This is a genomic window from Donghicola tyrosinivorans, assembly GCF_003003355.1.
GTDB lineage: Bacteria > Pseudomonadota > Alphaproteobacteria > Rhodobacterales > Rhodobacteraceae > Donghicola > Donghicola tyrosinivorans.
The window spans coordinates 1-57,303 of record NZ_PVTQ01000001.1 but is presented as its reverse complement, the minus strand read 5'-3'; the positions used below and the strand labels follow the sequence as shown (position 1 = coordinate 57,303).

Sequence of the window (57,303 nt, the reverse complement as noted above, 5' to 3'; positions counted from 1 at the left end):
AAGGCACAGCACAGCAGCGCGGGCAAAGATCTTCATCAGAATGGGTCCTGTCGTTCAGCAAGTGTTGTTGCCCACTCTAACCGGTTCGCAAACAGTTGCAGCGAAAATCCCCGTGAAGTTCCGGTTTTCGCGACAGATCGGCGCAAATTCGCAGTGGACGCCCGCGTTGGGCGGCATTCTGCCTTGCGCGACGCGGGGCTTGGCCCTAGCACGGCGCACATGAAGATCCTGTTTCTCGGAGATGTCCTTGGCCGCGCAGGCCGGACCGCTATCAAAACCCACCTTCCCCGACTGCGGAAAGAGTGGGCGCTCGATTTCGTTGTGGTGAATGGCGAGAACGCCTCGAACGGCATGGGCCTGAGTGGCGAGCATGCCAAACTGATCTTTGAGGCGGGCGCAGATTGCGTGACCCTTGGGGATCATGCCTTCGACCAGAAAGACATGCTGCAGTACATTGAGGGCGACACCCGCGTGATCCGCCCAGTGAACTACGCCAAAACCGCGCCCGGTCGCGGCGCGCGCATCTTCTCGGCTCCCGGCGGGCGCAAGGTGATGGTGGTGCAGGTGCTTGGGCAGATCTTCATGAAGCGCCCCTTTGATGACCCGTTCTCGGCGGTGGACCAGATTTTGCGCACCCACCCCTTGGGCGCACAGATCAACGCAACCATCGTGGATGTGCACGCCGAAGCCACAAGCGAGAAGATGGGCCTTGGTCACTGGATGGACGGCAAGGCCAGCCTTGTAGTCGGCACCCACACCCACGTGCCCACAGGCGACGCGCAAATCCTGCCCAATGGCACCGCCTATCTGACCGATGCGGGAATGTGCGGCGACTACAACAGCGTGATCGGCATGGAAAAGGCCGAGCCCCTGCGCCGTTTCGTGACCGGCATGCAGAAGAACCGCTTCACCCCCGCTGAGGGCGAAGCGACCTTGTCCGGCGTCTACGTGGAAACAGACGACAAGACCGGAAAAGCCACCCGCATCTGCATGGTGCGCCAAGGGGGCCGGCTGCAAAGTTCGGGCCCGCTCTGACCTTGGGCGCTGCTACGTCCTGAAACGGGACACCGCGAAGCGCGATAACAAAGAATGCTTGCCCCGCTTTCCGGGTTGGGCAAGGATGCAAGGCCATCCCTGGCAAGACCCGGAGACCCGAACGACGTGATCGCACTGCCCGAAGCATATCAGGCCCTCGCCGCCCTACTAATCGTTGGCGGCATGTTTGTTCTTTTTATTCGTGAAACCTTCCCTACCGAAGTTGTCGGCATCACTGGCTCGGCTTTGATGCTGTTCTTAGGCATCCTTCCCTATGATGCCGCGATCACCGTTCTCTCGAACAGTGCCCCTTGGACAATCGGTGCCTTGTTCATCGTCATGGGGGCCTTGGTGCGCACGGGCGCGCTAGACGTCTTCACCCGCTTTGCCAACGAAAGTGCCACGCGGAATCCCAAGATTGCTCTTTTCGGAATGCTGGTCTTTGTGGTGATTTTCTCGGCCTTCGTGTCGAACACGCCGGTTGTGGTCATCATGATCCCCGTCTTTGTACAATTGTCGCGCACTTTGGGAATGACGCCGTCGCAACTGCTGATGCCCCTGAGCTACGCTGCGATTCTAGGCGGAACGACAACACTGATCGGCACCTCGACCAACCTGCTGGTGGATGGTGTATCCCGCAGTCAGGGGCTTGAGCCGTTCACGATCTTTGAGGTCACTCCCTTGGGCATCGCCTTGGTGATCTGGGGCGCGATCTATCTGCGCTTTATTGGTGCGCGGCTGCTGCCCCGCCGTGAGAGTCTGGCAGGGGCGCTAAGCAACCGGTCCAAGATGAAGTTCTTTACCGAAGTCGCGATCCCCGAAGACAGCGCCCTGATCGGCCGCGAGGTGACTGAGGTCGAAGCCTTCAAACGCGGCGGTGTGCGCCTGATCGACGTGCTGCGCGGCGATGCCTCGCTGCGGCGCGATCTGACTGCTGTTGTGCTGCAAGCCGGTGACCGCGTGGTTCTGCGCACAGAGATGAGCGAGTTGCTTGGACTGCAACAGTCCAAAGACCTGCGGATGGTGGACAAGCTTAGCTCGGTCGAGACGCAGACCGTTGAGGTTCTGATCACCCCCGGCTGTACCATGGTGGGCCGTAGCCTTGGCAACCTACGCCTGCGCCGCCGCTATGGTGTCTATCCGCTGGCGGTCCATCGCCGGAACCAGAACATCGGCCGCCAGTTGGACGATCTGGTTGTGCGCGTTGGTGACACGTTGCTGCTGGAAGGTAACGTGGCCGATATCCAGCGTCTGGCCAGCGATGTGGGTTTGGTCAACGTCAGCCAACCCAGTGAACGGGCCTACCGCCGCGGTCACGCCCCAATTGCACTGGGTGCGCTGGTGGCGATCGTTCTGGGCTCTGCGCTGGGGCTGGCGCCGATTCTGATGATGTCGGTCTTTGCTGTCGCCTTCGTGCTGCTGACCCGCTGTATCGACGCGGATGAAGCCTTTGACTTTGTCGAAGGGCGTCTGCTGGCACTGATCTTTTCCATGCTGGCCATCGGCGCGGGTCTGGAACATTCCGGCGCGGTCGAACTGATCGTCGGCCATGTGGCCCCCCTGCTGAAGACCCTGCCTCATTTCTTCGTGATCTGGTCGATCTTCCTGCTGACCTCGATCCTGACGGAACTGGTGACCAATAACGCGGTTGCCGTTGTGGTGACCCCCATCGTGATCGGACTGGCCCATGCCATCGGCGTGGACCCGCGCCCGCTGGTGGTCGCGGTGATGGTGGCAGCCTCGGCCAGCTTCTCGACCCCCATCGGCTACCAGACAAACACGCTGATCTACGGCCCCGGCGGTTACAAGTTTTCCGACTTTATGAAGGTGGGCATTCCGCTGAACCTGAGCATCGGCATCCTTTCCGCCCTGCTGATCCCGCTGATTTGGCCTCTTTGACACATCTTTAAGGCAGACAGGCCCTGCGGGACGCTTGCAGGGCCCCTAGCGCCTGCCTTATAGAGGCGCGACAGAATTTTAGGAACTTGGAGGCACTCATGGCCGGCCACTCAAAATGGGCGAACATCCAGCACCGCAAAGGTCGTCAGGACGCTGCCCGCTCGAAGCTTTTTTCGAAGCTCGCCAAGGAAATCACCGTCGCTGCAAAAATGGGCGACCCTGATCCGGAAAAGAACCCCCGTCTGCGTCTTGCCGTGAAGGAAGCGAAGTCGAATTCGTGCCCGAAGGACGTGATCGAACGCGCTATCAAGAAGTCGATGGCTGGCGAGGGCGATGAATACGAAGAAATCCGCTATGAAGGCTACGGCCCGAACGGCGTGGCTGTCATCGTTGAAGCGATGACCGACAACCGCAACCGGACCGCGTCGAACGTGCGCTCGATCTTCAGCAAGAACGGCGGCAACCTAGGCGAAACCGGCAGCGTTGGCTTTATGTTCGACCGCAAGGGCGAGATCACCTACGCCGCAACCGCAGGCGATGCGGATACCGTGATGGAAGCGGCGATCATGGCAGGCGCCGAGGACGTGGAAAGCGGTGAAGAGGGTCACACCATCTACACCGCAGACACCGATCTGGCCGAAGTGTCGAACGCTCTTGAAGCAGACCTGGGCGAATCGGAATCGGCCAAGCTGATCTGGAAGCCCCAGACCACCACCGAGCTGGATCTGGAAGGCATGCAGAAGCTGATGAAGCTGATCGACGCGCTGGAAGACGACGATGACGTTCAGCGGGTCACTGCAAACTTTGAAGCCTCGGACGAGGTGATGGAGCAGCTCTGATTTTATCAGGCTTGCTTTGAGTTCTGAAAAGGCGTGTCTGCGGCAGCAGGCGCGCCTTTTTGAGTATTTATGCAATAAAGAAGCGACTTGGTGTTTGAAAATTCACAAGCGCACATGCGGTGTTTGGGGATTGCCTAAGCCTTTGTCTTCTGTTCGAAATATGTGCATGACCGATACGAGTGACACTCAGCCCTTACGCGCGATTTTCTGGATGCTGATTACCGGCTTTCAGTTTGTGACGATGACCGCTTTGGTGAAATTTCTGGGCGGTGCGATCCCTGCCGGTGAGACCGCCTTTTTGCGCTTTGCATTAGGGATGCTGTTTCTGGCACCGGTCCTGCCTGCGCTGTTTCGCAATTTGCCCAGTGGCCCGCAGGTGCGGCTGATTGCTTTGCGCGGCGTGGCCCATTCAGTCGGGGTTGGGCTGTGGTTCTATGCGATGGCCCGTATCCCGTTGGCAGATGTGACGGCGCTGAACTATCTGAACCCGATTTATGTCACCCTTGGCGCGGTGATGTTTCTTGGCGAGAAGCTGGCACTGCGCCGGATTCTGGCTGTGGTGGTGGCACTGATCGGGGCCTTTGTCATTCTGCGCCCCGGCTTTCGCGAATTAAGCAGCGGGCACATTGCGATGTTGGGGACCTCATTGGGATTGGGGGCCTCATATCTGATTGCCAAGCGTCTGTCGTCGGAGATGCCCGCCTCTCATGTGGTGGCGTGGATGTCGATTGCGGTGACCATCGGGCTAAGCCCGCTAGCCATTGCCCATTGGGTGACGCCAACATTCCACCAGATGCTGATCCTTGTCGGGGTCGCGGGGCTGGCCACGGGGGCGCATTATACGATGACGCTGGCGTTCCGCTGCGCTCCGGCCACGCTGACCCAGCCGGTCACGTTCCTGCAATTGCTTTGGGCGGTGCTGATCGGGATGGTGTTCTTCCATGAGCCGCCAGACCCCTATGTCCTGCTTGGTGGCGGGATCATCATTGCGGCTGTCAGCTATATCACCCTGCGCGAAGCACGGTTGAAGCGGTCTATCACCCCGTCCGTTCCGGCGACCAAGGTCTAAAAGGTCAGAACACCCGCCTCGGTGATGATCATATCAAGAGGTTGATCGGTCGGCTCTAGGGGCAGTGCATCGGCCTCTTGCGCCGCATAGGCAAAGCCCACGGCCTGCACCGGTCCCGAGGCGCGCAGAAGCTCTAGGGTTCGGTCGTAAAAGCCGCCACCATAGCCAAGCCGTCCGCCCTTGCGGTCAAAGGCCACCAAGGGAACGATCACCACCTGCGGGATCATCCAGTCGCCTGTCGCGGGGATTTGCGCGCCGAAAGGGCCGTCTGTCATTGCGCAGTCAGGCTCCCAAACACGAAATTTGAGGGGCAGTCCTGCGCCTTCGATCACAGGGACACCGACGGGGCCATGCGCGCTGGCCTCGGCCATTGCGGGCAGCGGGTCAATCTCGGTCCGGATGGGCATGTAGCCTGCCACAGGCACACCGCGATACCCCGCAAGAAAGCTGGACAGAAACCCACAGCGGCCCGGACCGTGGGTCTGGTGCGCCTCTTTCCGGCGGGCGAAGGCGGCTTTGCGGGCCGCTGCCTTGATCGCAGCCAGGTCGGTCATAGCAACACGGCAGACGCAAGACCGAGGAAGGCGAAGAAGCCGACCACATCTGTCACTGTCGTCACAAAGGTGCCAGAGGCCAAGGCAGGGTCAACGCCCACACGCTCAAGCCCGATGGGGATCAGCGTACCTGCCAACGCGGCGATCACAAGGTTCACCACCATCGCCACCGCGATGACGCCCCCAAGCATCGGATTACCGAACCAGATCAGACCTACAATCGCCATGATCACCGCAAAGACCACACCGTTGATCAGGCCCACAATTGTTTCACGGCGGATTACCCGCCACACGTTCGAGCCGGTCAGGTCGCGCGTCGCCAGCGAGCGCACGGCCACCGTCAGACTTTGCGTGCCCGCGTTCCCGCCCATCGAGGCGACGATCGGCATCAAAACCGCCAGCGCCACCACGGTGGCAATCGCATCTTCGAACTGGGCGATCACCAAGCTAGCCAAAATCGCGGTCAGCAGGTTAACGATCAGCCAGGGCAGACGTTGCTTGGTGGTCTCGATCACGCGGTCGGTCAGGCTGCTTTCACCCACACCGGCCAGACGCAGGATGTCTTCTTCGTGCTCTTCGTCCAGCACGATCATCGCGTCGTCGATGGTGATCATGCCCACCAGACGGCCATCGTCATCGACAACCGGTGCTGAAATCAGGTGGTATTGGTTGAAGGCATAGGCCACCGCCCCCTGCTCTTCGGTCACGGGGATGGTGCGGAAGGTCTCTTCCTGAATATCGGCCAAAGCAGTGGCGCGGGGGCTGCCCATCAGGCGGCCCAAGGTCACGTTGCCCACAGGGCGCATGCGCGGATCAACCAGCGTCACGTGATAGAACTGCTCGGGCAGCTCTTCGGTGGCGCGCAGATAGTCGATCGCGTGCCCGACCGTCCAATGTTCAGGGGCCGAGACGACCTCTCGCTGCATCAGACGACCGGCCGAGTATTCGGGGTAGCTGAGCGACTGCTCAACCGCGATCCGGTCCGCGCCGTCCAGCGCCTGAAGAATGGCGTCAACCTGTTCGTCTTCAAGGTCTTCGATCAGGTCAACAACGTCATCGCTGTCCAGATCGCGCACGGCCTCATTCAGAACCTCGGGCGGCAGCGCCAATATGACCTCTTCGCGGATGGTCTCCTCCAGTTCGGACAGAACATCGCCGTCCACCGCATTCGGGGCCAGCAGTAGGATGCTTTCCCGCTCATCAGGTTCAACCTGTTCCAGAAGGTCGGCGATGTCGGCAGAGTGCAGCGGCTCAAGCAGCCGGTTCACACGCTCGGCGTCAGCCTCTTCTACCGCGTCGCGTATTGCAGAAATCCGGCGCCCATCAAGAACCGCGTCCTGAATGTCGTCTTGTTCGAGGTCTTCAGGATTCTGAATATCGTCTAGCATGATGACCCCCGTTCCGATTTGCCCGCACCATAGGCGTGGTAACGTCGCAGGAGCAAGCCACTGCGCACTTTCACTTTGCGCTTCCCATACATAAAAATAGCGTTGATCAACAAGGAGTAACCCCGCGTGTCCCACGAAACTCTTCTGCTTGGACAAACCCTATGGTTTGAGGGCAACGCTTTGACACAAGGGGTGGAAACCGCACGCCATCACAGGCGCGGCGGGGTACTGATCCGGGGTGGAAAAATCGCCGATCGGGGGGACGCGGAAGCCCTGCAAAAAAGTTATCCACAGGCCGAAATATTAGACTACGGCGCCCATTTGATCACCGCAGGCTTCGTTGACGCCCACATGCACTACCCCCAGACGCGGATGATCGCCAGTTGGGGCAAGCGGCTGATCGACTGGCTGAACACCTACACCTTCCCCGAAGAGATGACCCTTGCGGACCCCGCAGAGGCCCGCGCCCGCGCCGATCTGACCCTTGATCTTGCGCTGGCCCACGGGACGACAAGCCTTTGCAGTTTCACCACGATTCACCCCTGTAGCGTCGATGGTTTCTTCGATGCAGCGGCTGCGCGGGGGATGCGTGTGTTCGCGGGCAAGACCTGTATGGACCGCAACGCACCCGAGGGTTTGCGTGATACGGCGCAGTCTGCCTATGACGATAGCAAGGCGCTGCTGGCCCGCTGGCATGGCAAGGGACGGGCCGAATATGTCATCACGCCGCGCTTCTCTCCGACCTCAACGCCAGAACAGCTCGCCGCCCTTGGCACCCTATGGGCCGAGCACCCCGAGTGCCTGATGCAGACCCATCTGAGCGAGCAGACCGATGAAATCGAATGGGTTCACAGCCTGTTTCCGGATTGCGTAGACTACCTTCAAACATATGAAAAATATGGGCTTTTAGGTGAACGCGGCCTTTACGGCCATGCCATTCACCTGACAGACCGCGAACGCGCACGCTTGCGCGAAGTGGGCGCTGCGGTGGTGCATTGTCCGACCTCGAACACCTTTATCGGCTCGGGCCTTTTTGACATGGCGGGGCTGGCGGCTGATGAACTGCGCATCGGGCTGGCGACGGATACGGGGGGCGGCTCGAACTTTTCGATGCTGCGGACTATGGCCGCCGCCTATGAGATCGGACAGCTGCGCGGCACTGCCCTGCACCCTGCGCAACTGATGTATCTGGCGACCGAGGGCTCAGCCCGAGCCCTGAAGGCCGAAGACCGGATCGGGACGCTTGCGATTGGCTCTGAGGCAGATATCACCGTTCTTGATCTGGCCTCGACCTATGCGATCGAACAGCGATACGCACGAGCCGAGACATTCTACGAGGCGCTGTTCCCGACCATCATGATGGGCGATGATCGGGCGATAGCAGACGTCTGGGTGGGCGGTGTTCAGGCGGAACGTAAGCTGGCGTAAACAATCCGGCGATATTCCTGAAATCGTCCACAGCCCAAAAGAACTCCCACAGAGTTATCCACAGGACATTAATAACCCGTTAACACTTAGAGCTTTTCCGCCAGACGTTGCGCGAAACGGTTTTGCCTCTCTACACTCTTTGGCAGATCAAGTGTTTGCAGGATGCCATTTTGCACAACTATACGGCCTTCGACCAGCAGATCGCGCACGCGGACCGGGCCAGCCAGCAGCAAAGCCGCCGGATCCCAGCTGCCCGCGCTTTCAACACCGGTTACATCCCAAAGGGCGATGTCCGCCCGCTTGCCCACTGCAATCCGTCCACAATCAGGCCGCCCCAGTACATCGGCACCGCCGCGCGTTGCGATCTCTAGCGCCTCGCGGGGGGACATGGCGTCGGCCCCCAGATTGACCCGTTGCAACAGCATGGTCTGGCGGGCCTCTAGCATCAGGTTGCCAGCGTCATTGCTGGCCGAGCCATCAACCCCTAGCCCCACCGGCACGCCCGCATCGCGCATGGCACGCACCGGCGCGATACCAGAGCCAAGGCGACAGTTCGAACAGGGACAATGAGCCACGCCGGTTTTTGTGCGTGCGAACAGGTCAATCTCTTGGCCGTCCAGCTTCACGCAATGGGCGTGCCAGACGTCCGCGCCGGTCCAGCCCAGATCCTCGGCGTATTGACCGGGGCGGCAGCCAAAGTTGGCAAGGCTGTAGGCGATGTCCTCTTCGTTCTCGGCCAGATGGGTGTGCAGCATCACGCCTTTGTCCCGCGCCAGCAGGGCGGCCTCGCGCATCAGATCGCGGCTGACCGAGAACGGCGAACAGGGCGCGATCCCGACCCGCACCATTGATCCTTCGCTGGCATCATGGTGAGCGTCGATCACGCGGATGCAGTCTTCCAGAATGGCGGTTTCATCCTCGACCAATGCATCAGGTGGCAGGCCGCCTTTGCTTTCGCCGATACTCATGGCGCCGCGGGTGGGATGGAACCGCAGGCCGATCTCTTTAGCAGCCTCGATCGTGTCGTCTAGACGGGCGCCATTGGGATAAAGATAGAGGTGATCCGAACTCAGGGTGCAGCCCGACAGCGCCAGTTCCGCCAACCCGATTTGCGCCGAGACGTGGAATTCCTCTGGCCCCATATGCCCCCAGATCGGGTAGAGCCGTTGCAGCCAACCAAACAGCAGCGCATCCTGCGCACCCGGCACCGCGCGGGTCATGGTCTGGTACAAATGGTGATGGGTGTTCACCAAGCCCGGCGTCCCCACACAGCCGCGCCCCTCAACGACATGCGCTTCCGGCGCAGTGAGGTTTTCACCGATCTCGGCGATCACACCATCGCGGATCAGAACATCAACGCCGCGCAATTCGCGCCGCGCATCATCCATCGTGATCAAGTGGTCAATATTGCGGATAAGAGTCGCAGACATGGAGGCCCCCTTTCAGGATTAATCCATGTCCCCTCAGATCAAACGATCCTTCGCGACGCCAGAGAAGGACAAAGGCTACGCCGCGAAAGGGGGTGCCAGCGCGGCACCTGCCTAGATAGTGGCCAAACCGTCGTGCAAAAGCTCAAGCGCAGCGGCGTGAATTTCCTCAGACGCGGCAGCGATGATTCTGCCGCCGTTATGAGCAGGACCGCCGTTCCAGTCGGTCACGATCCCGCCAGCAGCTTCAATCACCGCCTGCGGACCCTGAATGTCATAGGCGTTCAGTCCAGCCTCAACCACCAGATCGATCTGGCCAGCCGCAAGCAAAGCGTAAGCGTAGCAGTCCATCCCGTAACGCACCAATTTTACGCGTTTCGCGAGATTCCGGAAAGCACGGCCTTCATCTACGGACCCGACCTCAGGGAAGGTCGAGAACAGAATCGCCTCGTCCAGAGTAACCCCTTTGCGAACGTGCAGACTGCGCCGACCAACCGGCCCATCACAATAGGCCTGACCAAAGCCGCCAAAGAAACGCTCGCCAATGTAGGGTTGATCAACGATGCCCATCACAGGACCATCCTGATCCGAGAGGGCAATCAGCACACCCCACGTCGGCGTGCCACTGAGAAAGCCGCGGGTGCCATCGATTGGATCAAGCACCCAAGTTAGCCCGCTGTCGCCTTCGTGCTGGCCCATCTCTTCACCGAAAATGCTGTCCATAGGACGTCGCTGCTGCAACACATGGCGCATGGCCGCTTCGGCGGCGCGGTCGGCTTCGGTGACAGGGTCAAACCCGTCTTCATCCTTGTTGTCCGCCATAAGTTCCGGATTGCGGAAATAGGGCAGAATAGCCGCACGGGCGGCTGCAGCCATCTCATTGGCCGTCTCAATCAAAACAGGATGAAGATCTTGGGGAATACGAGACATGGAAACGCCCTTTCAGGTTCTAGAAAGGGCGCTACCCAATGATACGCTTCAAATCAAGCGACGTCGCTAAGAACGCGTGCCAGTTCAAACAGACGGCGACGCTGGTTCTCGGGGATGCTGTAGTAGGAACGGATCAGTTCCAGCGCTTCTTTGTCGCCCAGGATGTCTGCGGGCAGCGCGGGGGTCTTTTCAGCGTCACCTGCGACCTGACCATCCAAGCCTTCAAAGAAAAAGCTCACCGGTACTTCCAGCGTTTGCGCGATATCCCAAAGGCGCGATGCGCTGACGCGGTTCGCGCCAGTTTCGTACTTTTGGATCTGCTGGAATTTAATCCCGACGCGTTCGGCCAGCTGCTGCTGTGTCATGCCGATCATCCAGCGACGGTGACGGACACGCTTGCCAACGTGGACATCTACAGGATGGGTCATCAAGTGCTCCTACTTCGTTGTGCGCACATCTTAAGAGGTGCGCGAGTCTTTTTATTGCAACCGGACTACCTGAAAATGCAACTTGGACCCTTCCTTACGGGAAGTTGTCGCCGATTGCGAGTACATATTACGATAATCCGGTCTTACTTTTATCTCACTCTCATAACTTGTAACTCAACCTAAGATAAAACGCCAAGACATTCTTCTGATCTAGGTGGAGTATACTTAAGATAGTTTGGTTCCTATGTCGCATTGACCAACGCAGAAATATTACGAAAGTTTACAGGAAAAATATGGGGGTTATACGTGAAAGCCTACAACTTGGACGCGATTGGCGACAAACCCGCGCTTGCACAAATGCAAGTGCCCTCTCCCGCAAAAGGAGAGATTCGGATACGGATCACGGCATGTGGCTTAAATTTCGCTGATCTCCTGATGATAGAGGGAAAGTATCAGGACACACCCAATGCGCCTTTCGTTTTAGGCATGGAAGTCGCGGGTGTTGTAGATGACCTTGGGGAAGGTGTGACCTCTCCGGCGGTCGGAACCCGCGTTGCAGTTTTCGCAGGTAAGGGTGGATTGGCCGAATATGGCTGCTTCCCCGCAGAACGTGCGATCCCCCTGCCCGACAGCATTTCCGACGTCGAGGCGGCGGGCTTCCAGATCGCTTATGGCACCTCGCATCTGGCGCTAGACTATAAGGCGCGACTGCAACCGGGCGAAACCCTGTTGGTTCTGGGGGCTGCGGGTGGCGTGGGGCTGACTGCGGTCGAGATCGGCAAGGTCATGGGGGCCCGCGTCATTGCCTGCGCACGCGGGGCCGACAAGCTAGAGATCGCCAAGCAGCATGGGGCGGACCACCTGATCGACGCCAAGACAGAGGACATTCGCGATGTAGTGAAATCTCTGGGCGGCGCTGATGTGGTTTATGACCCCGTTGGCGGTGACCAGTTCGAGGCCGCCTTCCGCGCCACCAACCCCGACGGGCGCCTTCTGACAATCGGTTTTGCCAGCGGCACCGTGCCGCCGGTCAAAGCGAACCATATGCTGGTTAAGAACCTGACGGTAATCGGCATGTATTGGGGCGGCTATCTGAAGTTCAACGCCAAGGCTCTGACCGACAGCCTTGCCACCCTGTTCCAGTGGCATAGCGAAGGGAAGATCAAACCCCATGTCAGCCACACCCTGCCGCTGGACCGTGTCGAAGAGGGCCTTGCCCTGCTGCGCGACCGGAAATCCACCGGCAAGGTAGTGATCACGATCTGATCACCCTCACATCTGGGCGTAAGCCTGACGCAACAGATCAGCCATGCGTGTGCCAGCCTCGCCATGCATGGTCTCAGAGACGTACATGTTGATCTTCTTGGTCGCCAGTTCCGGCAGAGTGCCTTTGTGGTTCACCTGTTCAAGGTGCGGCGGCTCGGTCCCTTCCAGCATGGCATTGATGGCAAGGTCCGCACTGACGGTCGCCTCAATGGTGCGATCCATGTCCGACTCGACGGCCAGTTCCCACGGGATGCCCGCGGCCTCGACCCGCCGGATCACGCCCGATCGGAAAATGCAGTTCCGCCCAAAAGCCAAACGCAGGGGCCGTTGCCGCCACGCGGTGCCCCCCGGCGCACCGATCCACAGCAGAGGCAGCTCTTTCAAAGTCTCCCCTCCGTTTTCCACGCCATCTTCGGTGGTCAGGATCAGATCGCATTCCCCTTTGCGGAAGCAGGTCTTCAATCCCTTGGTGTAGGACGAGTTCAACTGCACCTTCATACGGGGGAATTCCGCGTTAAACCGCTGCAAAACCATCGGTAGCGCCGGATAGACGATGTCATGGGGCACGCCGAGGATAATCTCGCCCTCATAGGCCGTGTCTGTGAGACGCGACCAGATCTCGTCATTCAATTCCAGCATCCGCCGCGCATACCCCAGCAGCTTTTCCCCTGCAGGTGTCAGCGCGATCTGACGGGCGGTGCGGTCCAGCAACTCGGCATCCAGCGATTCCTCCAGCCGCTTCAACTGCATCGAGACCGCCGATTGCGTCAGGTTCAAAAAGCCGGCCGCCCGTGTCACGCCGCCCGTATCCGCAACGGCCACAAACGATCGCAGTGCAGTCATGTCGAGGTTTCGGGCCATATCACAACTCCTGATGATATCCGTCAAATACATTCATTTTTCATATGCACCATACTCTGGCATTTAGATCAAGGAAATTGATCCAACCTTCATGACCAATCACAAACGATGAGACCAGACGAATGTCATCACAGATCAAAAGACTCTCTCTTCCGCTTTCGCGGTCCTCGCGGTTCTCGCTTCTGTCGTGGATCGGAACCACCCTTGCCATCGCCCGTCAGCGTCACGATCTGGCACAGCTTGACGAGCGTATGCTGTCCGATATCGGCCTCAGCGCAAATGAAGCACAGAAAGAAGTAAATCGCGCACCTTGGGATGTCCCTTCGCACTGGCGTTTTTAAGTGACTGATCCAGACCGAAAACCGACATCGCAACACTTGAAAATCTGAGCACCCTTGCCGATATTCTAAGGCAAAGGTGCTCTTTTCATTTGGAGCACATACATGTTTCGATTTTCGGAGGAAAAGGATGGCAGACTATAACACGATGCGCGCCACCGCAGCCGGCGCCCGCACAGCACAGATCGATGAAGGTCTGCGCGCGCACATGAACAAGGTCTACGGCACAATGTCCGTGGGCATGTTGATCACTGCGGCGGCGGCTTGGGCGATCTCGGGTCTGGCCACCACCACTGACCCGACCGCGGCTGTCGGCCAGATCGGCAATGGCACCTACCTGACCCAGTTCGGAGCTGCGATCTACACAAGCTTCTTGAAGTGGATCATCATGTTCCTGCCGCTGGGTATGGTTTTCGGCTTTGGTGCCGCAATCAACCGCCTGTCGGTTGCCGGTGCGCAGACTTACTTCTACGCCTATGCGGCCGCGATGGGTGTCTCGCTTAGCTGGATCTTCATCACCTTCACCGGCTTCTCGATCATCCAGACCTTCCTGGTGACCGCGATTGCCTTCGCCGGTCTGTCGCTGTGGGGCTACACCACCAAACAAGACCTTTCGGGCTTTGGAACCTTCCTGATGATGGGTGTGATCGGTCTGGTCGTCGCCTCGATCGTCAACATCTTCCTCGGCTCGTCGGCGCTGCAATTCGCAATCTCGGTGATTGGCGTGCTGCTGTTCTCGGGTCTGACCGCATATGACACCCAGAACATCAAGAACACCTACGTCCAGATGGCCTATGCAGGCGATAAGGAATGGCTGGGTAAGTCGGCGATCATGGGCGCACTGCAACTGTATCTGGATTTCGTGAACCTGTTCATGTTCCTGCTGCAGTTCATGGGCAACCGCGAGTGATCAGGCGCACAGCGCTAAAACAAATGGGGCCGGTCCAAAAAGGACCGGCCCTTTTCGTTTGTCTGTGTCTGTCTGGTTCATGCAAGGGTCATGGTCATATGCACCGCAGGAAATCGGATTCCGGGCGCAAGGGTTAGGTCAATCTCGGTCATCGCCATCAGGCCAACCGCCTCATAGAAGGGTACCGCTGTCAGCGTGCTCATGCATTCCAGCTTGCGCACTCCCTCATCAGCGGCGTGCTGCAAAGCGCGCGTCATCAAGGCGCTACCGATACCCTGACGGATGTGATCAGGGTCCGTCACGACATGACGAATATGGCCCATATTCGCGGGCAGAGCGGCACTAACAGGGCTTAGCCAGCTCCACCCACCGGCACCTACAATTTGGCCCTGTGGGGTCTCTGCCACGTAGTAGCTGCCAGAGCGCAACAGCTCGGGCTTGGCGACGCAAATCCGCGGCAAGGCGCGGCGCAGCAGGTCTGAGGGGTAATCGCGCTGCAACAGCACGGGATAGGATGCCTGCAACAAGGCTGTCACACGCTCGGCATCCTCAAGGCGTGCGGGCCGTATACTGTAGATCAAAGGTAAAGGTGGCATGGTCGTTCTCCAAATTGCCGGATGAAAATCTCTTGTGGGGATTTCCGGCGCGACCTTGCCTTAAAAAAGAAAAGAGCCGCGCCAGATGTCTGGTGCGGCTCTTTTGTCTGGTGTCCGAAGAAGGCTTACTTGATTTTGCCTTCTTTGTACTCGACATGCTTGCGCACCACCGGGTCGTACTTACGTACGACCATCTTTTCGGTCATGGTTCGTGCGTTCTTTTTGGTCACGTAGAAGTGGCCCGTGCCAGCGGTCGAGTTCAGACGGATTTTGATAGTGGTCGGCTTCGCCATGGTTCTCTCGTCTTTCGCTAGATCGGGCGGCGGTCTAAAACTTCCACCCGCAGGTAATCTCTTGAACCCCGCCTTTTACGGACGCACGGGGAAGAGTCAATAAGATTCCCAAGAGAACCAGCGTTTATTTGCAACTCTTTCGCTGATCCCTCAGGGGCGCACGATTTTCGCCGAAAATCGTGCTGAGAAAAATCCTTCGGCGAAGGATTTTGCCCTTTGGAAACCTATGCGCGGAGGGCCTGTAAGCCGGATTCTGTCCAAGCGCAGATGCGCTCTGGATGACCATTCATCTTGACCCGCAGTTACCTGCGGACCTCTAGCTGCCAACCCGGATCCCTGGGCCAAGTCATACCCTGCGGTCGCGCCGCGCGGGATCCCTATTCGGCATTGCTCCTGGTGGGGCTTGCCATGCGGGGTCTGTTACCAGCCCCCCGGTGGTCTCTTACACCGCCGTTTCACCCTTACCCCGAAGAACGGGGCGGTCTGTTCTCTGTGGCGCTTTCCCTCGGGTTGCCCCGGCCGGGCGTTACCCGGCACCATTGCCTTGTGGAGTCCGGACTTTCCTCGCAAGGCTGACGCCTTCCGCGGCCATCCAGCCCTCCGCGCAGGGGCGATTTATGATGTGGCGGGGTGGCGGTCAACGGGAAACCGCTTGGCAAGATTTTCGATCAAGGCGCAATCTACCCCATCCAGAGGCCCATAGGCCCACGGACGGAACCGCTGACGCACCGCATCTAGCAGCACGTGCTGCCCCACATCAGTAGTATAGCCAAAGGCCCGCGCCGCTTCTGCGAAGCGGTGGGCGTCCGCGTCAGGCACACAACCTGTGATCTGCGGCCACACCCCCTGCCCCTGCAACGCCAAGGCACGCCAGTCAAAGCGCCGCCCGGGATCGGCTTTGCGATCCGGCGCCATGTCCGAATGTCCGATAATGTGGTGATCGGGAATGGCCCAACGGCTGCGGATCCCCCGCATCAGATCGACCAGAGCCGCCATCTGTGGCGCCGGAAAGGGGCTGTAACCGTCATTCACCAACTCGACCCCGATCGAGCGCGAATTGACGTCAGTCACATCGCCCCACCGCCCTGCCCCCGCGTGCCACGCACGGCGTGCTTCATCCACCAAAGGAATGACACTCCCCTTAGGACAAATAACATAATGGGCAGAGACTTCGGCCTCGGGATCGCACAACCGATCGAGCGAGGCCTCAAGGTCCAACACAGTGTAGTGCAGCACGATCATGTGGGGCTGCACATCCCCCCGTCGGGGGCCGTGATTAGGAGACCGGCTCAGTTCTGGACCGCGCGCCGGAACGGCGTCGGGTCCCAAGTGCAGGCAAAACCATCGCCATCGGGGTCAACCCCCAGCTTGTCCTTGATCGGACCGCCGGACGCCAAAAACGCCGCTTGCGCCAGATCAGGCGAGGCATAGCTACCGCACGCCCGCGCATATTTCGTCTCGGCGCGGAAACTGCTGCGCTTGTACATCGGACGGCCAACAGGATTGTTCGTCTTCAGGGCGTAACCCACGATATTGGGCGAGCCATCGGGGCGCGGCGGTAACTCGCCGGGCTGAACAACTGTATAGAGCGAGCGGTTCCGCTCCAGCAGGGCTTTGTCGTCCTGAATGGTGCGTTCACTGCTGACCGCTTTGAAGTCATTCTCGTCAGACAGCTGAGGGTTCGCGCCGGGGGTCACCGTGATCGCGGGCGCAGGGTTGGATGGGCTGGCCTGAACCGGCACCGCCCCCGAGTTCCGACCAGCCAGATTGGCGGTGTTGATCGCCTCATTGGCCTGATCGCGCAGGTCCAGCACATTGCGGGGCGAGCCCACAACGCTGCGGGTTTCAACCGATGCGGCATCGAAAGACGTGGTCGGAACGGGCGCAGGGGTTGGCGCAACCGAGGTCACGCGCGGCTGCGACCCGCTCAGGTCCAGAACTTCGGACGAGATCACCGGCGCTGTCGGAATGACTGCACTGGTGCCCGGTGCACGATAGGGATCATAGCTGTTATAGCCCGGCCCGCTTTCGGGCAGGTCCGGCCCACACGCTGCCAACCCTGCAAAAGCCAGAATAATAAACCCAGTGCGACGCACCATCATGGACATTCTCCGTTCAGACCTAATGGTCTGTTACCACCACTTTGCCGGTTTTGCGACAAAGCCAGCCGCTTGCTCCAGAGCATAAGCGGTATTCAGCAGATCACCTTCTTCCCAAGGACGACCGATCAGCTGCAGACCCAGCGGCAGACCCTGACTGCTCAGACCCGCAGGTACGGTGATACCCGGCAGACCTGCCATGTTCACGGTAATGGTGAACACGTCGTTCAGGTACATCTGGACCGGATCGGCATCCGACATCTCACCCAAACCGAACGCCGCCGAAGGGGTCGCAGGGGTCAGGATCGCATCCACACCTGCATCGAACGCATCGCTGAAGTCTTTCTTGATCAGCGTGCGCACCTTACGGGCACGGTTATAGTAGGCGTCATAAAAGCCTGCCGACAGCACATAGGTGCCGACCATGATCCGGCGCTTCACCTCATCGCCAAAGCCTTCGGCACGAGTCTTCTCGTACATCTCGTTAATGCCATCACCGGCCCCCAGCTTGGCACGGTGGCCATAGCGCACGCCATCATATCGCGCGAGGTTCGACGAGGCTTCCGCTGGCGCGATCACATAATAGGCAGGCAGCGCGTATTTGGTGTGCGGCAGGCTGATCTCGCGCACTTCGGCGCCCGCATCTTTCAGCATGGCCGCGCCGTCGTCCCATAGCTTGCCAATCTCTTCGGGCAGCCCTTCGGGGCGGTATTCTTTCGGCACGCCAATGACCTTGCCGCGAATATCGCCGGTCAGCATGGCCTCAAAGTTCGGAACCGCCAGATCGGCACTGGTCGAATCCTTCATATCGTGGCCAGCCATAGCCTCCAGCATGATCGCCGCATCGCGCACGGTCTTGGTCATCGGGCCCGCCTGATCCAGCGAGCTTGCATAGGCAATGATGCCCCAACGCGAACAACGCCCATAGGTCGGCTTGATGCCCACAGTGCCGGTAAAGGCCGCAGGCTGGCGGATCGAACCGCCCGTATCGGTGCCGGTCGCCGCCAGACACAGGTCCGCCGCCACAGCCGTCGCCGAGCCACCAGATGAGCCACCGGGTGTCAGGTTCCGCTCATCCACCTTCCACGGGTTGATCGCATCACCATAAACCGAGCTTTCGTTCGAGCTGCCCATAGCAAACTCGTCCATGTTCAGCTTACCCAGCATCACCGCGCCTGCATCCTGCAGCTTCTGGCTGACGGTGGATTCATATTCGGGGGTGAACCCTTCCAGAATGCCACTGGCCGCCTGACTGGCGACGCCTTTGGTGCAGAACAGGTCTTTCATGCCGATCGGCAGACCGCACATATCCGGTGCATCGCCTTCCTTCAGACGCGCATCTGCGGCTTTCGCCCGCTCCAGCGCGATCTCGGGGGTCTTGTGCACATAGGCGTTCAGGGCATCGGCCCCATCAATCGCGGCAAGGCACGCCTCGGTCAACTCGACCGAGGTCACATCGCCCTTGCGCAGGGCATCACGGGCTTCGGCCAGCGTCAGTTTGTTCAGATCGCTCATGATTATTCCACCACTTTCGGAACAGCGAAAAAGCCTTCGCGGGCGTCAGGGGCGTTCGACAGAACCTTGTCCTGATAGCCGCCGTCAGTCACCACATCCTCACGGCGCTTCAGGCGCTGGGGAGTGACCGAGGTCATCGGCTCAACGCCATCCACGTCCACTTCGGAGAGCTGTTCGATAAAGCCCAGAATGCGGTTGAACTCTTCGGCCAGCGCGGGCAGCTGGTCATCCTCGACCTTGATCCGGGCCAGTTTCGCCACTTTCGCAGCGGTGCCTGTGTCAATCGACATGGGGCGATCTCCGTCCTACTTTCGCGTTTCCTTGGGCTTTACCGCCCCACGGCCCTGCCCGCAAGCGCCAGTCGCGCCTCAACCGAACACACCGCCTTGATTTGCGGCCCCGCCAGCAAAAAGCGCCCCGAAAGAAACGTCCAAGGCGCCCCTATTTCATCTTGGCAAAAATACCTCCGCCGGAGGCAATTACCCACGGCACAAGCCCTTGATGCCTGCGACAATCTCAGGGCGGGCCGCCAAACAGTCGGCCACCAATGCCTCGGCCTCAGCCAACAGCCCCTCTGCTTCGACCAACCGATCAACCAGACCAAAAGACAACGCCTCTTCTGCCAAAACCTTCGCTCCGCCCATCAGGATCAACTTGGTGCGGGCGGGACCGATCAAGGCGGCCATCCGGCCCGGATCACTGGGCTGCGGCAGGAACCCCAGCTTCATCACGGGGTAAAAGAACTTGGCCGCAGGCACCGCCAGTCGCACATCGCAGGCCAAAGCCATACCCATCGCGCCCCCCGCAAGTGTGCCATTGAGGGCCGCAATGGTCATGCCCTCACAAACCGACACCGCTGCCGACAGGCGCTCCCAGACCGGATCAATCGCCAGACCGGCCCGCGCCTCGTCCAGATCGGCGCCTGCGCTAAAGACCTTGCCGGTCCCCGTCAGGATCACTGCCCGCGCCTTGCGGGCGGCTTCAAACGCTTCGGCCAACTCGACCAGCATCGCTTTGGTCAGAGAGTTCGCCTTGTCAGGACGATTGATCGTGATGCGGTGCAGGCTGCCTTCGATAGAAACCTCGATCATACCAAACCCACCTTCATACGGATTTCCGCTTCCCTTAGTGATATTTCTTCGCCCAACCATGGATCGGCCTCAGGCCCGCACATCCACAGAAGACATTTCGCAGGCCATTCTGCGGGAATATGGTCGGACCACTCCAGCTGCGCCACCGGCCCGACGCCGCTGGCCTTGATCTCGCGCTGCATGTCCGTGGCGACGGTGCCGGGCGACAGGCCAATGGCCCGAATCCCTGCGCTGCGGTTCTCAAGATCAAGCGAGCGTGTCAGCATCGCCACCGCCGCCTTTGAGGCGCAGTAGGCGCTCCACCCTTCCACGGGACGATGGGCCGCACCTGAACTGACAGTCAGGAACGAGCCGCCTCCGCGGGCCTTCATCACCGGCAATGCAGCATGAAATCCGTTGAAGACGCCTTTCACGTTCACATCGATCAAATGCCCCCAAGCATCAGGCTGCACTGCATCCATGGCGCCGATCGGGTCAATGATACCGGCGTTGCCGACAACCACATCCAGCCCGCCAAAGGTGTTCACCGCTGCCTGCACCGCAGCCTCGACTTCCCAATAACGGCTAACGTCACAAGGCACTGCCAAAGCCTGTTCACCGATCTGGCCTGCCAGTTCGGCAACGGCCTCGCGGTTGCGGGCCACCAGAACCACATTCGCGCCTGCATCCGCAAAAACTCTTGCCGCCGCCGCGCCGATCCCACGGCTTGCGCCCGTGATCAGCACCGTTTTTCCCGCAACATCCGTCATATCGCCCCCTCGTTTATCGTTGAACCGCGCCAAAGCACGATTAAGTCATGTGGTGAATTCCAGCCTTGACCTCACACGTCGCGCAGGCTGAGTCTTGCGCCGACCATAAAACCAGAAAGGCCCATTATGATACCCCGCTTTCTGACGACAACAGCCATTGCCGCAGTAACGTTTTCCTCTGCTGCTTGGGCGGATGTTACGCCGCAGGACCTTTGGGCCGACTGGCAAGAGCAGCTTTCCGCAACCTATGACTCGTACACCATCGGCGACGAGACTTTGGATGGCGACACGCTGGTTCTCAGCGATCTGGTCGTGGTGATGCAGGACGACAGCAGCACCCTGTCCATCGAAGTGCCGCAGATCACCATGCGGGCCAACGGCAATGGCACGGTAACTATCACCACTGCCGAAGAATATCTGGGCCACATCATCGCCACCTTCGAGGAAGAGGGCCAGCGCTCTGAGACCGACATCGATTTCTTCGTGCGCCAGAATGGCCTGTCGATGCTGGCCAGCGGTGATCCGTCTGAGATCACCTACGACTATACCGCCGCCGCTGTTTCGGTGGGGCTACTGGATGTGAAACTGCCCGAGGCCGAGCAAGGCGTCACAGCCGCCTTCGATATGACGATGTCCAACCTTGAAGGCACCAGCACCTCCAAGATTGACGGCGACATGGTCGAGATCACCTCAAAGGTCATCACCGGCGCCACGAATATCACCGCCAACTTCGCCGAAGAGGGCACCGGCAATGCGCTGGCATTCAACGGCACCGTGGCCAGTCTGACCTATGACGGCAACCAGCGGATGGCCTTGGCTCCGGCCAGCAGCGGCGATCTTTACAACATGGTCGCAAACGGGGGCGAGGCCCATGCCAAGACCACGATCGGCGCAGCGACTTATACCTTTGACGTAAAAGGCGAAGACGCGGGCGTTGTCACAATCGAAACTGCAGGCAGCGCCGATGTGGTAGACGTTGACGCAGGCGGCTTCCGCATCGGAACCAACACCTATGATCCGGTGATCCGCGCCCAGTTCGCCCCCTTCCCCCTGCCGCTAGAGTTCGTCGCCAAGGGCTTTGACTTCAATCTGGCGATGCCAGTGCTGCCCGCCGAAGAGGAACAGGATTTCACCCTCGGCTTCGGTCTGCGCGATTTCACCATGCCCGATGTCCTCTGGAGCATGTTTGACCCCGGCGCGGCCCTGCCCCGCGATCCGGCAACCATCGCTATCGGCCTGAAGGGCACCGGCACCATGATGGAGCCGGTCTTTGATCAAGCCTACCTTGAGAATATCGAAACCAACTTCGATCCTGAAAACCCGCCCGCCGAGATGAACAGCCTCACCCTGACCGAACTGCTGATCAAAGCTGCTGGGGCGCAAATCACCGGCGAAGGGGCCTTTACCTTCGACAACAGCGACACAACCACCTTTGACGGCATGCCCCGCCCCTCGGGCGAGATCAGCCTGCGCGGCGAAGGTCTGAACGCCCTGCTGGAAAAGCTGGTCCAGATCGGTCTGGTCCCGCAGGAACAACTGATGGGTGCCCGCATGATGATGGGCATGTTCACCGTGGTTGAGGGCGAGGACATCCTGCGCTCGACCCTGCAAGTGAACGACGAAGGTCAGGTCCGCGCCAACGGACAGCGCATTCGTTAACCACAAACCTGATGCCGTGCGCCTCTTCTTGCGGCGCGCGGCTTGCAAGCGCCATGACGGAAGGCTACCTCTGACAGGAACATTCGGAGGCACCCTATGACGCAACGGCTTGAATCCCTGACCCAACAGCTGCTTGAGGCCGCCCGCCGCGCTGGCGCGGACGCTGCCGACGCTATGGCCGTTTCGGGCAGTGCCATCGACATAGATGTGCGTCAGGGCAAACTTGAGCAGGCCGAACGCTCTGAGGCCACCGATCTGGGCCTGCGGGTTCTGGTCGGTCAGCGTCAGGCCAATGTCTCGGCCTCCGACACCAGCACCAACACCATCGAAACCCTTGCCGCCCGCGCCGTCGCCATGGCGAAAGAGGCCCCCGAGGACCCCTACATCGGCCTTGCCGACCCAAGCCAGCTGGCCACCGATTGGGACGCCGCCGCGCTTGAGCTGTGGGATGACGCGCCCGAACCTTCGCCTGCCGAACTGCAAGAAGACGCCCGCCGCGCTGAGGCCGCGGCCTTGGCGCAAAGCGGCGTTAGTCAGGTACAGGCCGCAGGGGCCAGCTACGGCGCCCGCCATATCTGGCTGGCCGGAACCAACGGCTTTTCAGGCGGCTACACCCGCACCTCGCGCAGCACCAGTTGCGTCGCCATCGCTGGCGAGGGCCTAGGGATGGAACGGGACTACGACGGCGACAGCCGCGTCTTCCAGTCCGACCTGCGCACCCCAGAAGAGATCGGCACCCTTGCAGGCCAGCGCGCGACCGAGCGCCTGAAATCCCGCAAGCCCCCCACCGGTGCCTTTCCGGTGATCTATGACGAACGTATCTCCTCAGGCCTGATCGGCCACCTTCTGGCCGCCGCCAACGGCAGCATGATCGCCCGCGGCTCTAGCTGGCTGATGGATGCCCTTGGCAAGCAGGTCCTGCCCGAGAGCATCACCCTGACCGAAGACCCCCTGCGCCTACGCACCCAAGGATCACGCCCCTTCGATGCCGAAGGTCTGCCGACCCGTGCGCGCAACATCGTGGAAAACGGTGTACTGACCGGTTGGACACTGGATCTGGCCACGGGTCGCAAACTGGGCATGCCCTCAACCGCCAGCGCCGCCCGCAGCACCGGCGGCGGCCCCTCGCCCACCGTCACCAACCTTTCGATGACCCCCGGCACCATCACCCGCGACCAGATGATCGCGGAAATGGGCACCGGCCTTTTGATTACCTCGCTCATTGGCGCCTCGATCAACCCGACCACGGGCGACTATTCCCGCGGTGCCTCAGGCTTCTGGGTCGAGAACGGCGAGATCACCTATCCCGTCAACGAATGCACCCTCGCAGGCAACCTGCGAGATATGCTGATGACCGTCACCCCCGCCAATGACATCCGCCCGTGGCTCAGCCGTGTGGTCCCGTCCTTGCGGGTCGAAGGACTGACGATTGCCGGTGCCTGAGACTAACTACGCCACTGACCTCGCCTTGCTGACCGATGCGGCCTACCGCGCGGGCGAAATCGCCCTGCGCCACTTCCGAAATGCGCCGCAGGTCTGGCACAAACCGGGCGACGCCGGCCCCGTGACCGAGGCCGACCTAGAGGTCGACACCATGCTGCGCGAGTATCTGACCGCCGCACGCCCCGACTACGGCTGGCTCTCGGAAGAGACCGAAGACGACACCGCCCGCCTCGCCACTAAAAGAGTTTTCATCGTCGATCCCATCGATGGCACCCGCAGCTTCATCGAGGGGCAGGAAACCTGGTCCCACTCTCTCGCCATCGCCGAAGAGGGAAAGGTCATTGCCGCCGCCGTCTTCCTGCCGGTCCGCGATCGCCTCTACGGGGCCACATTGGGCAGCGGGGCCACAAAAGACGGCACGCTCATGGAAACGTCCCAGCGACAGGGCCTCACCGATGCCCATGTTCTGGCCACCCGCCCAAATATGGAGGCGCAACACTGGCGCAGCCTGCCCCGCATCACACGCCATCACCGCCCATCACTGGCCTATCGCATGTGCCTTGTGGCCGAGGGACGCTATGACGCCATGCTGACCCTCAGAGACGCATGGGAATGGGATATCGCCGCTGGCACCCTCATCGCCGCCGAAGCAGGCGCGACAGTCACCGACCAACGGGGCGCCCCGATCCGCTTCAACGCACCGGACCCCGCCAGCGACGGCGTCATCGCAGCAAACCCCACACTCCACTCGGCAATCCGCGGCGCCCTGCGCTAGCCCCTTCATCTTGACGCAAATACCTCGGGGGTGAATTGGGCCACCGGCCCAAGAGGGGGCAGAGCCCCCAACCCAACAATCGGCACAAATGCGCTAGCCGATCCCCTGTCCCGCCCCAAGCATACCAGAAACACCGCCCGCTCCTTGACCCTATGCAACAATTCCGTAGGGTGCGCCTCACATCCCTACTGCTCACCACGCGGAGACCCCCATGGCCCAACGCCTGCACCTTGTCTTTGGCGGCGAACTCGTCGATCCGTCGAAAACCCAGTTCAAGGATGTAAACGACATCCATATCGTTGGCATCTTCCCGAACTACAAAGCCGCCTATGATGCGTGGAAAGCCGAAGCGCAGCGCACGGTCGACAACGCCCACACCCGCTATTTCATCGCCCACCTGCACCGGCTGCGCGACGAAGAGATGGCAGCTTCTTCCACCGAAGAGCTCGGATAACCCTTGGGTCTGCGCCGCTCCATAGCGCTGTCCGTGCTTGCGGGCTTGCGTCCGGGCCGGCGCATCCTGCCCGATCTGCATTGGCAACCGCGCCCCGAGGGGCCGCTCTTGTGGCTTCACGCGGCTTCCGCGCTGGACCTAGAGGCGGCGCTGCACCTGCTGCAACGCCTCAGCGTCCTTGATCCGATGCCATCCATCCTGCTGACCTTGCACGAAGGGCTCTCGCTGCCCTCGCCGCCCCCCAAGGGCGTGCTGGTCGAGGCACCGCCCCCCGACAAACGGGCCCAAGTACAGGCCTTTCTGGACCATTTTCGTCCCGATCTGGCCCTGATCTGCGGCCGCCCTCTCAGACCCTTGCTCTACTGGACCATGTCAAAGGCTGGCGTGCCGATGACCCTTGTCAATGTACGCGGCAGCGATCTGGACCCGCCGGGGTTCCGACTGGCCCGCAATGTAGATCGCGCCATGGGATCATGCTTTCAACATATTATCTGCCGCGACGGCCCCTCGGCCCGCCGCATTGACCGCCTGCGCCCTGGACTGCCCCCGTCATTGCCCCTCGGGCGACTGGAGGAAGGCAGCACCACCCCATCGGCAAACGCGCGCGTGCTTGAAACCTTGCGGAACCAGCTGGCTGGCCGACCCCTCTGGCTGGCCGCCTACACAACCCCCGGCGAAGACCCGATGGTGGTCGAGGCCCACCGCCAAATGGGCCGCTATTCCCACCGACTGCTCTGCGTCATCGCCCCTTCCGAGCCCGAACGCGGTGGTGATCTGGCCACCATCCTTGGCAATCAAGGCTGGCGCGTGGCGCTTCGGTCCACCGGCGACACACTCAGCGAAGACATCCAGATCGTCGTGATTGACACCCCCGATGAGATGGGCTTGTGGTTCCGACTTGCCCCGATTAGCTTCATGGGAAGCTCGCTCATCCCTGGCTTCGGCGGCAAGGACCCTTTCGCGCCCGCTACCTTGGGCTCGGCAGTGCTCTATGGCCCCAATGTAGGACACTATCTGGACAGCTACGGGCGGCTGGTAAACGCAGGCGGCGCGCGCATCGTCAAAGATGCCAGTTCGCTGGCGCAAGGGTTGCAATTGCTTCTGGCACCGGACAAAGCAGCCGCGCAGGCCCATGCGGCATGGGACGTGGCCTCGCGCGGGGCCGAGGTCACCGACAAGGTCCTTGAAATCCTGCAGGAGCAACTGGACGAAAAGGTCTTTTCCTGATGCAGCCCCCTGCCTTCTGGTACAACGCCCCCGACCACCCGGGCTGGCAAGCCCGCCTTCTGGCCCCTCTCGGCGCCCTTTACGGCCACGCCACCGCCCGCCGCATCGCATCCTCCAGCGGCTATAAACCGGGCATTCCGGTCATCTGCATCGGAAACGTCAATGCAGGCGGCACAGGCAAAACCCCGACCACTATCGCACTGGCCCAACATCTGATCGCGGCGGGACACACACCCCACGCGATCAGCCGCGGCTATGGCGGCTCGGTCACGGCTCCCACCACGGTCGACCCGCGCAAAGACCGCGCCAGCGATGTCGGGGACGAGCCTCTCTTGCTAGCCGCATTCCTCCCCGTCCACGTCAGCCCCGACCGCAAAGCCGCCGCCGATCTGGCGGTCAAAGCAGGCGCAGATGTAATCCTGATGGATGACGGGCTGCAAAATCCGGACCTGCACAAGGACCTGTCGATCATCACCGTCGATGCAGACAAAGGCTTCGGCAACGGCCGCTGCCTGCCCGCAGGCCCCCTGCGCGAGCCGGTCTCACAAGGCATGAAACGGGCCGACCTGACCCTCTCGATCGGCACCCCGAAAGCGCAGACCCAGTTCGCCCAGCGCTGGTCGCAACAGATCACCACGCCCCACCTGACCGGAGAGCTCAAGCCCCTCGCCACCGGCATGGACTGGTCCCTGATGCCGCTACTGGCCTTCGCGGGTATCGGGCATCCGGAGAAGTTCTTCGCAACCCTCCGCGCCCTCGGCGCACCGCTGATCCACACCGAAGCCCTCTCGGATCATCAAGAACTCACCCCCGCCCTGATGCAACGCCTGCAAAGCGATGCCCGTGCGGCAGGCGCGCAACTTGTCACAACGGAAAAAGATGCGGTCCGCCTGCCTGACAGCTTCCGCAGACAGGTGCTGACCCTGCCCGTCCGGCTCGAGATCTCAGACTTAGGCCCCCTCGACGCCGCCCTCCAGCGGATCGGCCTGAACACCCCATAGAGACCGCTCTTTCATCTTGGCAAAAATACCTCCGCCGGAGGCAACCGCCGCACGCAAAGCGCACAGACGCCCGATCAATCTCGCAATCGCGCAAAAAACGCCTGCAAAAGCGCGGCAGACGGCCCCTCGCTGATCCCCTCGTAAATCTCGGGAACGTGGTGGCATTGGGGATGACTGAACACCCTCGGCCCCTGCGCGACGCCGCCGGATTTCGGATCACCCGCGCCGTAGTACAATCGCGATATCCGTGCGTTGCTGATTGCCGCTGCGCACATGGGGCAAGGCTCTAGCGTGACGTAGAGATCACAGCCCGTCAGCCGCTCCTGCCCCAGTGCGGTGCAGGCGGCGCGGATGGCCAACACTTCGGCGTGTGCGGTAGGGTCACAGAGCTCGCGGGTGCGATTGCCCGCTTGCGCAATCACCTCGCCTCCGCGCAGAATGACTGCACCAACAGGCACTTCGCCGCGATCTGCGGCGGCACGGGCCTCTGACAAGGCGATATCCATATGCGAACGGAATGTCATAGGATATGGCTTGCACCGGCTTTGCCTCTTTCGCAATCCTCAACCTTCGGATAATTGGCCGCCATGACCCGCAAGACACCCAATAGCGATCCGTCGCGCCGCCCGAACCGCCCCAATGGCCGCCCTGCTGGCCGCCCCATGGGCAAACCGCGCCCATCAACCGGCCCCAAGCCGGTTGATGCCGCGCCTGTGGACCCCACCAAGGGCGAGCGTATCGCCAAGGTGCTGGCCCGCGCCGGTGTTGCCTCGCGCCGCGAAGCGGAAAAGCTGATCCTTGAGGGCAAGGTCTCGGTCAACGGCAGCGTCATCGACAGCCCTGCCCTAAACGTCACCGGAAAGGACCGCATCGCCGTGGATGGCAAACCGCTGGATGCGCCCGAACCTGCGCGTCTGTGGCTCTATCACAAGCCCACCGGCCTTGTGACCACGAACAAGGACGAAAAGGGCCGCGAGACGATCTACGACAAGCTGCCCGAGGAACTGCCTCGTGTGATGTCTGTGGGCCGCCTTGACCTGAACTCCGAAGGTCTGCTGCTGTTGACCAACGACGGCGCGCTGAAGCGCAAACTAGAACTGCCCTCGACCGGATGGCTGCGCAAATACCGCGTGCGCGTCAAAGGCACGGTTGAGGACAAGACGCTGGAACCCCTGCGCCAAGGGATCACTGTCGAAGGCGAAAGCTTCCAGCCGATGGTCGTGAACTTTGATCGCCAGCAAGGGGCCAATGCATGGGTCACCGTGGGCCTGCGCGAAGGCAAGAACCGAGAGATTCGCCGCGCCATGTCGGCCATCGGCCTGACGGTGAACCGCCTGATCCGGATCAGCTACGGTCCCTTCCAATTGGGACAGCTGAAATCCGGCGAAGTGCAGGAAATCCGCGGCCGCGTTCTACGTGATCAGCTTGGAATGCCTGCGGAAGAAGAACAAACGCCCGCAAAACCCGGCCCCAAGGTGCAAAGACGCCGCAGAAAGCCTAGTTAAGCACGTCTTTCGTATCTTTTCCGCACGCTTTGCGGTATCACTGCCCCGTATTGTTTCGTTACGAGGGTACGATGCCGTTCGGGTTTGTCAGCTCTGATCCATTCAGCACGCTGTATTCGCTGCAAAACGCGGCAGGCCTTGTTTTTCTGGCATTTCTTCCGGCTTTGATGTGGTTGATCTCCCCCCTTATGCAAAGGGGGGCAGGGTCAGGTATTCTGGAAGGTACTGCCATTTTACCGCCCTTGGCCTTTTTTACTGGCGGCAGCATTCTTATCTTAAAGGCTGTGAAAAAGATCAGCCCTATCCCGTCGCTCAACGATCTGGACGATGACGTCGTGGCGCCCACTCGGGCCAGCCTGAGGTTGGCCTTTGCTGCTGCTTCAGGCCAGCATGTTGCCGATTTTACCCGCATCAATAAGGGACTGCCACAAGCGGGCAGCGCCCGAAAACCGAATTCCGGGCGCGCGGGAAACGTGCGCTTGTGTGACTGACTGAACGGAGGAACCGGATGTCCGGAACGGCCTTGCAGAAAGTGGCCTTCGCGCTGCTGTTTGCTTTGATTATGTACGTCTCGATCACAGGGGGCGTGTGATGGCGCAACGCTATGGCGGGGCCTACAGCCCTGATGCAGCCCCCGATACACCGCCGCCCGCGCAAGGCAACGGCCAAGCGTTCAAGCGGGTCAAACGCTCCAAGATCGGGATGCGCAGCAACCTGCTGTTCTTTGCCCCCCTGCCGCTGGCGATCCGCGCTTTCGGGGACGGGGCCACTGTCATGGCCACAAAGCTAAGCGCGTTCGGCCTGCTTATTTTGGCCGCGTGGCTGACCCGCGAAGGCATCCGCGCCCATGAGGCCTATGACGCCCGTCGCATTGCCCGCCGCCCTGCGATTCCGCGTAAGATGTTCGGCTCGGTCCTGACAGGGCTTGGGCTGGCGATTGCCTCTACGGCCAGCGCCTTCGATCCCCTCTCCGCCGCGATCTACTTCGTGGCAGGCACCGTGCTGCACAGTCTGGCCTTCGGCTTTGACCCCCTGACCAACAAAAGCGCCGAGGGCGTGGACACCTACCAGACCGACCGCGTCGCCCGCGCCGTGGAAGAAGCGGAAAAGCATCTGGCCGCGATGGCGGAGGCTGCCGCGATGACCCGCGACCGCCAGCTTGAGGCCCGCGTGGCCGGTTTCGCAGGCACTGCCCGCGATCTGTTCCGCACGGTTGAGAACGATCCGCGCGATCTGACCTCTGTGCGCAAGTATCTGGGCGTCTATCTGCTGGGGGCCCGTGACGCGACGATCAAATACGCCGAGTTGCACGACCGTGCGCCGACGGATGCCGCACGGCATGATTTCATGACCCTGCTGGATGATCTGGAGCGTAACTTTGCGTCAAGGACGCAAAAGCTTCTGACGAATGACAAAGAAGACCTCGATATTGAAATCGGCGTGTTGCGTGATCGTCTGGCCCGCGAAGGGGTCAGGGATATCGAATAACTGTTCAAAAGTACTACAATTTTTAAGAGGGAAGTGATTCATGTCTGCTATGACAGGCCCCAAGGCCGCAGAACAAGCCGCTCAGCAAACGCAGGAAGTGATCGCGGTCGCACAGACCCACCTGCCAGAGCCTAAGAAGGAATTGGTCATTTTGGACAACGCCGTAGGCGTCTCGAAAGAAGACATCACCAAGCGCATGGCCGAACTGGACATGAGCGACACCAACTCGATCGTCTCGTTCGGCTCTGCTGCGCAGGCGGAATTGCAGACGATTTCCCAATCGATGCTGGAAGGCGTCCGCAACAAGGACGTCGGTCCCGCCGGTGACAGCCTGCGCGACATCGTCACCACGATCCGTGGCTTCTCGATCAGCGAATTGGACCTGCGCCGCGACCGTAGCTGGTGGGAAAAGCTGATCGGCCGCGCCGCGCCCGCCGCGAAATTCGCCGCCCGCTATGAGACCGTTCAGGACCAGATCGACAACATCACCGAAAACCTCTTGGGTCATGAGCACAAGCTGCTGAAAGACATCAAGGCGCTGGACCTGCTGTACACCAAGACGCTGGAATTCTACGACGAACTGGCGCTCTACATCGCGGCGGGTGAGGCCAAGTTGGCCGAGCTGGACACCGAAACCATCCCCGCCAAAGAGGCCGAGGTTCAGGCCGCAGCCGAAAACGACCAGATCCTGCGTGCGCAGGAATTGCGTGACCTGCGTGCCGCCCGTGACGATCTGGAACGCCGCGTCCACGATCTGAAGCTGACCCGTCAGGTGACGATGCAGTCGCTGCCCTCGATCCGTCTTGTGCAGGAAAACGACAAATCGCTGGTCACCAAGATCAACTCGACCCTCGTGAACACCGTGCCGCTGTGGGAAACCCAACTGGCGCAGGCGGTCACCATCCAGCGCAGCGCCGAAGCTGCCGCCGCGATCCGTGGCGCGAATGATCTGACCAACGAGCTTCTGACCGCAAATGCGGCCAACCTGCGCGAGACCAACCGCAAGGTCCGCGAAGAGATGGAACGCGGTGTCTTCGACATCGAAGCGATCAAAACCGCCAACGCGGACCTTATCGCCACCATTCAGGAAAGCCTGCAAATCGCTGACGAAGGCAAAGCCAAGCGCGCCGCTGCCGAAAGCGATCTGAAAAAGATGGAGGCCGAACTGCGCGACACGCTGGCATCCGCCAAAGCGCGCAAGACCGGTCTGGGTGACACGGCAGCAACTGCCGTTCCGCCGCAGTAATCTTTGGGAGAACAGCTCTGACCTGCACACGACGACTGATCACTTTCGCCCCGTTTAAATTGCCCCTCGTGCTGGGACTGCTTGCAGTCATCGGGGGGTGTAGCGCACCGGTGACATTTCCGACCGTGCAGGTCAGCCAGCCCGCCCGCAACATTACCGAACAGCAAAAGGCCAGCCTCCCCGATCCGAACCCGCCTTACAAAGCGGCAACGCATAAAGGGAATGGCCTGCGCCGCTACTATGCGATGCTGCAACAGCGTCTGTTGAAACAAGGCAAGTTGCGCACTGCTGCCTCTGGCCCAGACATGACCTATAGCAGCCGCGATCTGGTACGGGATTTCGACCGGATCGCCTTGCATAGCGAATACATCTCGTCGGGGCGGCAACTGGTCTCGGTGAATGCGCCCTCAGTGCTCAAGCGCTGGAGCGATCCAATCAACGCATTCACGGTCTTCAGCGCCTCGGTCCCGCCAAGCCAAAGGGACGCGGCCCGCCGCAACGTGCAGGCCATGACCCAGCAACTGACCAAAGCCAGCGGCCACCCCGTTCGAATGGGCACGCGTGATAATGCAAATTTCTTCCTGTTGTTCATCGCAGAAGAAGATCGCGCCGCTTATGCTCAGGCCATGCAAGCGGCAATCCCCGAGATTGATCCCTTCACCCTGTCCACCGTACAGGCAATGCCGCGCAACCAGTTGTGTCTGGCGATCACGTTTCCAAAATCCAAAGGCTCGCCCTATATCGGCAAGACGCTTGTGGTGATCCGGGCCGAGAACCCCGGCCTACTGCGCCAATCCTGTATCCATGAAGAAATGGCACAGGCGATGGGCCTGCCCAATGACAGCTTTACGGCACGCCCGTCGATCTTCAACGACGACGAAGAATTTGCCTTGCTGACCAAACATGATGAACAATTGCTGCAAATTCTATACGATCGGCGCCTGAAGCCGGGGATGACCCGACAAGAGGCATTGCCAATCGTGAACAAGATCGTGTCCGATCTTAACGGACGATAATTTCAGGAAGGATTTTATGGGTATCTTCGATTTCCTCAAAGGCGAGTTCATCGACGTCATCCACTGGGTTGTTGACACCCGCGACACGATGGTTTGGCGCTTCGAGCGTGAGGGCCACGCGATCAAATACGGTGCCAAGCTGACTGTGCGCGAAGGGCAATCCGCCGTCTTCGTCCACGAAGGTCAGCTGGCCGATGTGTTCACCCCCGGCCTTTACATGCTGGAAACGAACAACATGCCGATCCTGACCACGTTGCAGCATTGGGATCACGGGTTCCAGTCGCCCTTCAAGTCCGAGATCTACTACGTCAACACCACCCGCTTTACCGATCTGAAGTGGGGGACCAAGAACCCGATCATGGTGCGCGATCCCGAATTCGGCCCCGTGCGTCTGCGGGCCTTTGGCACCTATGCAATCCGCGTCACCGATCCGGCCCGCTTCATGTCCGAGATCGTGGGCACCGATGGCGAATTCACCGCCGACGAGATCAGCTACCAGATCCGCAACATCATCGTCAGCCGCGCCTCGCAGGCGCTGGCGGCCAGCAATATTCCCGTGCTGGATATGGCGGCCAATACCGGCGATCTGGGCAAGGTGATCGTGGCGCAGGTCTCGCCCACGCTGGCGGAATACGGCCTTGAGATGCCCGAGTTCTATGTCGAAAACATCTCGCTGCCCGAAGCGGTCGAGAAGGCGCTGGACAAGCGGTCTTCGATGGGGATCGTCGGCAATCTGGACGACTATGTGAAGTTCAATGCCGCCGAGAGCATGTCGGCAGGTGACAGCGCTTTTGCGGCCTCGATGGGGGCTGGCATGGGCGCGGGAATGGGGATGGCGATGGGCGGCATGACCATGCAGCCGCGTTCCGGTCCTTGGGGCGCCGCCCCTGCCCCGCAGGCAGCCCCTGTTGCACCGCCGCCGCCGCCCGCAGAACACGTCTGGCACATCGCCGAAAACGGCGCGACGCAAGGACCGTTCTCGAAGGCGCGGCTGGGACGTATGGCCCAAGAGGGTGGCCTAACCCGTGACACGTTGGTCTGGACCGCCGGTCAGGACGGCTGGAAACGGGCCGAGGACGTGATAGAGCTGGCGCAACTGTTCACCGTCATGCCCCCGCCTCCGCCGCCGCCCCCGCCGGGTGCCTGATCCCATATGCTGTGATTTTCTGACAAGGGCGCGCTGAATGTCGCGCCCTTTCGCAAATCTGGTGCATCTGGGCATTGCCTGTGGATAAAATCGTGCAGTAGGCTGGCGACGCAGACCGACTTTCTTGCAAACCAATTTATGACCCAAGTTTTTGAATATGACCTGTTGCGGCCTTCTGACAATCTCGACCCGAAACACCGCCACAGGTTATCCGCACGGCCGGAGACCTGAATGAGTATCGAAGAACATCGTTTTCCCTGTGAACAATGCGGCTCGGACATGCGGTTCTCGCCCTCATCGGGACAGCTTTTGTGTGACCACTGCGGCCATTCGCGCCCCATGGTGGACGAAGCACATGCTCCTGCCCTGCGCGAGTTGAACTTTGAAGAGGCGCTGGCCCGCGAACTGCCCCAAGCAGAGTTTGAAGACACCCGCGTTGTCGGCTGCCCCAATTGCGGGGCGCAGGTGGAATTCGATGCGGATGTGCATTCCAAAGAATGCCCCTTCTGCGCGACGCCCGTGGTCATCGATACGGGCACTCACCGGCATATCAAGCCCAAGGCCCTGCTGCCCTTTGCCCTGAATGAGGACGCCGCGCGGGATGCCATGAACCGCTGGCTTGGCAAGCTGTGGTTCGCGCCGAACAAGCTACAGCAATACGCCCGCAAGGGCCGCAAGATGCAGGGCATCTATGTGCCCTACTGGACCTTCGATTCCCAAACCCAGACAGCCTATTCAGGGATGCGCGGCACGGTCTACTATGAGACCCAAAGCTACATGTCGAATGGCGAGCGGAAGACGCGGCAGGTGCAAAAGGTCCGCTGGACCCCTGCCTCGGGGCGCGTGGCGCGGTTCTTTGACGATGTGCTTGTGCTTGGCTCGCAATCCCTGCCCCGCAATTTCACCGAGGCGCTAGAGCCATGGGATCTGTCGGGGCTTGAACCCTACACCCCCGAATATCTGGCCGGCTTCCGCGCCGAGGGCTACACAGTACCGCTGGAAGAGGCGTTTGAAGATGCGCGGGTCAAGATGTCCCGCGTGATCGAGCGTGACGTGAAAGCTGATATCGGCGGCGACCGCCAGCGCATCGCCAAGATGGACACCAAGGTCTGGGACACCACCTTCAAGCACGTTCTACTGCCGGTCTGGGTGGCTGCCTACAAGTACCAAGGCAAAACCTACCGCTTTGTGGTCAATGGCCGCACGGGCCGCGTGCAAGGCGAACGTCCGTACTCGGCATGGAAAATCGCCATTGCCGTGGTGCTGGGTCTGATCGTTGCGGCAGGCATCGGTTATCTGGTAGCAACCAATCAATAGGGTTGCGAACCTGCCGTTCTTGGGTATTGGTAGCGCAAACATCAGTATCCGGAGGTTCCCATGATCCTTTGCTGCGGCGAAGCCCTGATTGATATGCTGCCCCGTCAGGCCACCACGGGCGAGAATGCCTTTGCCCCCCACGCAGGCGGCGCGGTGTTCAACACGGCGATTGCTCTGGGCCGTCTTGGGGCGCCCACCGGCATGTTCACCGGCATCAGCGCAGACTTCTTTGGCGACCAGCTGATTGAAACGCTAGAGGATTCAAAGGTCGATACCAGCACCGTACATCGCGCGGATGCGCCCTGCACCGTGGCCTTTGTCAAACTGGTTGACGGTCACGCGACCTATGCCTTCTACGATGAGAACACCGCAGGACGGATGCTGTCCACGGACGCTCTGCCCGAGGTCGGCGACGATGTACGCGCCCTCTTCTTTGGCGGCATCTCTCTGGTGGTCGAGCCCTGCGGTGCCACCTATGAGGCCCTGATGACCCGTGAGGCGGCAAACCGCGTCACTATGGTTGATCCCAACATCCGTCCCGGTTTCATCAAGGACGAGGCCGCTTATCGCGCCCGCGTCGATCGCATAATGTCGCTGGCCGATATCGTGAAGCTGTCTGATGAAGATCTGGAATGGCTGATGCCCGAAGGCGACATCGACAGTCGCGCCGCACAGGTTCTGGCGATGGGGCCGAAGCTGCTGTGCATCACCCGCGGCAAGGACGGGGCCACCGGCTACACCAATCGCGGCCGCGTGGATGTGGGGTCGGAACGAGTGACCGTTGTGGACACCGTGGGCGCTGGCGATACCTTCAACGCAGGCGTTCTGGCCTCGCTGGATCAGGCGGGCGTTCTGGACAAGGACGCGCTGGCTAGCCTGCCTGACGACGTGATCGCGGACGCCCTGCGTCTAGGGGCGAAAGCGGCAGCCATCACTGTCAGCCGCGCCGGCGCCAACCCGCCCTGGACCCACGAACTATGAGAGCGCTGATCCAGCGTGTTTCCGAAGCCCGCGTGGATATTGCGGGCGAAACCGTCGGCCAGATCGGCGCGGGGGTGATGATCTTGATCTGCGCCATGCAGGGGGACACCCCCGAGATGGCCGACAAGCTGGCCGCCAAGATCAGCAAGATGCGCATCTTCCCCGATGCCGAGGGCAAGATGAACCTGTCGCTGATGGACACCCACAAGGCCGCGCTAGTGGTTAGCCAGTTCACCCTGTCGGCGGACACGCGGCGCGGCAATCGGCCCGGTTTTTCCACCGCTGCGGCCCCTGCGGATGGCGATGCGTTGTATCAACACTTCTCTCAGGCGCTGCGCGATCTTGGAGTTCAGGTCGAAAACGGCCGCTTTGGTGCCGATATGCAGGTCCATCTGTGCAACGACGGACCCGTCACCATCTGGGTTGATACCGAGGCCTAAGTCCTCGTCACACGGACAAGAAAAGAGGGCTGCCTTCGCAAGAAGAGCAGCCCTTTCAGTCTTCAGTCTTGGGTCAGTCTTGGGTAATTTCTGCGATCAGGGCTCGCGCAGCGCCTCACGGGATTTGTAAAGCGGCTTCAAAAGGTACTGCAGGACGGTCTTTTCGCCTGTGTGCAGCTCGACCACGGCCTGCATACCGGGGCGGATCTCAACGGTTTTCTGACGCGCCAAAAGGTCCGAGGTATCGACCCGCACAGTCACCTTATAATGCGGATTGCCATCGGGTTGCTGGCTGCGTTCGTCCTTGAAGGTGTCAGCCGAGATAAAGTCCACTTTGCCCTCAAGGCTGCCGTAGATCGTGTAGTCATAGGCACTGAGCTTTACGGTCGCGTCCTGACCATGCAGGACGTTTGCGATGTCCTCGGGCTTGACCTTGGCCTCGACGAACAGCTCGTCATCCATCGGGATGATCTGCATGATCTCTTCACCGGGGCGGACAACGCCGCCGATGGTGGTGACCGACAGGTTGTTGACCACACCGCGCATGGGGCTGATCAGCATGGTACGGTCCAACTGGTCGCGGCTGGCCTTCATGTTCTGCTTCAGCGTCGCCAGTTCTTTCAGGGTTTCCGAATACTGCTCGGCCCGTTCCAATTCGGTCTGGGTGACGATCTCGTCGAACCGCTTCTGGGCGTCGGCGTGGGCCTTGCGGGCGCGGGTCACTTCGATTAGCGCCACGATCTTACGTTCCAGCAGGTTTTCCAGCAGGTCACGCTCTTCGGCGGACTGGTCCAGAACCTCCTGCGCGCCATCACGGCTTTTGACAAAGTCCGACTGGCGGGCCTGAATCAACGCCTTTTCCGAGGCCACGATATCGGGCGCGGCTTCGGCCAATTCAGGGGGTAGCGTGAAATCATATGCGCCAGCCAATTCGGCCTCAAGGCGGATACGGCGGATTTCCAGCGCCGAAATCTGCGCGCCGATGTCGTCCACTTCGGACCGGAAACGGGTGCTGTGCAGGCGGGCCAGTTCCTGACCACGTTCCACCGTGTCGCCTTCTTTCACGAAAAGCTCGGACAGGATACCGCCTTCAAGGTTCTGGATGATCTGCGGTCGCGAGGACGAGATCACCTCGCCCTGACCGCGCACGATTTCATCCAGCGAGGCAAACCCCGCCCATGCAATGAAGATGATCAGGGCTGCACCGGCAACACGGATCATCGTCCGTGATCCCTGAATGCCATCATCAAGTTCGGTGCTGAGGGTCGACATGGCTTACCTCGTGATTTTGCCAGCGGCGTTTTGGGTCAGATGGGCCACAACCTGCTCGCGCGGACCGTCCACGGCCATCCGGCCATTCTGGAAGATCAGGGTGCGGCTGGTTAGCGACAGGATCGGCAGACGGTGGGTGGCGACAACGGTGGTCCGCCCCTTCAGCCAAGTGCCCAGACGGCTGACCAGAGTGGCCTCAAGGGTTTGGTCCAACGAAGCGGTCGGCTCGTCCAGCAGGACGATGGGCGGGTTCTGTAGCCAGATGCGCGCCCAACCAATGGACTGGCGCTGACCTACGGACAGGCCCTGTCCGCCGTCGGTGATCTCAAGGTCCAGCCCCTTGTGGTGGGCTTTCACGAACGGCCCCAGACCCGCGAAGTCCAGCGCTTCATAAAGACGGTCGTCGTCCCGCTCTAGCTGATGCAGGTTCAGGTTCTCACGCAGGGTGCCTGCGAACAGGCGAACGTCCTGACCAAGGTAGCCAATGTTGCGGCGCAGATCGCGGGGCGCAATCTGCCCCATATCCACACCGTCAATCAGCAGACGACCACTGGAGGGGGCATAAAGACCCGACAGCAACTTGAGGAAGGTCGACTTGCCCGAACCATTCACACCCAGAACCGCCACCGCTTCGCCAGCGGGGATTTTCAGGGTCGGGATATCAAGGATCGGAGCGCCGTTTTCCTTGTCGTACTGGAACTGGGCCTGACGGAATTCAAACGCGCCTTCCAGACGGTCGCGGCGCAGGTAGGTACGGCCAGCGGCCAGATCCTGTTCGGCCTTGGCGATGGTATCCAGACCATCCAGCGCGTTCTTGACGTTTGACCAACGGGCCAGCGTCCCTGCCAACTGGGTCAGCGGCGCCAGCGTACGGCTGGTCAGAATACCGACCGCGATGATCGAGCCCACAGTGAATTCGCCCACGAACACCAGATAGGTGCCGGTCACCACAGCAGCGATATAGGTCGCCTGCTGGATGCCTTGGCTCCAGTAGGTGATGGCGGTGGACAGACGGCGCTGCTCGCTCGACTTGATCGAGCTGAGGCCGGTCAACTCCGACCACACACGACGGATGCGATCCTCGCCGCGCTGGGTCTTCACGGTATCCAGTTCAAAGATGGTCTCGTACAGCAGACGCGAGGCGCGGGTCGATGCGCCCTGCGTTTCTTTGGTCAGACGGATCATCTTCTTTTGCAGCAGGAAGCTGGGAACAACCATCAGCACGCCGCCAAGCACCAGCACCCACACCACGCTGCCCGCGATAGAGGCCACCAGCGCAAGGAAAACGATGATAAAGGGCAGATCCGCAAGGCTGCCGATCGAGGCTGCGGTAAAGAATTCACGGACCGAGCCGAATTCACGCATGGCCGCGAATAGCTGCGAGGGCGAGCCGCCACGGAAATCCGAGCGCATCCCCAGAAGCTTGTCCATCAGCATCCGCTGGATGTTCAATTCGATCTTGCGGCCGGCGCTGTCCATCAAACGGGCGCGGGCCAGCTTCATCATCGCCTCAAGCGACAGGGCAATCAGCGCACCAATGGCCAGAACCCACAGGGTCGCTTCGGACTGGTGCGGGATCACGCGGTCATAGACCTGCAAGCTGAACAACGCGACAGACACCGCCAGAATGTTGGCAATGAGCGAGCCGAAGGCGATCTCGGCAAAATAACGGCGCAGCTTGTGGAATTCACCCCAGAACCAGTGGGCCTGCTCTTCGACGGGGGCGTGCACTTCGCGCACCTGATCGATCGAGACTTCAGCGCGGACCATGACGCCTGCGAAGAAGGGCTCGAACTCGATCATCGGCACATAGGCACGGTTGTCGGTGCAGCTGGTGTCATAGATCACCAGTTCGTCGCCCATTTGGTCCAGAACCAGCACGGACTGGCCGCTGATCATCTGCGAGATGGCAGGCCAGAGTTGCGGGGTCAGCTGGCCAACGGTCATCACGCGGGTTTTCAGACCCACCGATTGCAGACCTGCGGCCATGGCTTTGGGCTGGGTCGCGTCGGATTTGCCCGAACGCACCATCGCCTCAAGAATATCGCTGGCCGAGGCGTCCACGCCAAGGAAGCTGGCATAGACGGCGGCCAGATCGGCACGGGCACGGGCGCGCCCTTCGGTATCTGCCTGCGGTTTAGCTGCCAGTTTGGTGGTGACTTCGGCCACGCCGATGGCGGCGGGCTTTACGGCCTTGATTGTCGGACCGGCCTTCACACCTTTGGGCGCTTCTGGCGGGACCACACTTTTCAGCTTGGCTGCCGGATGAGGCGGATTTTCAGCGCCGCCGGGCTTTACGGTCAGAGAGATAGGCTCGTTGCTCATACTGCATCCCCGTTCACCAGAAGTCCGTATTCATTGGCGATGCTCAGTCGGGTCAGGATCGCGTCATAGCGCAAACCCACATGCTCCAACTGGCTGTCCACCATGCCTTCATAGACATTCACAACATCCATCACCTGACGCTGTCCGGCCTCATACTGTTCCTGGAACAGCGTGTAGTTGCGCTTGGCTTGCGCGGCCAATGTGCCGGTGTTCTGCTGCTGCCGGTCGAGCGAGGCCAGCTGCTGCTGCAAACGGGCCACGACGCGGGCGGTGTCCTCATAGGCCTGCTGGATTTGCGCCTCGGCGGCCTGCTGGCTGGCGTCTGCCGCGCCAAGGCTGTCAGCGGTGCCAAGTCCCAGCATCCCGCCCCCGAATACAAGCGCGCCGGAGGAGTCATCCTTATTTGCCGCGCCGCTTGCCGTCAGCGATGGCAACAGACCCGCGCGTTCGATCTTGGCTTCGGCGATAGTGCGGCTGCGCTCGCCTTCGGCGCTCATAACGCTAAGGGGTTCGGTGCCTTCGGGCACAGGCGCAATGTCGGAAATCCCGCGCAGATCATCCAGCGGATAGGCGGCCATCGCGTTCAGCTCGGCCAGAGCCGTCGCGGCGGTTTCCATATCCGCGTTCAGAGTTTCACGGGCTTCATTCAGCTTGAGGCGCAGGACGTTCTCATCAGAACTGTCCGAGACACCACCGGCCACACGGGCCTCCATGATGCGCATAAAATCGGCCATATCCGCAGCGGCCTGACCTGAGATTTTCGCACGGGCTCGGGCTTTCTCGGCAGTGATAAACAGCTTCAGCGCATCCATAACGCGCTGGTTCGAGCTTTCGCTCAGGCTCGCGGCCGCCACTTCCACGTCAGCGGCGGCATAGGCGCGCTCGGCCTTTTTGCGACCGTTGTCAAAGATGACCTGCTCAACCAGCAAGGTCGCCACAAAGTCACCCATATTGTCCAAAGAAATCTCGGGCCCGATCTGGGGCAACCAGTTCTTTTGCGCCGCACTAGAGCGCAAAACGGCCGCACGAAGCTCTGCTTCTGCGGCGCGCGAGTTTGCGGCCATCACAGCGTCTGCAACCTGATCGAAACTTGACCCTTCCGGCAGCACACTACGCCGCGCTTGAAGGCTCGTGATCAAGTGAGACCCTTGTGTATTCGCCGCATTCAATCCATGCGTCGGAGCGGCCTCATAGGCCTCGCCCGACTGTCCGTCATTCGATCCCATGCACCCGGCAAGCGCAAAAAGCGCAACACCGGCAGCAAGGTATGCTGCCCGTCTCATTCAAGAACTCCGCTCAATAGCGCCTGCTATATTTTTATATTTGGTTGGCGCAGCCTCGGCAGGCAGGGCGTATCCGCCCTGCCCGATGTCATTTTTCTTAAACCTTAGACGACGTTTACGTCAATTTCCTGATCAACATAAACCGTTGCTTCGCCAAGCGTGTAGACATCGTAGTTGGTGCCATCGACGTTCTCGACGGTTTGTGCGGTCACGCCGGTCAGGTTGACCGTATCGTCTACACCACCTTCGATGGTCACGCGGTCGCCGTTTTCCGACAGAGCAAGCACTTGGGCTTCGGTCAGGTTCAGCACCGCGTCAGTTGCGAACGACAGTTCGATCTGATCGATATTGAAGTTATTGGTCACAGCGCTGCCAATCGAAACCTGGCTAGTCGCAGTATCGTCCAGCGCGATGTAGGTTGCGCTCGAGTTACCGGCCAAATCCGCAATCGACATGACAACATCTTCGCCGTCACCCAGCGGATTGATGAAGGTATAGTCGGTCGAGTTAGTGATCAGGTCAGGATCGCTGTAAACATCGAAGTTCAGGTTCGCACCAACAGTCAGGTTGTCGATGCTGGCGCCATCTTGTGCCACCGCTGCAACCGACAGAACGTGATCGCTATCAACAACGTTGTCCATGGTCAGACCCGATGTTTCGTTCAACGTGTTGTATGTCACGTCGCCCGCGTTCATCGCGTCGGGAATGATGGTGTCAATGTCGATCGTATCGGTGCTGCCGTACTGATCATCGGTGTCGTCAATGTTGCCTGCTGCATCGGTGTCGAACATCACGACCTTTGCGTCATCCAGCTCGATCTGGCCGATCTGGGCAGGCGTAAAGGTTGCGGTCCACGCACCGGTGGTCGGGTTCACCACAGCAGTGGTTTCAGCAAACACGGTGCCACGCAGCGACACGACCGAGTAGTCATCGGGGTAGTAGATGCGCACGGTGACATTGGTCGAGCCGATCTCAGAGGTACCCGTCAGAACAACACCGCCATCGTTGGTACCCGCATTGAAAGTATCACCAAGCTCGTTGATGCTCATGTTCACGACTTTGGTGTCGATGTCGATGGTGCCACGTTCGCCCTGAGCCGACTGCACACCGTCGGTTGCGGTGCTGTTGCCCGCTGCGTCGGTCGCAACTGCACTGACGGTCACACTGTAGCGGTCTGCAACAGGGACAGTGCTGGGGTAATCGAAGAACCAGTCGCCGTTTGCATCAATGTTGGCCGCCGGAACGGTATATGTGCGCGAGCCGATGGTCAGAACAATGGTGTTCGACGGATCGTCGGTCGTACCATAAAGCGTCGCGGGCGCATCGGTGCCGATTGCTTCTTCGTAGTTGGCGGTATTGTCGCCTTCGAAGTTCGCGGTATCGACGGTCACAGCCACTTCGGTGTCGATGACAACAGTGTCGTCCTTGGTGATCGTGTTGCCGTACTGGTCAACAGCCGTCACCGACATATCGAAGGTGTGCTCGCCCGAAGGAACCTGCGACTCGGTGAATTCGATGGTCCAGTCACCGTTTGCATCAACCAACGCCGAACCGGTCACAGCGGTGCCGTTCACGTCGACAGTCAGGGTCACAGTTGCGCCAGGCTCACTGGTACCGGTGATACGTACACCGTCTTCGGTGTCGTACTCGGTTTCATTCCAGACGTCGTTGGTGCTGCCCGCGCCATCGGTTACGACAACATCGACAACAGTATCAACGAGGAAACTGGGGCCGGTTAGCGTGGTCGAGGTGCCGCCAACAGGGGTCACAACCACGGTCGAGGTATAGTTACCATCTTCCGAACCGTCGTCATTCCAGTCGGCGTCGCCGGTCGAAACGCTCCAATTGCCGTTGGTGTCGGCAGTGGTGGTCAGTGTGATATCGTCAACGGTCACAACAACGGTCGAGCCCGCAGGCGCGGTACCGGTGATCGCAACGGTTTGCGTTGTCGGGTCACTGGTCACAACGTGCGTGCCGGGGTTCACGGTGATCGGCGTGGTGGTGCCGGGATCGGTCGGATCGGTAGGGTCCGTCGGATCGGTCGGGTCGGTCACGGTGGTGCCGCCGCCGCCATCCTCATCGCCGCCGCCCAGTGCCGCTGCACCCAGAAGACCTGCGCCGATCAGTGCGCCGATGGGGCCAGCACCAACCAGAGCCGCAGGCGCCAGCATGGCCACCGCGTCATCATCATAGGTCTCTGCTGCCAGAACCTCATCGCCATCAACGAAGATCAGATCGTCGGCGGGGTTCCATTTGCCCCAGTTACCGGCATCCGCGTAATGCGAGAAGGTGGCAGTTCCCATATCTTCGGTAAACAGGACCTGAGACAGTTCGCCATCTGCAGACAGATACAGCTTGTTTGTATCGCTGGAGAAAAAGTCCTGAAGTACGATCGTCCGGCCATCAGCCAGATAGATCTGAAGGTTTGCGCCTTCACGTACAAAATTGGTTACAGATTCACGCCGCAGGTTCAGCGAAATCTCTTGGCCGACGCCCATCTGAACAAGGGAAGCACCCTCTTCAGCCGCCATGGCACCACGGGACACGGCTCCACCGCCGCTCTTCACGGCATAGTCAATAGCTTGCATATCTCTGCTCCGCCTCAATCGAGCCCATTTGTTTTTATTGGAGGGCCCTGTCTACCTTTTGGGTTCAAGTTACCTCCTTTCAGCCACATTCGCTAGAGTTTTCGCTATCCCATTGGTCGTTGTGGCCTTTTTCCACCACTTCACCGCGCCGACCACAATATTTCGCGGAATATTCAATGCAAACGCCCTACGGTTGTGCTCATTTCTGCAACAATACATCCGATACTTATGAAATTGATCCACCGAGGCGCGTCAGAGCTGGCAGCAAAGTCAGCCCGCTTTTGCCCTTGTGATTTTCAGAACTGCCCTAAACAGAGCGCACGACGAATCAATTGAGTCGGAGAGAACACGGCTCCTGACAAAGTGTGATTTTTGCAGCTTTCACAGTAGAATGGAGGTGACAGTGAAAGTGATCTGAGCAAGGCCATACACGATATACCCGCGCCCGCGTCAAAACCCGCCCGTTTGTGGAAACCAATCATGTCAAATAATATACGTAATTTTTGATTACAATTTCCGCTCGCCCGCTTATCCTTTGGGTTAGTCAGCGACCCGCAATGCAACCAGACCATTTTCTGTCTTCGGGCATAGTCAGCAAAGCTCTACCTAAAGCCGAGCCTTTCCTTTCGAGAGAAAAATCCAAATACCCGCAAAGGAACGGGCCATAACACTTGCCCTATTTTGGCCACTTCACGGCCTTGCTTCACCGCTTCTCCAAACGAAAAACGGCGGCCCAATGAGCCGCCGCTTCCAATTCGCTGCAACAGGCGTTCGACTTAGCCCATACGCTCGGATGCATAGCTGCCGGGCGATGCGGGGAAGACAACGGTCTTGTTGCCGTTCAGGAAGACGCGGCGATGGATATGTGCGTGGATGGCGCGGGCAAGCACTTGCGCTTCGACGTCACGACCCAAGGAGACATAGTCATCAGGGCTCTGCGCGTGGGTGACGCGGATGATGTCCTGTTCGATGATCGGGCCTTCGTCCAGATCAGCGGTCACATAGTGCGAGGTTGCACCGATCAGCTTCACGCCGCGCTCGAAGGCTTGCTTATAGGGGTTTGCCCCCTTGAAGGACGGCAGGAACGAATGGTGGATGTTGATGATGCGGCCCGACATCTTCTGGCACATCTCATCGCTGAGGATCTGCATGTAGCGGGCCAGCACGATCAGCTCAGCGCCGGTATCCTCGACCACTTGCATGATCGCAGCCTCGGCGGTGGGCTTGTTCTCTTTGGTGACCTTAATGCAATGGAAGGGAATGTCGTGGTTCACGACGACCTTCTGGTAGTCCATGTGGTTCGAGATCACCGCCACGATATCAATCGGCAGCGCGCCGATGCGCCAGCGGTACAGCAGGTCATTCAGGCAGTGGCCAAAACGGCTGACCATGATGACGACCTTCATCTTCTGGGCCTCATCGTGGAAGTTGTAGTCCATCTGAAAGGCTTCGGCGACAGGCGTAAATGCGGCCTCGACATCCGCCAGATCGGCGCCCTGCTCGCTTTCGAAGCTGACGCGCATAAAGAAATTGCCGGTCTGCGCATCATCGAACTGCGAGCTGTCCGTGATGTTGCAACCTTTGTCGGCCAGATAGTTTGCGATGGCGGCCACAATCCCGCGGGTCGAGGGACAGGTGACGGTCAGGGCGTACTTGGTCATTCTCGTTATCCTTAGAACGAAGTGATGTTGGGCGGGGACGCCACCCCGAGGGGCGCGCCGGATGTCGGGATGGTCAGGCAGTCAAGCCTGTGGGTTCGGGCAGGCCATTGGCGCGACAACAAGCCGTCACCGTGTTGGCCAAAAGGCAGGCGATCGTCATCGGCCCCACCCCTCCTGGGACAGGTGTAATCGCCCCTGCGACCTTTGATGCGTCGGAAAACGCCACATCGCCCACCAGACGCGTCTTGCCTTCACCCTTCTCGGGGGCATCGATGCGGTTGATGCCCACGTCGATGACAGTTGCGCCTTCTTTGATCCAGTCGCCGGGCACCATCTCGGGGCGGCCAACAGCAGCGACAACGATATCGGCGCGGCGGACAACCTCGGGCAGATCCTTGGTGCGGCTGTGCGCGATGGTCACGGTGCAGCTATCGCCAAGCAGAAGTTGCGCCATCGGCTTTCCAACGATGTTGCTGCGGCCCACGACCACGGCGTTCATGCCCGACAGAGACCCGTGATGATCGCGCAGCATCATCAAGCACCCCAGCGGCGTGCAGGGCACCATGGACTTTTGCCCCGTCCCCAGAAGACCCACGTTCGAGATATGAAACCCATCCACATCCTTCGCCGGATCAATCGCGTTGATCACCAGATCGCTGTCCAGATGGGCGGGCAGCGGCAGCTGCACCAGAATACCGTGAACGGCTGGATCATTGTTCAGCTGGTCGATCAGCGCCAGCAGGTCGGCCTCCGACGTCTCGGCATCCAGCTTGTGTTCATAGCTGTTCATGCCTACTTCGACGGCCTGCTTGCCCTTCGAGCGCACATAGACCTGAGAGGCCGGATCCTCGCCCACCAGCACTACCGCCAGACCGGGGGTGATGCCGTGTTCTTCTTTCAGGCGGCTTACGTGGCCGGCCACTTGTTCGCGCACCTTGGCCGCGAAGGCCTTGCCGTCGATGATCGTTGCGGTCATGGGTCATCTCCCGTTTCGCGCGTCATGCGCCATCTGTGCACCCCTTGGGTGCGGCTGCGGGACTTTATGTATCGGAAATTACAGCAAGAAACGTAAAAATATCCACATTGCCCGCATTTTTACAGGGGCAGAACGTGCAGATCAGATCGCCGGTTTCCTATCGGCAACACGAAGTCACCGATAGGTACATCCGATCTATTTTCGACCAATTGATCGAAAAATTGATTAGAGCAGCTGCAACAGTCGGCGCATCGCCGCGTTGTAGCCCTCAATCCCAAGACCCGCGATCACCGCCGTGGCAATGTCCGAGACATAGGAATGGTGACGGAAAGCCTCGCGCGCATGGACGTTCGAGATATGCACTTCGAAGATCGGCATTTCGCAGGTCAGCAGGGCATCGCGGATCGCGACCGAGGTATGGGTGTAGGCCGCCGGATTGATAATCACACCGCAGCCCTCAAGGCGGGCTTTGTGGATGGTATCCACGATCTCGCCTTCGTGGTTCGACTGGTGGAAGGAAATCTCATGGCCCTCCGCCCCTGCGATCTCGCGCAGCTTGGCCTCGACGTCGGCCAGTGTGTCGTGTCCGTAAATCTCGGGCTGGCGCTTGCCCAAGAGGTTCAGGTTGGGGCCGTTCAGGACAAAAATCTTCTTGGACATGGTGTTGTCTCCCAAAATAGTCCGGCTTGGGTCGCAAATTCCAAAGCGTTGGTCAATCGGGCAATCACTGGCGCCATGCACCAGAATTGACGTGGCGAACCTGACCGGACGATCAATGCCATCCGTGCAGATCCTGCCGTAGACTGACGGAAGACTATGGATGATGCGTCGGCAAGACACAGCCTTCCGGCCTCCATCATCGTTCATGCAGCGGTATTCGGAAGGACTCAGCCATGCGCCTGTCACTCAAAGCCCGCCTGACCCTGACCTTTATTATGCTACTTGGGCTGATGGCCGCGATGGGGGGCTTTTCACTGCATCAGTTACAGGCCATGCAAACGCGCAGTCAGACCATCGTTCAGGATAACTTCAGCGCGATCCGGACCTTCGATGAACTGGCCGAACAGCAGGCCGAAATCCAGCGGATTATGCGCGATTACATCATGCTGAACGACGACAGCCTGCGCCGCACGTTCACAGCCGAACTTGAGGCCCTGCGCGGCAAACAAGGGTTGGTGCTGGACACCGCCCGCGCCACTGCACGGCCCGAGACGGTCAAGCTTCTGGACCGCTACGACAGTCTGCGAAAGGAACTGGAGGGGATCAACACCCGCGTGCTTGCCGATCTGTCAAATGGCGACCAGGCGAAGGCGTCGGAAAAGCTGTTCATGAACAGCTCGCTGGTCCACTCAGAGATGTCCACCACCATCCGCGAGGTCCAATCGCGCGAAACCCGCGCAATGGACGAGGCCGTCACCGCATCGCAGCAAGCCTATGAACAGGCGCGATTGATCGCTTTTGGCATCATGGCGGCAGCGCTTCTGGTGTCGATCATCGCCGCCTTCCGCATAATTAAAACGCTGATGAAGGGGGTCTACAAAGCCAACCTTCTTAGCGCCCAAGTGGCGAATGGCGATCTGACCCATATGGCCAATATCACCGGAAATTCAGAACTCAGCGCCCTTTTACACAATCTGAACCGCATGGTCATCGGCCTGCGCGGGATCGTGACCGAGGTCCAAACCGGTGCCGAGCATGTGGCCGTAGGGGCCACGCAGATGGCCCGCTCGTCCGAGAGCATCAGTGATGCCTCCACACAGCAAAGCGCGGCGACAGAAAGGGTCGCGTCGGCGATTGAAGAGATTAACGGCAACATCGCCCGCACCGCCGAGAACGCCCGCATGACCGAAGCCGTCGCCGTCGAGGCCGCCAGAGATGCCCGCATCAGCGGCGAAGAGGTCCAACATGCACTGGCCGCCCTTAGCGACATTCTGGCCAAGGTCGGCGTCATCCAAGAGATCGCACGCCAGACCGACCTGCTGGCCCTGAACGCCGCGGTCGAAGCTGCCCGCGCGGGCGAGCATGGGCGCGGCTTTGCCGTGGTGGCCCAAGAGGTGCGCAAACTGGCCGAACGCAGCCAGTCCGCCGCGATAGAGATCAGCAAGATCTCTGCCGGATCGGTTATTGCCACCAAGGATGCAGGCAACAAGTTGAATGCACTGGTGGAGTTGATTGAGCGCACATCGGCACTGGTCAGTGACATGTCGCGCGCAAACTCGGAAATCGCTCAGGGCGCGGAACAAATGCGTAAGACGATCATTGAGTTGGACGATTCAACCCAAGCCAATGACTCTGCCTCGGTCGAGATGTCGTCCACTGCTGAAGAACTGGCTGCACAGGCCGCCGCCCTGCGCGAGACGATCAGTAATTTCACTGTCGCCGAGAAGACGGCAGACGTTCCCGCCGCAGCAGAGGCGCCAGAGCCAGAACTGGTAGAAGAGCCTGCCTAAAGTCTTAAGGCAGCGGTGCTGTCCGATAAAGCGCGATGCGCATACCGCCGTGAGGCACGGGCGGAAGGCCGGGTAGAAAGTCCAAGCCGGTGGCTTTTGCAAGGCCGGGCTCGCTGGTGACGATGCCCACACGCCAACCGTGGAACCGCTCTTTCAGCGTTTTGCCAAGGGCACCGTAAACCGCGAACAGGTTCTTTTTATTGCCGATCCGCGCGCCGTAAGGCGGGTTCACGATGACCAGACCGGCGGGCACGCCTTCGGGCGGAGTCAGGTCGCTGACGCTTTGACAGGTGAACTGACATGCATCCATGACCCCTGCCCGCGTGGCGTTCGCGGTGCTCATCCGAACGGCACCCTGATCCCTGTCTGACCCGAAATAGCGCAGCGGCGGGACCGTAGGTTCGGCGCTGTCCTTGAGGCGCTGCCAGACCTTGGGGTCGAAATTCTGAAGCTCTTGGAACGCGAAATCACGGGTGCGCCCGGGATAAAGGCCCGAGGCCATTTCGGCGGCTTCAATGATGAAAGTGCCAGAACCGCACATGGGATCCACGACCACCTGCGTTCCGTCATAGCCGCACTGGCGCAGGAAGGCGGCAGCAAGGTTTTCCCGCATGGGCGCCTTGTTCACCGCCTCTTTGTGGCCGCGCTTGTGCAGGCTCTCACCGGTGGTATCGATGCTGAAGGTACACAGATCGTCCTCAATCCGCAGTTTGATGACCAGCTGCGCTTCGGGGTCGATCTTGGCCCCTACGATATCCTTCACCGCCTTCTTCACCCGCTCGGCGGCGGCGCGATCGTGATAAATCTTGGATTTGCGGCAGGTCGCCTCGACCTTCAGGCTGACGCCTTGGGGCAGCAAAGCAGCCCAGTCGATCTTGCGGGCGCGCTTATCCAGCTGCGCCAGATGCATGGCACGGAAGCTGGCGAAACGGGCCAGAATGCGCACCGCACAGCGCAGTTGCAGGTTGGCGCGCCAGACCTCGGTCCAGTCGCCGCGCACGGTGACGCCGCCCGCCTCTTGCACCACGCCTTGAAAGCCGCGCTCACGCGCCTCATCGGCCAGAACAGGTTCCAGCCCCGGAGGCGCCACAAGAAAGATGTCGAAGGTGTTTTCAGATTCCATGCCGCCTCATTAACGACAATCGCAGTGCCACGCGATAGAAATCAAAGCGCATGGCCCCAACGAAAAAGGGCGGGGAAACCCCCGCCCTTCGTGCATCCGATAAGACGCTTATTCGTTCCAGGCTTTGTCTTCGCCATCCAGACCGCCAACCTGTACACGGGTCGGCAGGCCGATCTTGTCCAGAATGGAGAAGAAGGGCTTGGGGTCCAGCTCTTCGACGTTTTTCATGGTCTTGGCGTCCCACTCACCGGTGGCCACCAGCATCGCGGCGGCAACGGGCGGCACGCCTGCGGTGTAGCTGATGCCTTGGCTGCCCACCTCGTTGTACGCGTCTTTGTGATCGGCCACGTTGTAAACAAAAACCTCAACGTCTTTGCCGTCCTTGGTGCCTTTCACCAGATCGCCGATGCAGGTCTTGCCGGTGTAATTCGGCGCAAGGCTGGAGGGATCGGGCAGCACAGCCTTAACCACTTTCAGCGGCACCACTTCCTGACCTTCGGCAGTTTTGACGGGCTGCTCGGACAGCAGGCCAAGGCTTTGCAGAACGGTGAAGACATTGATGTAGTGATCGCCAAAGCCCATCCAGAAGCGCACGTCCGCCTGCGGATAGTTGGTCGCCAGCGAATGCACTTCGTCGTGGCCCGACTGATAGGCGCGGCATGTGCCGACGACAGGCAGATCCCAGTCATGGCCGGTCTCGAACATCTGCTTCTCTTTCCACTGCTGGTCTTCCCAGTAGTAGACGACACCGGTGAATTCGCGGAAGTTGATCTCGGGGTCGAAGTTCGTCGCGAAATACTTGCCGTGCGAGCCCGCGTTGATGTCCACGATGTCGATGGACTTCACTTCGTCCATGTATTCATCAATGGCAAAGCGCGCAAACGCGTTCACAACGCCCGGGTCAAAGCCCGCACCCAGAATGGCGGTCACGCCCTTCTCGGCGCAGAGATCACGCTTTTTCCATTCGTAGTTGGCGTACCATGGCGGGGTTTCGCAGATCTTGGTGGGGTCTTCGTGGATCGCGGTGTCGATATAGGCAGCACCGGTTTCGATGCAGGCATCCATGACGGTCATGTTCACGAAGGCCGAGCCCACGTTGATCACAATCTGCGCACCGGTCTTGTTGATCAGCGCGGCCACAGCGGCACTATCCATTGCGTCCACTTGATGGGCTTGCAGAACGCCCTCTTGCTTCATCGCGTCCTTCTCGCGGACGGACTCAAGGATCGCCTCGCACTTCGAAAGCGTCCGGCTGGCGATATGGATATCCCCCAGCACATCGTTGTTTTGCGCGCATTTATGCGCCACGACCTGAGCGACGCCACCAGCGCCGATGATGAGTACGTTCTGTTTCAACGCAACGAACCCCCTTTGGTTTATCGTTTAGGGTAAAGCACTAACGCCCGAAGGCGACACAATCACGACAGTGCTGCCGCGAAATCTTCATAGGTGAAATCACGGACCAGACGTTCTGTCCCGTCCAATTCACGGATTGCAATGGCAGGCATTTTGACGCCGTTGAACCAGTTCTTCTTCACCATCGTATAACCGGCCGCATCCTGAATGCTGATCCGGTCCCCCGCCTTCAAAGGCGCAGGGAATTTAAACTCGCCAAAAATGTCTCCGGCCAGACAGGACTTTCCGCAGACCATCCATTCATGTTCCCCCGACTGATCCATCCGTGCGCTTTCACGATAGATCAGCAGGTCCAGCATATGCGCTTCGATGCTGCTGTCCACAATCGCAAGTTGTTTTCCGTTAAGCAAAGTGTCCAGAACGGTGACTTCCAGCGTCGTTGACTTGGTAATAGCCGCTTCTCCAGGCTCAAGGTAAACCTGAACCTCATTCTGGTCGCTAAAGCGCTTCAGACGCTCGGCCAGTTTGTCCAGCGGATAGCCCTCGCCGGTAAAGTGGATACCGCCCCCAAGGCTGATCCACTCCATCTTGCGGATCAGATAGCCAAAGCGCTGCTCAATGCTGGACAGCATCGCGTCAAAGCGGTCGAAGTCCGCATTCTCGCAGTTGTTGTGGAACATGAAGCCGGTGATCAGATCGGCCACAGGCTCGATATTCGCCGGATCATGTTCGCCCAAACGGCTAAAGGGACGCGCAGGATCGGCCAGATCAAAACCGCTGGTCGAGACACCGGGGTTCACGCGCAGGCCACGGGTATGGTTCCGGCTGACCTCTTCAAAGCGGGTCAACTGACCGACGGTATTGAAGATGATCTTGTCCGAGCTTGCCAGCACCTCGTCGATCTCGTTGTCCGCCCAAGCGACGGAATAAGCGTGGGTCTCACCGGGAAATTTCTCGCGCCCCAGCTTGACCTCAAAAAGGCTGCTAGAGGTGGTGCCGTCCATGTATTCGCTCATCATGTCGAACACCGACCAAGTGGCGAAACACTTGAGCGCCAGCAACGCCTTTGCCCCTGAATGTTCCCGCAGCCAGGCGATCTTTTCCATGTTCGGCAACAGCCGCGATTTATCAATCAGGTAGTATGGCGTCTGAAGCGTCATGGTGCCTCCGGCATGAAAAGACCGCATGTGAGGACGGCCGTATACGGGCTGGTTCTTCCTGCCACAAGGGGCCTGAAAGGATGTTCCCCTTCGATCTAAGCTTCCTTAACAGAGGCGCAAGAAAAAAGCCCGCAAGAAGGCTGTCCTCTTGCAGGCGTAAAGGTTTTAAGCCGCTCGAGGCTATCAGAATGGCAGACCGATATAATTCTCTGCCAACTCGCGCCGCGCTGTTTCAGAATGGGCCAGATGATCCAGCGTCGCGCGGCGCATCTGTTCGGAGAAGCTGTCCTCGCCTTCGAAACGGTGCAGCATGGTGGTCATCTGCCAGCTAAAGCGCATGGCCTTCCATATCCGCCGCAGCGCCAGTTCCGAATAGGCGTCAATACCGCTGGTGTTGCCTTTCAGCGCCTCGATCAGGGCTTGATACAGGTAGAACACATCCGAAGCTGCAAGGTTCAGCCCCTTGGCGCCGGTCGGCGGTACGATATGGGCCGCATCCCCCACAAGGAACAGGTTCCCCCAGCGCAGAGGCTCGGACACAAAGCTGCGCAACGGCGCGATAGATTTCTCGATCGAGGGGCCAGTCTCCATCGTCGCGGCAACCTCGGACGGCAAGCGGCGCTTGAGTTCGGTCCAGAAGGCGTCGTCGCTCCAGTCTTCGGGTTTATCGGTCAGAGGCACCTGAATGTAGTAACGCGACAGCTGCGCATTCCGCATCGAGGCCAGAGCGAAACCGTGGGGCGAGTTTGCATAGATCAGCTCATCATCCGCCGGCCTGGTCCGCGACAGAACCCCCAGCCAACCAAAGGGGTACACGCGCTCAAATTCACGGCGTTTTTCTTCGGGGATGGTCTTGCGGCTGACGCCGTGAAAACCGTCACAGCCCGCGATATAGTCGCAGTCGATCCGCTGGCGCTGGCCATTCAGCGTGTATTCCACATAGCTGCCAGCCCGTTCCAGATCGTTCAGGGTCACATCTTCGACCCCGTGAATGATGGTGGTGCCCATGGCATCCTGCGCAGCGTAGAGATCCTGCGTCACTTCGGTCTGACCATAGACCATCACCTGCTTGCCGGTCAGTTCCTTGAAATCGATCCGGACCTTCATGTCCGCATCAGTCAGAAAGCAGCCGTCATGGGGAAAGCCTTCGGCGTCCATGCGCGCACCAACACCTGCCTCACGCAGCAGATCCACCGTGCCCCACTCTAGAATGCCCGCCCGAATGCGGGACAGAACATGGTCGCGGGTGCTCCGCTCAAGAATGACAGTGGCAACGCCGGCCTTGTTAAGCAGTTGCGACAGCAGCAGCCCCGACGGGCCACCGCCAATAATGGCGACTTGGGTTTTCATATGCGCGTCCTCCTCTGAGAATTGCACATTACAAGCACCCATGCGCACCAAGAATGGATCAATCCAGCAAGCTCTGGTACTATTCGAACATGAGCAGCGAAAAACATATCCCCAGCTTTACGCTTTTCGGCGAAACCAGCGATTTCCCCGATGTCATCCACGTCGAGAGAATCTGGGACCGGGCGCGACTGCATGACTGGAAGATCACGCCGCACCGTCATGAGCAAATGTATCAGCTATTCCATCTGGCCCGTGGTCATGCCGAGGTCGAACTAGACGGGCGGCGCGAACGCCTGTCGCAAGGGACGCTGCTATTTGTGCCACCGCGCACCGTCCACGGCTTTGCGTTTGCCCAAGGCACGGAGGGAGACGTGCTGAGCTTTCCCTCTCCAGTGATCAAAGCGATGCAGCCACGGACATCAGCGCTGGATGGAGCCTTGCAGCATCCGTTTATGGTGCCCGCGACTGACGTCATGCGAACAACCATCGCCCAGTTAATGATTACCTTCCAGTCAGGCGAAAGCTTCCGCACCCATTTGCTAGTTGCGTTCTCTCATGCACTGATCGCGGCAATCGCCGCCGCACGTCACGACACCGATCCTGCGCGGGCCGAAGGGGATACGCTGTTGGACCGGTTGAACCGCCTGATCGCGGACCACCATGAAAGCAACTGGCGCACAGCAGACTACGCCGATGCCCTTTCTGTCAGTGCAGGCCATCTAAGCCGCACCTGTCGCAAGATCGCAGGTCTAAGTGCCAACGCGTTCATTGAGCATAGCCTGATGACCGAAGCTTGCCGCCTTCTGGCCTTTACCCAATTGCCTGTGGCAGAGATCGGCTACCGCTTGGGCTTTTCCGATCCCGCCTATTTTTCACGCCGCTTTCGCGCCGCCCGTGGCGAAGCCCCATCAGACTATCGGGCCCGGTTTGTCGCCAACTGACGGAATGACGGAAAACGTCCTGTCAGTATTTCTCTGAAATAAGGCAATGGTCGCTCGAATATCGCGGCAAACAGATAGCAGACCATCAGCGTCACCCCCACAAACACGAGGTCATAGAGCGGCGCAAAGGACGGCCAAACATTGAAGACTGCCAGAAACTGCATGACAGGGTAGTGGACAAGATAGAGCGAGAAACTTCCTCCAGCAGCCCATTTGATGAGCCGCGCAACTTTTCCAAAGGAACTGTCGCGCAGCAAGGAAGCCATCCCGTATAGATGCACGCACACAAACACGGCCAGAATGTTGTTCCACAAAAATTCATTCGAAAACCGTAGCGACAGTGCGGCATCGATATTAGCGGTCCAACTATAGAACTGAGCAGGCAGATTTTGCCACAAAGCAACCGGGTAAAATACGAGCGGCAGGGCAGCGCACAACAGCGCCACGCTGCGGGGCAGAGCCTGTCTGCGCTGCAGACCCCGATACAGCAGCACCCCTAACAACCACGCGGGCATCAAGAACAAGATCGGCGCACCAACAATCGCACATCCCATCATGAGTAGCCCGATGCGCCGCACCCCGCGCAAATAAAACGCAACTGCGAAGAACGCATAGTAAGCGGCTTCATAGCTGAGCGACCAATAGGGCCCGTTTGACCCTAATCGAACGGGCAAAACAGCCCACTCATTGGAAAAACTCAGCCCCCGCAGCATCTGGTACCAGAAAGGCACCTCATTATAGTAGGTCACCGAGTAGCCTTCCGGCGCAAAGCCTGCCCCGAAGCGGTCAAGAACAAAACCCAATAACAGCACCGGCAACGCAACGGAAACCAATCGCGTGGCGCGATCAAAGGTGAAGCGCTGCAGTCCGCCACTTTTCGTCTCAGCCACATGTGCAATCACCAGACCAGAGAGAACGAAAAAGAGGACGACCGCATCGCTTCCCAGATTGAGTTCGCGAACCCAGAGCCAACGGCCATCCGAAAAACGCGGATAGCCGAAGTGCGATAGCAACACGACAACCGCCGCGACAAACCGCACCAGATCAAGGTAAATAGAAAATCCGCGCGTCACCGTGCCAACCTGTCTGTGTCACTCTTCTCCGACGAGAATTTCGCAAACTTCTTAATAATCTGTTTCCAGGAATCCTGAATGGGGACCAACATCGCATTTTTTAAGGTATCGTGCCGTTGGCGGGTGCGCTCGCCACGGGCATTCCCCAGCCCAAACTCAATGATTTCTTCATTCTTCGGGATGTAAAGAGTGCCAAACATCCAATCCCAGATCGCCAGAACCTCACCATAGTTTTTGTTGTGATGCTTCGGATCAATAGAATGATGAATCTGGTGCTGCGCAGGAGAAATAAAGAGGTGCTCAAAAAATGAGCCAAAACTGATCCACACATGGGAATGGCGCAAATTCGCTCCTGCCATATAGAAAGCAAAATATGCAGCGTTGACCCCGGCGATCGTCGAATAGGCCGTCTCTGATGCAAAAACCAACAGAAAGACGCCCTGTAGTAAACCAATCAAAACACCCTTCGTGAAGATCGAAATCACGTCGTAAATGGGGTGTTTTCTGTAGACAGTCACCGGGGTCATGACCTCTGCCGAGTGATGCAGCGAATGAAATGGCCAGAAGATCCGGCTCTCATGATGGACCCGGTGGACCCAATAGATCGCAAAATCCAATACGCAGAGGAGAATGATCGCGACAAGTAATTCGGGAAACGGTTCAACGCCAAACCTTGTGATCTGAAAAGATGAAAGTTGATCTGCAATAAACGATGCGAAAAAGACGAGATTAAACAAACCAAGCGCATGCAAGATCAAGGAGAAGCCAAAGACCTTCAAATCTATCATATGCGATGCATGTAGATAGATTTCTTCAGGAAAGAGCCATTTCGCAAATGGGATTTTTATCTTGCGCGCACGGTAAGCGGCGAAGGCGATCAAGACGGACGTCGCCAAGTAATATGGCCACAAGCGGCTCTCAGGACCTACCACAAGCTGGTAGAAAGCATTCAAGATATCACTGGCACCCAACACGGTATATTCTCCATTTCGTAGGCCTAGTTTACACATCTTTCGGGCACATTTGTGGCACCCTAGATGCAAATCCCAAACCTGACGCTCAGTGGGGCATCCGAGAGGTAATCGGGTGATGTGTGGAAGTTTCTTCGTGTGTCTTGCGCGTCCCACGACGGCTATGCGATCGATCTGAGTGGTGAGCTAGGTGTAATGACCCACTGATTTCCTGCTCATGCTATAAAGGAAGAAAGTAGCCATGAGTAAGAGTATGGACGAGACTGTCAAACGCTGGACAGCCAAGCGAAAGACCGCCCTGGTGATCGAGATCATTCAGGGCAAAACCACGGTGGCGGAGGCCAGCCGGACCTATGATCT

54 protein-coding genes and 1 other RNA gene (1 of these 55 only partly in view) are annotated in these 57,303 nt (G+C 59.6%); 25 read left to right on the top strand and 30 right to left on the bottom strand.

The genetic code is table 11. The features are described from left to right. Positions 1-36: the start of a hypothetical protein gene (locus CLV74_RS00280; RefSeq protein ID WP_106262216.1), read on the bottom strand. 288 nt of this gene lie to the left of the window's left edge; only the first 36 of its 324 coding nucleotides appear in the window; its start codon is at positions 34-36; the stop codon falls past the left edge of the window. A gap of 183 nt (positions 37-219) precedes the next feature. Here CLV74_RS00280 and CLV74_RS00275 point away from each other — a divergent pair, with 183 nt between their 5' ends. The 4 genes from CLV74_RS00275 to CLV74_RS00260 all read left to right on the top strand — a co-directional run bounded on the left by CLV74_RS00275 (position 220) and on the right by CLV74_RS00260 (position 4,842). Next, the gene (locus CLV74_RS00275; protein ID WP_106262215.1) at positions 220-1,035 is read left to right on the top strand and encodes a TIGR00282 family metallophosphoesterase; all 816 of its coding nucleotides are present in this window, start codon (positions 220-222) and stop codon (positions 1,033-1,035) included. 183 nt (positions 1,036-1,218) lie between these two features. Then, positions 1,219-2,934 carry an SLC13 family permease gene (locus tag CLV74_RS00270; protein WP_245888432.1) on the top strand — a complete coding sequence of 572 codons (1,716 nt, stop codon included), beginning with the start codon at positions 1,219-1,221 and terminating at the stop codon, positions 2,932-2,934. A gap of 98 nt (positions 2,935-3,032) precedes the next feature. Beyond that, positions 3,033-3,773 carry a YebC/PmpR family DNA-binding transcriptional regulator gene (locus tag CLV74_RS00265; protein ID WP_106262213.1) on the top strand — a complete coding sequence of 247 codons (741 nt, stop codon included), beginning with the start codon at positions 3,033-3,035 and terminating at the stop codon, positions 3,771-3,773. Positions 3,774-3,939: 166 nt separating this feature from the next. Next, positions 3,940-4,842 (top strand): DMT family transporter, encoded by a 903-nt coding sequence (locus CLV74_RS00260; RefSeq protein ID WP_106262601.1) that lies wholly within the window; start codon positions 3,940-3,942, stop codon positions 4,840-4,842. Here CLV74_RS00260 and CLV74_RS00255 read toward each other — a convergent pair. Further along, the gene (locus CLV74_RS00255) at positions 4,839-5,396 is read right to left on the bottom strand and encodes a 5-formyltetrahydrofolate cyclo-ligase (RefSeq protein WP_106262212.1); all 558 of its coding nucleotides are present in this window, start codon (positions 5,394-5,396) and stop codon (positions 4,839-4,841) included. The two genes, CLV74_RS00260 and CLV74_RS00255, sit on opposite strands and share 4 nt — an antisense overlap. Beyond that, on the bottom strand, positions 5,393-6,784 hold the full coding sequence (gene mgtE, locus CLV74_RS00250) for a magnesium transporter (protein ID WP_106262211.1): 1,392 nt from the start codon (positions 6,782-6,784) through the stop codon (positions 5,393-5,395). The genes CLV74_RS00255 and mgtE overlap by 4 nt, the downstream gene beginning before the upstream one ends. 126 nt (positions 6,785-6,910) lie before the next feature. Here mgtE and guaD point away from each other — a divergent pair, with 126 nt between their 5' ends. Next, positions 6,911-8,212 (top strand): guanine deaminase, encoded by a 1,302-nt coding sequence (gene guaD / locus CLV74_RS00245; RefSeq protein ID WP_106262210.1) that lies wholly within the window; start codon positions 6,911-6,913, stop codon positions 8,210-8,212. An 86-nt stretch (positions 8,213-8,298) separates the two neighbouring features. Here the strand turns inward: guaD and CLV74_RS00240 are convergent, their stop codons facing one another. From CLV74_RS00240 to CLV74_RS00230, 3 genes are all read right to left on the bottom strand, one after another. Beyond that, positions 8,299-9,642 (bottom strand): 8-oxoguanine deaminase, encoded by a 1,344-nt coding sequence (locus CLV74_RS00240; protein WP_106262209.1) that lies wholly within the window; start codon positions 9,640-9,642, stop codon positions 8,299-8,301. A 111-nt stretch (positions 9,643-9,753) separates the two neighbouring features. Continuing rightward, a complete protein-coding gene (gene hisN, locus CLV74_RS00235) occupies positions 9,754-10,569 on the bottom strand; it encodes a histidinol-phosphatase (protein ID WP_106262208.1) in 816 nt (271 codons plus the stop codon). Positions 10,570-10,622: 53 nt separating this feature from the next. After that, positions 10,623-10,997, bottom strand: coding sequence for a helix-turn-helix domain-containing protein (locus tag CLV74_RS00230; RefSeq protein ID WP_106262207.1), 375 nt, complete (start codon positions 10,995-10,997; stop codon positions 10,623-10,625). A gap of 306 nt (positions 10,998-11,303) precedes the next feature. On the opposite strand from CLV74_RS00230, the gene CLV74_RS00225 reads away from it, so the two are divergent. After that, complete coding sequence (locus CLV74_RS00225; protein WP_106262206.1) at positions 11,304-12,263, top strand: NADPH:quinone oxidoreductase family protein; 960 nt, start codon at positions 11,304-11,306, stop codon at positions 12,261-12,263. Positions 12,264-12,269: 6 nt separating this feature from the next. Here the strand turns inward: CLV74_RS00225 and CLV74_RS00220 are convergent, their stop codons facing one another. Further along, a complete protein-coding gene (locus CLV74_RS00220; protein WP_106262205.1) occupies positions 12,270-13,124 on the bottom strand; it encodes a LysR family transcriptional regulator in 855 nt (284 codons plus the stop codon). Positions 13,125-13,246: 122 nt separating this feature from the next. Between CLV74_RS00220 and CLV74_RS00215 the strand changes: the two genes are divergently transcribed. Both CLV74_RS00215 and CLV74_RS00210 read left to right on the top strand, forming a co-directional pair. Continuing rightward, positions 13,247-13,465, top strand: coding sequence for a DUF1127 domain-containing protein (locus CLV74_RS00215; protein WP_106262204.1), 219 nt, complete (start codon positions 13,247-13,249; stop codon positions 13,463-13,465). 127 nt (positions 13,466-13,592) lie between these two features. Continuing rightward, positions 13,593-14,372 (top strand): Bax inhibitor-1/YccA family protein, encoded by a 780-nt coding sequence (locus CLV74_RS00210; protein WP_106262203.1) that lies wholly within the window; start codon positions 13,593-13,595, stop codon positions 14,370-14,372. Positions 14,373-14,449: 77 nt separating this feature from the next. On the opposite strand, the gene CLV74_RS00205 is transcribed toward CLV74_RS00210, so the two are convergent. The 9 genes from CLV74_RS00205 to CLV74_RS00165 form a co-directional block, all read right to left on the bottom strand. Then, positions 14,450-14,968, bottom strand: a complete 519-nt coding sequence (locus CLV74_RS00205; protein ID WP_106262202.1) for a GNAT family N-acetyltransferase — start codon at positions 14,966-14,968, stop codon at positions 14,450-14,452. A 125-nt stretch (positions 14,969-15,093) separates the two neighbouring features. Continuing rightward, on the bottom strand, positions 15,094-15,261 hold the full coding sequence (gene rpmG / locus CLV74_RS00200) for a 50S ribosomal protein L33 (RefSeq protein WP_007814563.1): 168 nt from the start codon (positions 15,259-15,261) through the stop codon (positions 15,094-15,096). A gap of 226 nt (positions 15,262-15,487) precedes the next feature. Beyond that, positions 15,488-15,865: RNase P RNA component class A (gene rnpB / locus CLV74_RS00195), an RNA gene on the bottom strand. A gap of 11 nt (positions 15,866-15,876) precedes the next feature. Further along, a complete protein-coding gene (locus CLV74_RS00190; protein WP_483863845.1) occupies positions 15,877-16,554 on the bottom strand; it encodes an N-acetylmuramoyl-L-alanine amidase in 678 nt (225 codons plus the stop codon). Next, the gene (locus tag CLV74_RS00185; protein WP_245888409.1) at positions 16,551-17,363 is read right to left on the bottom strand and encodes a hypothetical protein; all 813 of its coding nucleotides are present in this window, start codon (positions 17,361-17,363) and stop codon (positions 16,551-16,553) included. Before CLV74_RS00185 ends, CLV74_RS00190 begins: the two co-directional genes overlap by 4 nt. A 30-nt stretch (positions 17,364-17,393) precedes the next feature. Beyond that, complete coding sequence (gene gatA, locus CLV74_RS00180) at positions 17,394-18,875, bottom strand: Asp-tRNA(Asn)/Glu-tRNA(Gln) amidotransferase subunit GatA (protein ID WP_106262199.1); 1,482 nt, start codon at positions 18,873-18,875, stop codon at positions 17,394-17,396. A 2-nt stretch (positions 18,876-18,877) separates the two neighbouring features. Beyond that, entirely contained in the window at positions 18,878-19,165 is a 288-nt protein-coding gene (gene gatC / locus CLV74_RS00175) for an Asp-tRNA(Asn)/Glu-tRNA(Gln) amidotransferase subunit GatC (RefSeq protein WP_106262198.1), read from the bottom strand. A gap of 189 nt (positions 19,166-19,354) precedes the next feature. Further along, positions 19,355-19,966 carry an enoyl-CoA hydratase/isomerase family protein gene (locus CLV74_RS00170; RefSeq protein WP_106262197.1) on the bottom strand — a complete coding sequence of 204 codons (612 nt, stop codon included), beginning with the start codon at positions 19,964-19,966 and terminating at the stop codon, positions 19,355-19,357. After that, positions 19,963-20,715 carry an SDR family oxidoreductase gene (locus CLV74_RS00165; protein WP_106262196.1) on the bottom strand — a complete coding sequence of 251 codons (753 nt, stop codon included), beginning with the start codon at positions 20,713-20,715 and terminating at the stop codon, positions 19,963-19,965. The genes CLV74_RS00170 and CLV74_RS00165 overlap by 4 nt, the downstream gene beginning before the upstream one ends. Before the next feature lie 126 nt (positions 20,716-20,841). Between CLV74_RS00165 and CLV74_RS00160 the strand changes: the two genes are divergently transcribed. The 6 genes from CLV74_RS00160 (at position 20,842) to lpxK (ending at position 27,274) form a co-directional block, all read left to right on the top strand. Beyond that, a complete protein-coding gene (locus tag CLV74_RS00160) occupies positions 20,842-22,374 on the top strand; it encodes a DUF2125 domain-containing protein (protein ID WP_106262195.1) in 1,533 nt (510 codons plus the stop codon). 96 nt (positions 22,375-22,470) lie between these two features. After that, the gene (locus CLV74_RS00155; RefSeq protein ID WP_106262194.1) at positions 22,471-23,817 is read left to right on the top strand and encodes a TldD/PmbA family protein; all 1,347 of its coding nucleotides are present in this window, start codon (positions 22,471-22,473) and stop codon (positions 23,815-23,817) included. Next, on the top strand, positions 23,810-24,592 hold the full coding sequence (locus tag CLV74_RS00150) for a 3'(2'),5'-bisphosphate nucleotidase CysQ (RefSeq protein ID WP_106262600.1): 783 nt from the start codon (positions 23,810-23,812) through the stop codon (positions 24,590-24,592). The genes CLV74_RS00155 and CLV74_RS00150 overlap by 8 nt, the downstream gene beginning before the upstream one ends. Positions 24,593-24,803: 211 nt before the next feature. Continuing rightward, positions 24,804-25,046, top strand: coding sequence for a DUF4170 domain-containing protein (locus CLV74_RS00145; protein WP_106262193.1), 243 nt, complete (start codon positions 24,804-24,806; stop codon positions 25,044-25,046). Positions 25,047-25,049: 3 nt separating this feature from the next. Beyond that, positions 25,050-26,273 carry a 3-deoxy-D-manno-octulosonic acid transferase gene (locus CLV74_RS00140; protein WP_106262192.1) on the top strand — a complete coding sequence of 408 codons (1,224 nt, stop codon included), beginning with the start codon at positions 25,050-25,052 and terminating at the stop codon, positions 26,271-26,273. Beyond that, positions 26,273-27,274, top strand: a complete 1,002-nt coding sequence (gene lpxK / locus CLV74_RS00135; protein ID WP_106262191.1) for a tetraacyldisaccharide 4'-kinase — start codon at positions 26,273-26,275, stop codon at positions 27,272-27,274. The genes CLV74_RS00140 and lpxK overlap by 1 nt, the downstream gene beginning before the upstream one ends. 74 nt (positions 27,275-27,348) lie before the next feature. Here the strand turns inward: lpxK and CLV74_RS00130 are convergent, their stop codons facing one another. After that, positions 27,349-27,798 (bottom strand): nucleoside deaminase, encoded by a 450-nt coding sequence (locus CLV74_RS00130; protein ID WP_106262190.1) that lies wholly within the window; start codon positions 27,796-27,798, stop codon positions 27,349-27,351. Positions 27,799-27,861: 63 nt separating this feature from the next. Here CLV74_RS00130 and CLV74_RS00125 point away from each other — a divergent pair, with 63 nt between their 5' ends. The 9 genes from CLV74_RS00125 (at position 27,862) to dtd (ending at position 36,414) form a co-directional block, all read left to right on the top strand. Then, on the top strand, positions 27,862-28,779 hold the full coding sequence (locus CLV74_RS00125) for a pseudouridine synthase (RefSeq protein ID WP_106262189.1): 918 nt from the start codon (positions 27,862-27,864) through the stop codon (positions 28,777-28,779). Between the two features lie 71 nt (positions 28,780-28,850). Beyond that, a complete protein-coding gene (locus CLV74_RS00120) occupies positions 28,851-29,270 on the top strand; it encodes a hypothetical protein (protein WP_106262188.1) in 420 nt (139 codons plus the stop codon). A gap of 100 nt (positions 29,271-29,370) precedes the next feature. Beyond that, positions 29,371-30,267, top strand: coding sequence for a 5-bromo-4-chloroindolyl phosphate hydrolysis family protein (locus CLV74_RS00115; protein WP_106262187.1), 897 nt, complete (start codon positions 29,371-29,373; stop codon positions 30,265-30,267). 40 nt (positions 30,268-30,307) lie between these two features. After that, positions 30,308-31,513 (top strand): toxic anion resistance protein, encoded by a 1,206-nt coding sequence (locus CLV74_RS00110; RefSeq protein ID WP_211298992.1) that lies wholly within the window; start codon positions 30,308-30,310, stop codon positions 31,511-31,513. A gap of 110 nt (positions 31,514-31,623) precedes the next feature. Further along, positions 31,624-32,529 carry a DUF2927 domain-containing protein gene (locus CLV74_RS00105; RefSeq protein ID WP_106262186.1) on the top strand — a complete coding sequence of 302 codons (906 nt, stop codon included), beginning with the start codon at positions 31,624-31,626 and terminating at the stop codon, positions 32,527-32,529. Positions 32,530-32,545: 16 nt separating this feature from the next. Then, on the top strand, positions 32,546-33,676 hold the full coding sequence (locus CLV74_RS00100; protein ID WP_106262185.1) for an SPFH domain-containing protein: 1,131 nt from the start codon (positions 32,546-32,548) through the stop codon (positions 33,674-33,676). 231 nt (positions 33,677-33,907) lie between these two features. Continuing rightward, positions 33,908-34,993: a TFIIB-type zinc finger domain-containing protein gene (locus tag CLV74_RS00095; RefSeq protein WP_106262184.1), complete on the top strand. Its 1,086-nt coding sequence runs from the start codon at positions 33,908-33,910 to the stop codon at positions 34,991-34,993. A gap of 60 nt (positions 34,994-35,053) precedes the next feature. Beyond that, positions 35,054-35,974 (top strand): carbohydrate kinase family protein, encoded by a 921-nt coding sequence (locus CLV74_RS00090; protein WP_106262183.1) that lies wholly within the window; start codon positions 35,054-35,056, stop codon positions 35,972-35,974. Beyond that, positions 35,971-36,414, top strand: a complete 444-nt coding sequence (dtd, locus tag CLV74_RS00085) for a D-aminoacyl-tRNA deacylase (protein ID WP_106262182.1) — start codon at positions 35,971-35,973, stop codon at positions 36,412-36,414. The genes CLV74_RS00090 and dtd overlap by 4 nt, the downstream gene beginning before the upstream one ends. A gap of 96 nt (positions 36,415-36,510) precedes the next feature. Here the strand turns inward: dtd and CLV74_RS00080 are convergent, their stop codons facing one another. From CLV74_RS00080 to aroQ, 7 genes are all read right to left on the bottom strand, one after another. Then, the gene (locus CLV74_RS00080) at positions 36,511-37,686 is read right to left on the bottom strand and encodes an HlyD family type I secretion periplasmic adaptor subunit (protein WP_106262181.1); all 1,176 of its coding nucleotides are present in this window, start codon (positions 37,684-37,686) and stop codon (positions 36,511-36,513) included. 3 nt (positions 37,687-37,689) lie between these two features. Then, positions 37,690-40,011, bottom strand: coding sequence for an ATP-binding cassette domain-containing protein (locus tag CLV74_RS00075; protein ID WP_106262180.1), 2,322 nt, complete (start codon positions 40,009-40,011; stop codon positions 37,690-37,692). After that, positions 40,008-41,294 carry a TolC family protein gene (locus CLV74_RS00070; protein WP_106262179.1) on the bottom strand — a complete coding sequence of 429 codons (1,287 nt, stop codon included), beginning with the start codon at positions 41,292-41,294 and terminating at the stop codon, positions 40,008-40,010. The genes CLV74_RS00075 and CLV74_RS00070 overlap by 4 nt, the downstream gene beginning before the upstream one ends. Before the next feature lie 104 nt (positions 41,295-41,398). Then, positions 41,399-43,882 carry an Ig-like domain-containing protein gene (locus CLV74_RS00065; protein WP_106262178.1) on the bottom strand — a complete coding sequence of 828 codons (2,484 nt, stop codon included), beginning with the start codon at positions 43,880-43,882 and terminating at the stop codon, positions 41,399-41,401. A gap of 776 nt (positions 43,883-44,658) precedes the next feature. Then, positions 44,659-45,543 (bottom strand): formyltetrahydrofolate deformylase, encoded by an 885-nt coding sequence (gene purU / locus CLV74_RS00060; protein ID WP_106262177.1) that lies wholly within the window; start codon positions 45,541-45,543, stop codon positions 44,659-44,661. 73 nt (positions 45,544-45,616) lie between these two features. Beyond that, positions 45,617-46,519: a bifunctional methylenetetrahydrofolate dehydrogenase/methenyltetrahydrofolate cyclohydrolase FolD gene (gene folD, locus CLV74_RS00055; RefSeq protein ID WP_106262176.1), complete on the bottom strand. Its 903-nt coding sequence runs from the start codon at positions 46,517-46,519 to the stop codon at positions 45,617-45,619. Positions 46,520-46,744: 225 nt separating this feature from the next. Beyond that, on the bottom strand, positions 46,745-47,179 hold the full coding sequence (gene aroQ / locus CLV74_RS00050; protein WP_106262175.1) for a type II 3-dehydroquinate dehydratase: 435 nt from the start codon (positions 47,177-47,179) through the stop codon (positions 46,745-46,747). A gap of 233 nt (positions 47,180-47,412) precedes the next feature. On the opposite strand from aroQ, the gene CLV74_RS00045 reads away from it, so the two are divergent. Beyond that, positions 47,413-48,969: a methyl-accepting chemotaxis protein gene (locus tag CLV74_RS00045; protein ID WP_106262174.1), complete on the top strand. Its 1,557-nt coding sequence runs from the start codon at positions 47,413-47,415 to the stop codon at positions 48,967-48,969. A gap of 4 nt (positions 48,970-48,973) precedes the next feature. Here the strand turns inward: CLV74_RS00045 and CLV74_RS00040 are convergent, their stop codons facing one another. The 4 genes from CLV74_RS00040 to pobA all read right to left on the bottom strand — a co-directional run bounded on the left by CLV74_RS00040 (position 48,974) and on the right by pobA (position 53,958). After that, positions 48,974-50,092, bottom strand: coding sequence for a THUMP domain-containing class I SAM-dependent RNA methyltransferase (locus CLV74_RS00040; RefSeq protein ID WP_106262173.1), 1,119 nt, complete (start codon positions 50,090-50,092; stop codon positions 48,974-48,976). A gap of 108 nt (positions 50,093-50,200) precedes the next feature. Next, positions 50,201-51,448, bottom strand: a complete 1,248-nt coding sequence (locus CLV74_RS00035; protein ID WP_106262172.1) for a saccharopine dehydrogenase family protein — start codon at positions 51,446-51,448, stop codon at positions 50,201-50,203. Between the two features lie 62 nt (positions 51,449-51,510). After that, on the bottom strand, positions 51,511-52,608 hold the full coding sequence (locus CLV74_RS00030) for a carboxynorspermidine decarboxylase (RefSeq protein ID WP_106262598.1): 1,098 nt from the start codon (positions 52,606-52,608) through the stop codon (positions 51,511-51,513). A gap of 183 nt (positions 52,609-52,791) precedes the next feature. Further along, the gene (pobA, locus tag CLV74_RS00025) at positions 52,792-53,958 is read right to left on the bottom strand and encodes a 4-hydroxybenzoate 3-monooxygenase (protein WP_106262171.1); all 1,167 of its coding nucleotides are present in this window, start codon (positions 53,956-53,958) and stop codon (positions 52,792-52,794) included. Positions 53,959-54,011: 53 nt separating this feature from the next. Between pobA and CLV74_RS00020 the strand changes: the two genes are divergently transcribed. After that, complete coding sequence (locus CLV74_RS00020) at positions 54,012-54,899, top strand: helix-turn-helix domain-containing protein (protein ID WP_245888408.1); 888 nt, start codon at positions 54,012-54,014, stop codon at positions 54,897-54,899. Here CLV74_RS00020 and CLV74_RS00015 read toward each other — a convergent pair. Together CLV74_RS00015 and CLV74_RS00010 are read right to left on the bottom strand one after the other, a co-directional pair. Then, positions 54,872-55,972, bottom strand: a complete 1,101-nt coding sequence (locus tag CLV74_RS00015) for an acyltransferase family protein (RefSeq protein WP_106262170.1) — start codon at positions 55,970-55,972, stop codon at positions 54,872-54,874. The two genes, CLV74_RS00020 and CLV74_RS00015, sit on opposite strands and share 28 nt — an antisense overlap. After that, positions 55,969-56,946, bottom strand: a complete 978-nt coding sequence (locus CLV74_RS00010; protein ID WP_170107957.1) for a sterol desaturase family protein — start codon at positions 56,944-56,946, stop codon at positions 55,969-55,971. The genes CLV74_RS00015 and CLV74_RS00010 overlap by 4 nt, the downstream gene beginning before the upstream one ends. Between the last annotated feature and the right edge of the window lie 357 nt (positions 56,947-57,303).

Excerpts from the sequence above, each read along its gene's own strand:
- CLV74_RS00275 (WP_106262215.1), top strand. The coding sequence starts at position 220 with ATGAAGATCCTGTTTCTCGGAGATGTCCTTGGCCGCGCAGGCCGGACC.
- CLV74_RS00270 (WP_245888432.1), top strand. The coding sequence starts at position 1,219 with ATGTTTGTTCTTTTTATTCGTGAAACCTTCCCTACCGAAGTTGTCGGC.
- CLV74_RS00265 (WP_106262213.1), top strand. The coding sequence starts at position 3,033 with ATGGCCGGCCACTCAAAATGGGCGAACATCCAGCACCGCAAAGGTCGT.
- CLV74_RS00260 (WP_106262601.1), top strand. The coding sequence starts at position 3,940 with ATGACCGATACGAGTGACACTCAGCCCTTACGCGCGATTTTCTGGATG.
- CLV74_RS00255 (WP_106262212.1), bottom strand. The coding sequence starts at position 5,396 with ATGACCGACCTGGCTGCGATCAAGGCAGCGGCCCGCAAAGCCGCCTTC.
- mgtE (WP_106262211.1), bottom strand. The coding sequence starts at position 6,784 with ATGCTAGACGATATTCAGAATCCTGAAGACCTCGAACAAGACGACATT.
- CLV74_RS00240 (WP_106262209.1), bottom strand. The coding sequence starts at position 9,642 with ATGTCTGCGACTCTTATCCGCAATATTGACCACTTGATCACGATGGAT.
- hisN (WP_106262208.1), bottom strand. The coding sequence starts at position 10,569 with ATGTCTCGTATTCCCCAAGATCTTCATCCTGTTTTGATTGAGACGGCC.
- CLV74_RS00230 (WP_106262207.1), bottom strand. The coding sequence starts at position 10,997 with ATGACCCATCCTGTAGATGTCCACGTTGGCAAGCGTGTCCGTCACCGT.
- CLV74_RS00220 (WP_106262205.1), bottom strand. The coding sequence starts at position 13,124 with ATGGCCCGAAACCTCGACATGACTGCACTGCGATCGTTTGTGGCCGTT.
- CLV74_RS00215 (WP_106262204.1), top strand. The coding sequence starts at position 13,247 with ATGTCATCACAGATCAAAAGACTCTCTCTTCCGCTTTCGCGGTCCTCG.
- CLV74_RS00210 (WP_106262203.1), top strand. The coding sequence starts at position 13,593 with ATGGCAGACTATAACACGATGCGCGCCACCGCAGCCGGCGCCCGCACA.
- CLV74_RS00205 (WP_106262202.1), bottom strand. The coding sequence starts at position 14,968 with ATGCCACCTTTACCTTTGATCTACAGTATACGGCCCGCACGCCTTGAG.
- rpmG (WP_007814563.1), bottom strand. The coding sequence starts at position 15,261 with ATGGCGAAGCCGACCACTATCAAAATCCGTCTGAACTCGACCGCTGGC.
- CLV74_RS00185 (WP_245888409.1), bottom strand. The coding sequence starts at position 17,363 with ATGATGGTGCGTCGCACTGGGTTTATTATTCTGGCTTTTGCAGGGTTG.
- gatA (WP_106262199.1), bottom strand. The coding sequence starts at position 18,875 with ATGAGCGATCTGAACAAACTGACGCTGGCCGAAGCCCGTGATGCCCTG.
- gatC (WP_106262198.1), bottom strand. The coding sequence starts at position 19,165 with ATGTCGATTGACACAGGCACCGCTGCGAAAGTGGCGAAACTGGCCCGG.
- CLV74_RS00170 (WP_106262197.1), bottom strand. The coding sequence starts at position 19,966 with ATGATCGAGGTTTCTATCGAAGGCAGCCTGCACCGCATCACGATCAAT.
- CLV74_RS00165 (WP_106262196.1), bottom strand. The coding sequence starts at position 20,715 with ATGACGGATGTTGCGGGAAAAACGGTGCTGATCACGGGCGCAAGCCGT.
- CLV74_RS00160 (WP_106262195.1), top strand. The coding sequence starts at position 20,842 with ATGATACCCCGCTTTCTGACGACAACAGCCATTGCCGCAGTAACGTTT.
- CLV74_RS00155 (WP_106262194.1), top strand. The coding sequence starts at position 22,471 with ATGACGCAACGGCTTGAATCCCTGACCCAACAGCTGCTTGAGGCCGCC.
- CLV74_RS00145 (WP_106262193.1), top strand. The coding sequence starts at position 24,804 with ATGGCCCAACGCCTGCACCTTGTCTTTGGCGGCGAACTCGTCGATCCG.
- lpxK (WP_106262191.1), top strand. The coding sequence starts at position 26,273 with ATGCAGCCCCCTGCCTTCTGGTACAACGCCCCCGACCACCCGGGCTGG.
- CLV74_RS00130 (WP_106262190.1), bottom strand. The coding sequence starts at position 27,798 with ATGACATTCCGTTCGCATATGGATATCGCCTTGTCAGAGGCCCGTGCC.
- CLV74_RS00125 (WP_106262189.1), top strand. The coding sequence starts at position 27,862 with ATGACCCGCAAGACACCCAATAGCGATCCGTCGCGCCGCCCGAACCGC.
- CLV74_RS00120 (WP_106262188.1), top strand. The coding sequence starts at position 28,851 with ATGCCGTTCGGGTTTGTCAGCTCTGATCCATTCAGCACGCTGTATTCG.
- CLV74_RS00115 (WP_106262187.1), top strand. The coding sequence starts at position 29,371 with ATGGCGCAACGCTATGGCGGGGCCTACAGCCCTGATGCAGCCCCCGAT.
- CLV74_RS00110 (WP_211298992.1), top strand. The coding sequence starts at position 30,308 with ATGTCTGCTATGACAGGCCCCAAGGCCGCAGAACAAGCCGCTCAGCAA.
- CLV74_RS00100 (WP_106262185.1), top strand. The coding sequence starts at position 32,546 with ATGGGTATCTTCGATTTCCTCAAAGGCGAGTTCATCGACGTCATCCAC.
- CLV74_RS00095 (WP_106262184.1), top strand. The coding sequence starts at position 33,908 with ATGAGTATCGAAGAACATCGTTTTCCCTGTGAACAATGCGGCTCGGAC.
- CLV74_RS00090 (WP_106262183.1), top strand. The coding sequence starts at position 35,054 with ATGATCCTTTGCTGCGGCGAAGCCCTGATTGATATGCTGCCCCGTCAG.
- dtd (WP_106262182.1), top strand. The coding sequence starts at position 35,971 with ATGAGAGCGCTGATCCAGCGTGTTTCCGAAGCCCGCGTGGATATTGCG.
- CLV74_RS00080 (WP_106262181.1), bottom strand. The coding sequence starts at position 37,686 with ATGTCGACCCTCAGCACCGAACTTGATGATGGCATTCAGGGATCACGG.
- CLV74_RS00075 (WP_106262180.1), bottom strand. The coding sequence starts at position 40,011 with ATGAGCAACGAGCCTATCTCTCTGACCGTAAAGCCCGGCGGCGCTGAA.
- CLV74_RS00070 (WP_106262179.1), bottom strand. The coding sequence starts at position 41,294 with ATGAGACGGGCAGCATACCTTGCTGCCGGTGTTGCGCTTTTTGCGCTT.
- CLV74_RS00065 (WP_106262178.1), bottom strand. The coding sequence starts at position 43,882 with ATGCAAGCTATTGACTATGCCGTGAAGAGCGGCGGTGGAGCCGTGTCC.
- purU (WP_106262177.1), bottom strand. The coding sequence starts at position 45,543 with ATGACCAAGTACGCCCTGACCGTCACCTGTCCCTCGACCCGCGGGATT.
- folD (WP_106262176.1), bottom strand. The coding sequence starts at position 46,519 with ATGACCGCAACGATCATCGACGGCAAGGCCTTCGCGGCCAAGGTGCGC.
- aroQ (WP_106262175.1), bottom strand. The coding sequence starts at position 47,179 with ATGTCCAAGAAGATTTTTGTCCTGAACGGCCCCAACCTGAACCTCTTG.
- CLV74_RS00045 (WP_106262174.1), top strand. The coding sequence starts at position 47,413 with ATGCGCCTGTCACTCAAAGCCCGCCTGACCCTGACCTTTATTATGCTA.
- CLV74_RS00040 (WP_106262173.1), bottom strand. The coding sequence starts at position 50,092 with ATGGAATCTGAAAACACCTTCGACATCTTTCTTGTGGCGCCTCCGGGG.
- CLV74_RS00030 (WP_106262598.1), bottom strand. The coding sequence starts at position 52,608 with ATGACGCTTCAGACGCCATACTACCTGATTGATAAATCGCGGCTGTTG.
- pobA (WP_106262171.1), bottom strand. The coding sequence starts at position 53,958 with ATGAAAACCCAAGTCGCCATTATTGGCGGTGGCCCGTCGGGGCTGCTG.
- CLV74_RS00020 (WP_245888408.1), top strand. The coding sequence starts at position 54,012 with ATGGATCAATCCAGCAAGCTCTGGTACTATTCGAACATGAGCAGCGAA.